The sequence below is a fragment of the Devosia sp. MC532 genome (genome assembly GCF_016461625.1).
Lineage (GTDB): Bacteria > Pseudomonadota > Alphaproteobacteria > Rhizobiales > Devosiaceae > Devosia.
Genome location: NZ_JAEMNZ010000012.1, coordinates 57,672 through 108,197, shown reverse-complemented (window position 1 = coordinate 108,197; position 50,526 = coordinate 57,672). Strand labels below are relative to the sequence as shown.

The following is a 50,526-nucleotide window of genomic DNA, read 5'->3' as shown; positions in this document are numbered from 1 at the left end:
CAATGGCGGTTCGGCGTTGCACAGTCGAGCACGTCTTCGGCACTATAAAAGGCTGGATGGGTGCCACCCACTTCCGAACGCGGGGCCTAAAGAACGTCGCAACTGAGGCCAGCTTGACCATCCTGGCTTATAACCTCAAGCGCGCCATCGCTGTCGCCGGTGTGACTGCCACCCTCAAAGCCATATCGGGATGAAGAGAGCCAAAACGCGCTGTCACAAACCGACGGGCGAGACCAACTTCAACGAGTTTTAACACAGCCTCGGTTCCAGACCCGGCTTGGTGCCGAGGATTGATCCTCCAGCGCCTCAGGGTCACCGTTCAAGTAGCGATCGTACCAACGATAAAAGGTTCGCCGCGGAATACCCAACCGGTCCAGCGTCTGTTTGGTGGGGAGATGCGATTGCTCAACCAGCCGGATAATCTCGAGCTTTTCAGATGAGGGATATCTCATTCGATATCCTCCCCATCCCCGATCATGCTTTTTTTAAGCAGGCGATTCTCGAGCGTCAGATCAGCAACGCATTCCTTGAGGGCGCTTGCTTCCCTGCGTAAATCCCGAACCTCATCATTGGTGGCGGCACGAGTTGTGTCACCAGCCAAACGTCGCTTGCCAGCTTCCATGAACTCCTTTGACCAAGAGTAATAGACGCTCTGGGCGATGCCCTCACGTCGGCACAGCTCAGCAATGCTGTCCTCGCCACGCAATCCGTCGAGCACGATCCGGATCTTGTCCTCGGCGGAAAAGTGTCGTCGTGTCGCGCGGCGAATGTCCTTCACAACCTGCTCTGCGGATGATTTCGTCTTCGTTGTTTTCGTCGTCATTCTGGGTCTTTCGTCACTCAGACGAGACCAGAACTCTCCTTAAATCGCAAACCCATTTCTGAGACACAGGTGCTGATGCCGGACAATGTCGAACACCTATCGTCCTGCGCCGAACAGCACCGTCCGTATCGTTTTGAATACGATGTAAATGTCCAAATCCACAGACAAGTGCTTGATGTAGTAGAGGTCGTAGGAGAGTTTCTCGATCTCTTCTTCTGGGGTCGCGGCATAGCCCGAGCGCACCTGTGCCCAGCCCGTGATTCCAGGAAGGACAAGGCTGCGAAGTCCGTATTTCGGTTCTAGAGCCGCGCTGCTTTCCGCCACATATTCGGCAACCGGACGGGGACCGATCAAGCTCATGTCTCCGCGCAAGATATTGTAGAGCTGCGGTAGCTCGTCAAAACGCAGCTTGCGGATGAGATTGCAGCCGGGAATAATGCGACTGTCCGATACTGTCGTGGAGCCACCCTCCGTGCCATTATACATGGTGCGAAGTTTGTACATTCGGAAGCTTTTGCCACCATATCCGCGTCGATCCTGTACGAAGATGACCGGAAAACCATCTCTTAGGCCAATATAGCCCATGACCAACAACGCGATCGGGACAGTGATAGGAAGCGTGGCTAAGACGATGATAATGTCGAGAAGCCGTTTGCAGCGCGTATAAAACACTTGGCTCGGGGTGTAAGCCAGATGCGAGACCTCGAAGCTTTTGACTTCCAGTCGGCCGAGTAGAATTTCGCGGTAGGCCGACCATGGCATAATTTCAATGCCGCGCAAATAGCAGGTTGCGAGCACTTTGGACCAGGCTTCGCTGTGGTGCGTCTGCGGGTCGATCAGCAGAATCTCAGCATCCTCTAGATTACCGGCATCTGCCTCAACTATTGGAATACTTCCCAGTTCGGTTGACACCTCACCGGCATTATTGAACGCTGCAAGCACCACATGTGCGCGAAATGTGCGCTGAAAGCGGAGGTTGGCATAAGCCATTGCCATAATCAGAATAGGCGCCGCGAGCATGATGCCCTGATAGCTTATTGGCAGGCGCAATGCAGAGAGAACCGTCACCGCGGTACTCAGTAGCCCTATTGTGACAAGGGCGGCAGTGAAGATTGCTGATGAGTGGCGGCGGAGTCCCGCCAATATCAGCGCACTGCCCAGTGGGACAGACGTCAGAACCGCAACTGCTAAGAGGATATTGCTCCAGTCATTGCGACCAAAACGAGTGATCGTGGAGACATATACGGCGCCTATTAAGGCAGCCGCAACCACTGTCGGCCACAAGAAGCTCCGCAACTCACCGAGATAGCGGTGACGTCGCAAGCGCCCCCCTTTGCCCACGACATACGATAAGTTGCGCGCTGGATAGTATGGATCATCACCATCGAACTTGTTCTGATCCAACATGGCGATGCCCCTGTCACACTAGCGGTCGTAAGCGTTCTGGATGTTGGTGTCTGATACAGTTGTCTCTATGTCAATCTTTTAGCTGCGGTTGGCTACTTGGGCGGTCCATGTGCCCAAAGTCCGTCACTACAGTGTCACGATTCCGGTGCTACAGTGGGTACGTGCGCAGTTTCCTCACTGCCGCCTGCCTTTAAAACCGTTGATATCACGACGCCCAGCTGCGCCGGATCAGATTTTCACGCGCTTTTTAGGAGCAGTCTGGGACAAATTTTTGATCTGCCCGCGAGAGCAAAATGGCCTCATGAGAATCTATGCATGATTGGATTTCAGTAGAATTATCAGAGGGTTGTTCGGAGAATTCCCACTTTTCGGTCCATTGCTCAGACTTGAAAATCCTGTGTCCAGCAGAGAAAACCTAGTCGACCGCTTCAGGTTAACGTTTTGTCAATACCCTTGGGGGTGAGGCCAAGACGATATTGCAGAACATGGCATGCACTAAAGTGCGATAATTCCCTCAGGCTTTGTCATAGCCGATGAGAGGAATATCGACATGCGTCGCACGTCATCCATTGGTGCAGCAACAATTGCTGCTATCGCACTTTCCCTGACCGGTGTTCTCGGCGCCGTTGCTCAGGACGCTGCTATTTCGGGTACCACGCTCACCGTGTACACCCCGAATGAAGAAGGCATGCTGGAAAGCCTGATCCCTGTCTTTGAAGAAAAGTCCGGTGTTCAGGTCCAGATTATCACCGCAGGGACCGGCGAGCTTTACCAGCGTATCCGTTCGGAAGCGTCGAACCCACAGGGTGACGTGCTGTTCGGTGGCGGCGCGGCTCAGGCTGCGGCCCACACTGAATTCTGGGCTGAATATGTTTCGCCAAACAATGAATTCATGGTTGAAGCTGGCAAGAACGCAACCGGCTTCTTCACCCCATACCAAGCTGACGGTTCGAACCTTCTGGTTAACACCGAAGCGACCGCTGCTGCTGGCATCGAAATCAAGTCCTATGCAGACCTGCTACAGCCAGAGCTGAAGGGCAAGATTGCCTTCGGCGACCCAACGGCGTCCTCGTCTGCCTTTGCTCAGCTCACCAACATGCTCAAGGCTGTTGGCGGCGACTATGAATCCGACGCGTCGTGGGATTTTGTTGGCAAGCTCGTGACCCAGCTCAACGGCATCACCATCGGTTCGTCCAGCCAAGTAGCTAAGGACGTTGCCGCAGGCGAGTATATCGTTGGCCTTACCTACGAACCGCTTTCGCTCAACTTCGTCCTCTCGGGCGCGCCGGTCGAGATCGTTTACCCGTCTGAAGGCGCAGCCTTCCTGCCGGCAACGCTCCAGGTCATCAAGGGTGCACCAAACGAAGCTGCTGCCAAGGCCTTCGTGGACTTCATCATCTCTGAAGAAGGCCAGACCATTCTGGCGGAACAGACCGCTGGTCGTCCGCTGCGTGATGGTGTTGTCAAGCCAGGCCTGCCAGCCCTGTCTGACATCCCGACCATTCAGGAAGATGGCGCCTACGTAGCAGCGAACCGCGATGCAATCGTTGCGAAGTACCGCACGATCCTCGAAGCTAATTTCTAAGAACGTTTAACAACCAATAGGAGCAGCCCGGTGACCAGCATCGCGCTGCGCTCTCTGCGCAAAGAGTACAACGGCCAGGTCGCGATCCCAAATCTCGATCTGGACATTCATGAAGGTGAATTCTTCACGCTTCTTGGCCCCTCAGGCTGCGGCAAGACAACCTTGCTGCGCATGATCGCCGGTTTCAATTCCATTGAATCCGGGACGATCTCTTTTGACGATGTCGTCATCAATGATCGTTCGCCAGCGGCGCGAAACATCGGCATGGTGTTCCAGAGTTATGCCCTTTTCCCGCAGATGACTGCGGCGAAGAATGTTGCCTTCGGGCTGCAGACTCGCAAAGTCGAGAAGGCGGAGGCCGCTGAGCGTGTCTCCGTCGCCCTCAAGCAGGTCCACATGGACCATCTTGCGGATCGTCTGCCGGGCCAAATGTCGGGTGGTCAGCAACAGCGTGTGGCGCTTGCCCGTGCTCTGGTGATCAAGCCCGCCGTTCTGCTGATGGACGAACCGCTGTCCAACCTTGACGCCAAGCTGCGCGTTGAGATGCGTGACACTATTCGGGAAGCGCAGCGCGCTTCCAAGATCACCACCGTTTACGTCACCCACGACCAGGAAGAAGCCATGGCCGTGTCGGATCGTATCGCGGTGATGAACCAGGGTGTGGTGCAGCAGTGCGATACGCCTGCAGAAATCTACCGCAACCCGGCAAATCGCTTCGTTGCTGAGTTCATCGGCAAGACCAACCTTATCGAGCGCGAAATTGAAAAGCGCGGTGATCAGACCGTTGTCGATCTTGGCGACGGCGTTGTTCTTGACGTGACCAATCGTATCCAGCCAACCGCGACGGGCAAGGTGCAGATTTCTGTACGTCCAGAAGCCGTGCATGTTGGCGAAAACGGTCTGCCAGCTGAGGTCGTTGAAGAAACGTTCCTTGGCTCCCATTCGCAAATCCGCGCGCGTCTGAGCACTGGCGAAACCGTAGAATTCCTTGAATTCTCGATCCGTGACGCGCTCTGGCAGCGTGGCGACAAGGTCTCCTTGGTCTTTAAGGACGACGTTTTGACCTATTTTGATGCCGTCACTGGCGTTTCGATCACGCGGAGCAAGTCCAAGTGAGCGCAACTCGGCAAAAGTTCGACGGTTGGACCACGGTCGCCGTCGTTCTCACCGCTGGCTATTTGTTGATGGTGATCTGGCCGTTGATGACGGTCATGTTCAACAGCTTCAGCGCCGACGGTGAGTTTTCGCTGGCGGGCTTTGAGAAGTTCTTCTCCTCGCGCCTTTACTATTCCACCCTGTGGAACAGCGTTCTCGTCACGGTCTGCGTGACGGTTCTGGCGCTCGCCGTGGCTTTCCCGCTCGCCTATTTCATGACCATGTTCCGCGTCCGCGGTTCGGGCATCATCCAGATCCTTATTCTGGCCTCCATGATGTCGCCGCCGTTCATCGGCGCTTATTCTTGGATCCTCATGCTGGGCAACAACGGCATGGTGACCCAGCTCATCCAGGATGTATTCGGCGTCAAACCGCCAAGTATCTATGGCTTCCCGGGCATCATCCTCGTGCTGACCCTGCAGCTTGTGCCGCTGATCTTCACCTATCTCATGGGTGCTTGGCGCACGGTGGACGTGTCGCTGCTCGAGGCGGCTGAAAGCATGGGTGTTACGGGGCTCCGTCGCGCCGTCCAAGTTATTGCGCCGCTCCTCTGGCCAACGGTTCTCGCGGGCTCGCTCTTGGTTTTCGTGCGTGCCTTTGCCGATTTCGGCACGCCAATGCTGATCGGGCAGGGCTTCCGGACGGTTCCAGTGTTGATCTATTCGTCCTTCGTCGGTGAAGTTTCGACCGACCAGAGCTTTGCCGCTTCGGTCGCCGTCATCGTCATCCTCGTGACCATGTCGATCTTCCTGTTCCAAAAATATCTGGCCAGCCGTCAGAAATTCTCGATGACGGCGATGCGCACCATCGAGCCGAAGCAGATCAAGGGTTGGGCAAACTTCGGCGTTCACGCCTATGTCTATTCCTTCCTTTTCCTCGCGCTCGCGCCCTTGGTGGTGGTGGTCATTTCCTCCTTCCGCAACACCCTATACGGCCAGTTCGTCGATGGGTGGGGCTTTAAGAACTATGTCGGCTCGCAGCGTGATATCTGGCGCTACATCGGCAACACTTTTGGCATTGGCCTCACCGCCCTCGCCATTCTGGTGGTGATCGCTGTTCTGGTTGCCTATCTCGTTGTGCGTCGTAAGGGCTGGCTCAGCAATGTGCTCGATACCATGACCATGGTGCCTTATGTGGTGCCGGGCCTGGTTATCGGTATTGCGCTGATCACTGCGTTCTCGACCGGCCCGCTGATCCTCACCGGTTCGGCGCTGATCATGGTGCTGTCACTGACTATTCGTCGATTGCCCTATTCGGTGCGCTCGACGACTGCGCTCATGGGCCAGCTCAACCCAGCCATTGAAGAAGCGGCGATGAGCCTAGGCGCGTCCAAGTGGACAACCCTGACCCGCATCATCGTTCCGGCGCTCGGCCCCGGCATTCTATCGGGCGCGGTGCTGAGTTGGGTGACCATCATCACCGAGCTTTCGACGACGCTCTTCCTCTACAACACCAGCACCCAGACCTTGGCGCTCGGCATTTATGCTGAAGTGATCCGTGGTCAGTTGGGCACGGCCGCAGCGCTCTCGACCATTCTACTGGTCCTGACCATGGCCTCACTCTTCCTGCTGATGAAGCTGGGGAATAAGGACATCAAGATCTAAGCCAAGCGCTTATCGAGACTACAAAAACAAACCGGACCATCGCGAGGTGGCCCGGTTTTTTCTTGCGTCGATGCAAAGGGAATTAATCCCAAACGTCGGTCATGGCCTGCGCGACATAGTCGAGATGCGCCGTCATCGCGGCGCGCGCAGCGTCCGCATTCCCGGCCAAAACGGCATCTGCAATAGACACGTGGTCGGAAAGAATATGCGCTCGAACGGCGTCGATATCGCCAAGGTGCCGGTGAAACTGCTCGTCGACCGCTCCCGTCCGCGAGGCCCAAAGACCTTCCAGCGTTTCGCGCAAAACGCTATTGCCGGATGCTTCAGCCAGCGTCATGTGCAAAGTGCGGTCGCTGTCGGACGACCATTGCCCGGATGCTGTCTCTTCGCCCATGCGGATGAGCGTTTGCTTGAGACGCTCTCGACCGGTAGAGGAAATGCCTTGGCTGGCCAAGGCCGCCGCTTCCGGCTCTAAAAGACGTCGCACGGCCATAATTTCAACGGGCGATGCGCTCTGCTCGGGAAGATCGGTTTCGCGGGCCAAAGGCCCTTTAACGAAAGCGCCGACGCCAACACGCACCTCGACCAAACCGGCGACTTCCAGCGCGATCAGCGCTTCCCTCACAGTCGGGCGGGATACGCCCAGGCTTTGGGCCAAGTCGCGCTCTGAAGGCAGCTGTACGCCGGGCGCGACCGCGCCAGCCGCGATCTGATCGCGGATCTGATCGGCAATCTGGATATATAGTTTTCGGTTTGAAACGGCCTGTAGTTTCATGACCACCTCCACAACACACCATAGGCATTACCGGTCAACCTGTCTACTGGTCAGACCACTTGACAGGCGTACTAACATGTTACTATGGTCGGGGCGGGGATAGCTGAGGAGCCTCCCTGAGGAGGACATCACTGTGGCGCAAAATCCGGCTGGGAACGTGAACGCGACGCTTGTGCCGCTGGTCGAGATGACCGGTGTCGACAAGTCGTTTCCCGGCGTCCGCGCTCTCTCCAATGCGCAGTTTCAACTCTTGCCCGGTGAGGTTCATGCTCTCATGGGAGAGAATGGCGCGGGCAAGTCCACGCTGATGAAAATCCTTTCTGGCGTCTATTCTCGCGACGCTGGCAGCGTGCTTGTTAACGGCGCTCACACTAACATCAGCTCGCCGCGCGAGGCCCAGGCGAACGGCATTTCCATCATTCACCAAGAGCTGGCGCTTATGCGCGATCTCACTGCTGCGCAAAACATTTTCATCGGTCGCGAGCCGCGCAAGTTCGGCATTCTGGACGAAGCCAAGCTCAATCGCGATGCGGCGGAAATTTTCGCGCAGATGAATTTGAAGCTTGAGCCAACGGTGAAGGTCGAAACCCTTACCATTGCCAAGCAACAGATGATCGAAATCGCCAAAGCGCTGTCTTATCGCAGCCGTGTCCTCATCATGGACGAGCCGACCGCTGCGCTTAACGACGCCGAAATCGCCGAGCTGTTCGCCATCATCAATCGCCTCAAGGCGGACGGTGTTGGCATTGTTTACATCTCTCACAAGATGGACGAAATCAAACGCATTTCCGACCGCGTCACCATTATGCGCGACGGCGAATATGTTGGCACTGTTCCGGCAGCTGACACACCGATCGAAACCATTATCTCCATGATGGTAGGGCGCGCGTTGACCAATGAGGCGTTGGTCATTCCGGACACGTCAAACGCGCCAGTGGCGCTCGATGTCCGAAACTTCTCTCGTGGTCGCGAAATCCGCGATGTCAGCTTTACCGTTCGCAAGGGCGAAATTCTCGGCTTTGCCGGGCTGATGGGCGCAGGCCGCACCGAGGTTGCACGCGCGATTTTCGGCGCGGATCGTCGTGACGGCGGCGAGGTCTATGTCAACGGCAAGCGCATCACCATCAATTCTCCCAAGGACGCTGTCGAAGCGGGCATTGGGTATCTCTCCGAAGACAGAAAGCTCTTCGGTCTCGCCACCGGGATGGACGTGCGCAACAATATCGCTCTGGCCAGTCTTGGGCGCTTTACCCACGCGGGCGGCGTGCTCGATGAGGGCGGCATGGCGGAAGCGGCCAAGGGCTACATTCGCCAGCTCGCCATCAAAACACCGAGCGACGGGCAAGAAGCGCGCCTGCTCTCTGGGGGCAATCAGCAAAAAGTGGTCATCGCCAAATGGCTGCTGCGCGATTGCGATGTGCTGATTTTTGACGAGCCGACGCGCGGCATCGACGTCGGTGCGAAATCTGAAATCTATAAATTACTCAATGCTTTGGCGGCTGAGGGGAAGGCGATCATCGTGATTTCCTCCGAGCTGCCGGAAATACTGCGCCTGGCTCATCGGATCGCTGTCATGTGTGAAGGTCGCCTCACGGGCATCCTTCCCGGTGGCGCGAGCCAAGAAGAAATCATGCGCCTGGCAACCATGCGCGACGGCATGGAGCTCAAGCGCGCGGGCTAAGGCTCCGCGCCAATTGAGGGGGAGAGAAAAACTATGACAGACGCCGCCGTACCCGCACAGAAGTCAGGCATTCGCATTTCGGGCGCCTTCCATCGACTGCTCGCCTTCTCAGGGCTTCTTGCGCTGATCATTGTCTTCTCTTTGGCCTCGCCCAATTTCATGCAGACCCAGAATATTCTGGCCATTCTGCAGGCCACCTCGGTCAATGGTGTTCTCGCCATCGCGGCGACGCTGGTCATCATCACGGGCGGCATCGACCTTTCGGTCGGAACGCTCATGACCTTCTGTGCCGTCATCGCAGGCGTTTTGCTCACCTATCTCGGCTTGCCCCTGCCCGTTGGTGTGGTTGGGGCCATTCTCGCTGGCACCTGCGCCGGTCTTGTTTCCGGTACGGTGATTGCCAAGCTCAAAGTACCACCCTTCATCGCCACTCTTGGCATGATGCTGATCCTAAAGGGCCTTTCGCTGGTCATTTCTGGCACGCGTCCAATCTATTTCAACGACACGCCCGGTTTTACGCAAATCGCGCAGGGCTCATTGGTGGGCGCAGTCATTCCTGCACTGCCCATTCCCAATGGTGTGCTCGTGCTGTTTGCCGTTGCGATCGTGGCCGCCTTCGTGCTGAGCAAAACCGCCCTTGGCCGCTACACCTTTGCTTTGGGCTCCAACGAAGAAGCCGTGCGCCTCTCCGGCGTCAATGTAGATCGCTGGAAGATTGCGGTTTACGCAACGGCAGGTTCGATCTGTGGCGTGGCTGGCATACTCATTGCCTCGCGTCTCAATTCCGCCCAGCCCGCCTTGGGTCAGGGCTATGAGCTCGACGCGATTGCGGCGGTGGTTATCGGGGGCACTTCGCTCTCTGGCGGCCGCGGCACCGTGCTTGGCACGCTCATCGGCGCGCTTATCATATCAGTTTTGGCCAATGGCCTGCGCATCCTTTCGGTGGCGCAGGAATGGCAGACGGTTGTCACCGGCTGCATCATTATCTTGGCCGTCTATGCCGACATACTGCGCCGCCGCACCCTTTAGCGGCGACGCTTGTATCGCGCCCCAATCTGGGCGCTGACGACCGGCTCTTTTGAGCCAAGACGTGAACACTTGGGAGGAGAAACCCTATGCTTAGACGTACTCTGCTCGGCGCCATCAGCGCACTCGCACTTGTCAGCGCTTCCGGCGTGACCCTTGCGCAGGATCAATATGACATCGCGCTGGTCTCGAAAGGTTTCCAGCATCAGTTCTGGCAGGCTGTAAAAGCTGGCGCAGAAAAGGCTGGCGCTGAACTTGGCGCAACCATCACCTTTGAAGGCCCAGAAAGCGAAAGCCAGGTTGACCGTCAGCTCGATCAGCTGGCTGCAGCCCTCTCGCGTAGCCCAGACGCTATCGGCTTTGCCGCTCTCGACAGCCAAGCCGCCGTGCCACTGCTCGAACAGGCTAAGGCCGCCAACATTCCGATCATCGCTTTTGACTCTGGCGTCGATAGCGACATCCCGCTGACCACTGCCACCACTGACAACCTTGCCGCTGCCGCTCTGGCTGCCGACAAAATGTCCGAGCTCATCGGCGGCGAAGGCAAGATTGCTGTTGTTGGTCACGACCAGACCAGCGGCACCGGCATTCAGCGCGTTGAAGGCTTCGTCAACCGCATCAAGGAAGCCCATCCCAAGATCGAAATCGTCACCGTTCAATACGGCGGTGGTGACCATCTTCAGTCGACCGAAGTCACCAAGTCGATCCTGCTGGCAAACCCAGATCTCAAGGGCATTTTCGGCACCAATGAAGGCTCGGCCATTGGCGTTGCCAACGGCAAGCAGGAGCTCAACAGCCAGATCGTCGTGATCGGCTTTGACTCCGGTGCCGCGCAGAAGGGCTTCGTTCAGTCCGGTCTCGTCAATGGCGCGATCACCCAGAACCCAGTTGGCATTGGCTACGAAACCGTTGCTGCCGCCATCAAGGCTCTCAAGGGCGAAACCCTGCCTGCGATCATCGATACCGGCTTCTACTACTACGACAAGGACAACATGGCCGATCCAGAGATCGCTGCCGTTCTCTACGACTAAGATTGTTACGGGGGCCGGACGAGGGACCGGCCCCTTTCCACTTCATCAGGACCAAAGACATGGCCGATATTTCAGGCAAAATCGTACTCATTACGGCGGCGGCTCAAGGCATTGGCGAAGCGTCTGCGCGGGCCTTCGCTGCGGCCGGGGCCAAGGTTATCGCCACCGATATCAATGCGGCCAAACTGGCTGAGCTCAACGGCACTCCAAATATCACGACGCGCGTCCTCAACGTCCTTTCGGATGCTGATGTTGCCGCTGCAGTCGCCGAGATTGGCCATATCGACGTGCTCTTCAACTGCGCCGGTATCGTCCATTCCGGCTCGGTCCTGGAGATGAGCGACGCCGATCTCGATTTTGCGCTCGATCTCAATGTCCGCGCCCAAATCCGCACCATTCGCGCCATTCTGCCCCAGATGCTCGAGCGCAAAGACGGAGCGATCATCAATATGGCAACCGTCGCCTCGTCCATTAAAGGCGTGCCCAACCGCGCCGCCTATTCCATTTCCAAGGCCGCAGTCATTGGCCTGACCAAATCCATTGCGGGCGACTACACCACGTCCAACATCCGCGTGAATGCGATCTGCCCCGGCACTGTCGAAAGCCCGAGCCTGCACGACCGTTGGCACGCTACAGGCGACTTCGAAGGGGCCAAAAAAGCCTTCATCGCGCGCCAGCCGATTGGCCGTATCGCCCAGCCGCAGGAGGTTGCTGATCTCGCCGTCTATCTCGCCGGTGCCACCTATACGACCGGACAAGTCCACATCATCGACGGCGGTTGGACGGGCTGACCCCACCTGCCCATCGCCACTCAAACTCAGAGCCCCACCTCTCCCTTTGGAGGAGAGGTCGCCGCTAAGCGGCGGGTGAGGGGGCCTTACTGGATCGGTGCAAAATGAAGATCACATCGCTCTCTACTCATGATTTGCGGTTCCCCACTTCGGCCTCGCTCGACGGCTCGGATGCGATGAACCCCGATCCAGATTACTCCGCCGCCTATGTGGTGCTGGGCACCGATGGTGCGTTGGAAGGTCATGGCCTCACCTTCACCATCGGCCGCGGCAATGAAGTTGTGGTTGCCGCCATTAAGGCCCTCACCGATCGCGTCGTCGGGCTAGACCTTGCTTGGATTGCAGAAGACCCCGGTCGCTTCTGGCGCCATGTCACCGGCGATAGCCAGCTGCGCTGGATTGGCCCAGACAAGGGCGCGATGCATCTGGCAACCGGTGCGGTGGTCAACGCGGTCTGGGATCTTTTGGCCAAACAAGCCAATAAGCCGGTCTGGCTCTATGTCGCCGAGATGAGCCCGGAACAGCTCGTTTCCATCATTGATTTCCGCTACCTCACCGATGCCATCACCCCTGATGAAGCCTTGGCGATTTTCCGCAAGGCCGAGGCGGGGAAAGCCGAGCGCATCGCCACACTGCGTCAGGAAGGCTATGCGTGCTACACCACATCGGCAGGCTGGCTCGGCTATTCCAACGAAAAGCTCACACGCCTCGCCACCGAAGCGGTCGAAGCAGGCTTTAGCCATATCAAAATGAAGGTTGGGCGCGACCTTGCCGACGATATTCGTCGCCTTGAAATCGTCCGCTCCATCATGGGGCCAGATCGTTATCTGATGATCGACGCCAATCAGGTTTGGGAAGTCGATCAGGCGATTTCATGGGTCAATGCGCTCCAGCGCTTCAATCCTTATTTCATCGAAGAGCCGACCAGCCCCGACGACGTCGAAGGCCATCGCAAAATCCGCGAAGCCATTGGCCCGGTCAAAGTCGCCACCGGCGAAATGTGCCAAAACCGCATTCTCTTCAAGCAGTTCATCACGCGCGAGGCCATTGATATCGTCCAGATTGACGCCTGCCGCATTGGTGGGCTCAATGAAGTGCTCTCGGTTCTGCTGATGGCTGCGAAATACGGCAAAGCCGTCTGGCCACACGCCGGTGGCGTTGGACTTTGCGAATATGTGCAGCACCTCTCGATGATCGATTATCTCGTGGTCTCGGGCACCAAGGACGGGCGCGTGATCGAGTTCGTCGATCACCTGCACGAGCATTTCCTTGATCCCTGCGTCATCCAAAATGCGGCCTATATGCCGCCTGAACGCGCTGGGTTCTCCATCGAGATGAAGCCGTCCTCCATCGCAGAAAATACATTTCGGGGCGCATAATGGATCTCGGTCTTAAAGACAAAGTCGTCATCGTCACTGGCGGCGGCTCCGGCATTGGCGCTGCCATCAGCTTGGGTCTTGCCGAAGAAGGCGCCATCCCAGTCATTGTCGCGCGGTCGGATCTGTCGGCAGATTTCTCCGCCAAACTGTCAGCCCACGCCCCGAACTACGGCTTTGTCAAAACTGAACTCTCAGACGACGCCGCCTGCCAGCGCGCGATCGAAATCGTGGCGGAAAAATTTGGCCGCATCGACGGCCTCGTCAACAACGCCGGTTTTAATGACAATATCGGCCTTGAAGCGGGTCCTGCGGCCTTCCGCAAATCGCTCGATGCCAATCTCATCCACTATTACAACATGGCCCATTTCGCCCTGCCGTGGCTCCGGCTGTCCAAGGGCGCCATCGTCAATATCTCCTCCAAAACCGCGATCACGGGGCAGGGCAATACGTCCGCCTATGCCGCCGCCAAAGGTGCGCAACTGGCCATGACGCGCGAATGGGCGGCAGCCCTCTTGTCGGATGGCATTCGCGTTAATGCGGTTATTCCTGCCGAGGTGATGACGCCACTTTATCGCCGCTGGGTCGATAGTTTCGATAATCCCGAGCAAAAACTGGCGGATATCACCAAAGCCATTCCGCTTGAGCAGCGCATGACCACGTCTGAAGAAATTGCGGCCGACGTGGTTTTCCTCCTCTCCAATGCCAAGTCCGGGCACACCACCGGGCAATGGCATTTCGTTGATGGAGGCTACACCCATCTTGATCGGGCGCTCAGCGCGTCCTGATCGGGAAATGCTCTTTCAGATCAATCAGTAGGCGGTTTCATCAGCTGCGGGAGGGCCTTGCAAAAATGCTTGCATTCGCCCCCTCCGGCGTGTGACCAATTGCCCATTGATCAAGGAGAGAGTGATGATCGAACGTTTTGAAGCTGGCCCACGCATGAGCCAGGCTGTGTCCTACCCTGCTTCGGGCAAGGTCGTTGTTTTGGCGGGCCAGGTTGGCAATCCAGCAACCGCCGATGTCGTTGAACAGACCAAGGAAGTTATCGCCAAGATCGATAGCCTTCTGGCCCAGGCTGGTGCAGACAAGACCCAGATCGTTTCGGCCACCATCTGGCTGCGCGACATTTCGGACTTCGCCAAGATGAACACCGTTTGGGACGCATGGGTCCCACAGGGCCACACCCCAGCCCGTGCTTGCGTGGAAGCAAAGCTGGCTCTGCCCGAGCTGCTGGTCGAAATTCAGGTTACTGCCGTCGTTCTCTAATAGACTAGAATTGGGCCGGCTTGTTCCGGCCCAATTTCTCTTTCTATTGGCGCCAGAGATATCTTCATTGCGCCAATAGTTTCTGATCCTCTTGGGGGAATTCCCTAGCCCGGCCGGCAGATGCTGCCTCAATTTGAGGGCGCTTCCCCCTCTCCATTTTTCATGTAAAGTACTAGTGTCGCTGATGTCAGCGCGCAGTTAAGTTGTGACCTAACGTCTCGGATGTTGGGCGCGCGCTGGCGGAATAACTCTCGATCGCGCTGCCTATACATCTGTCAGGTAAAGAAAAACGTTCTCAAATCTTCATTTAACGCATTGTTAAACATCGTTAAGTGTAAGTTTCGAAACGAAAAATTTATTGGTAAATGGCGCTTAGACAGGATTTGTTAGCATCTGCTTAACTGCGCTGATTAATATTTAGCGACAGAGGGTTCCGGGGTTTGGGTCGCTCGGCACTTTGGTGCGTTTAGACTATGTTCACGTATGGAAGGCCGGCAAAAATGCTGAGTGCGGCACGGCGCAGGCTCACAGTTAAGATATTAGCGTCCATTGGTATGGCGGCGTTTCTGGCTGCTTGTGCGACTACCTCTGAGCTGAAGCCCCATGAGCCGATGGTTATCGCTCCAGCACAGTCCATCGTTGTTCCCCCTCCGGGCGGCCCGGCGGTGGTCAGCGTGGTTCAGACGACCTACCCTAATGCCGTCAAACATGACATTTTCCTGGAAACCACAGCCCGCACGGCTGGCGAGAATAAGATCTCGGTTATTCGTTTCGTGGGTAAGGGGAGCGACGGGTCCGACGCTGGTTTGAGCGACATCCCGTTCACCCGTGTTAACCTCACCGAAGAGGCGCTCGCCGCTTGGCCCAATTCGGGCATGGCCGTATCGCCCTTCTTCGTCCAGAACAATTATGGCCCCTTCGGCTACGCGATAGCCAAGCCGAGCAATGGCGACGTCTGCATATATGCTTGGCAGCGTATCGAAGCCACCTTGCGCCCTTCCGGCGCGGTGGATCGTGGCTCCATCAATGTCCGCCTTCAGCTGTGCCGTCGTGGCGTCACCGAAGCGCAATTGCTCGAAGTTATGTATCAGCTGCGCCTGAACACGGGCGTATTCCCTCCGGGCAAGGCGCCGATGCAGATTGGTGCCACCCTGTCGCCTATTCGGCCGCTTGGTGTCCAAGGCTTTGCCGAGGTCATTCCGACCGCCCGCCCGGCCCCGCGCGCGCAAACCGCTGCGCCAGCACCTCAGCCGGTTGCAACGACACGACCAATTGTGCCGCCAATTTCTGGGCCAATTGTACCAAGTCCAACCGATAGGCCTGGTGGCGTCGGGCCAATGGTGCCGCGTCCACCCTCGGGGACATCGTCCACCGGTTCGACTAACACAGCGCCAACCGCGCCGGGCGTGTTCGTCCCATCCCCTCCAGCAAGCACTCGATAGAGTATGTGAGAGCGTAGGAGACTAAAATTTCGAAGGCCCTCACAGTTTTTGCATGGCTGGCAATCGCGATTGCCACGCTAGCGCTCATTGCCATCCCGGTGAGCCTCCAAGTTCACCTGATCATGGCGGTATTGCTACTGTCTGCCATGCTGGTCATCAAGCTTCTGGACCTTGGGGGGAATTGGCGGCTGCTGCTGCTGACCTTCGGTACGATCATTGTGCTGCGCTATGCCTATTGGCGCACAACCAGTACAATCCCGCCCTATTATGAGATCGCCGACTTTATTCCCGGCCTGATCCTGTATCTGGCTGAGATGTACTGCATCGTCATGCTGTTCTTGAGCTTGTTTGTCGTGCTCAAGCCCATTCCGCCCCGCGGCTCGGTCCGTCTTGGACCCAATGATCGTGTGCCAACGGTCGATATCTTCATCCCCACTTACAATGAAGATTATGAGTTGTTGGCGGGCACTTTGGCGGCTGCCAAGGCCATCGACTATCCAGCAGACAAAATGACCGTCTGGCTGCTCGATGATGGTGCCACTGACGCCAAGCGCTCGCATCCCGATCCAGAGCTCGCCGCTGTTGCCCAAGAACGCTACACCCAGCTGCGCGGATTGTGCGAGGAACTCGGCGTGTCCTATCTGGCGCGTCCAGCCAACGAGCACGCTAAAGCTGGCAATCTCAATTATGGTCTGTCGCAGTCTAAGGGCGAATTCGTCGCCGTCTTTGACGCTGACCACGCGCCAGCGCGCGATTTCCTTCAGGAAACCGTTCCGTATTTCGATCGCGACCAGCGTCTCTTCCTGGTGCAGACCCCGCACTTCTTCCTCAATCCAGATCCGCTTGAGCGTAACCTGCGCACCTTTGAGGTGATGCCGTCTGAGAACGAAATGTTCTACGGCATCATTCAGCGCGGTCTTGATCGTTGGAATGCGTCGTTCTTCTGTGGTTCAGCAGCGCTGCTGCGCCGTGAAGCGCTTGAACATACAAACGGCTTTTCGGGTCGCTCGATCACGGAAGACTGTGAGACCGCCATTGAGCTCCACAGCCGTGGCTGGAACTCGATCTACATCGATCGTCCGCTGGTTGCGGGCCTGCAGCCAGCAACTTTCGCCAGCTTCATCGGCCAGCGGACCCGTTGGGCGCAAGGCATGATGCAGATCATGTTGTTCAGCTTCCCGCTGTTCAAGCGCGGTCTCAAGATCGAGCAGCGCATCAGCTACATGTCTTCGACCATGTTCTGGCTCTTCCCGCTGTCGCGAATGATCTTCCTGTTCGCGCCATTCTGCTATCTCTTCCTTGATTTGCAGATATTCACCGCTTCTGCCGGTGAGTTCACCGCCTATACCCTGACCTATTTCATCGTGAACTTGGTCATGCAGAACTCGCTCTTTGGGCGCTGGCGCTGGCCGTGGATTTCCGAGCTCTACGAATATATTCAGTCGGTGCACCTGTTCGGCGCGCTGCTGTCGGTGGTGCGCAATCCATCCAAGCCTTCGTTCAAGGTGACGTCCAAGGATGAAAGCGTCGATGTCTCGCGCTTGTCCGAGCTGTCGCGTCCCTTTTACATCATCTTTGTTGTGCTCGTCGCCGCACTGGCAATGACCATCTACAAGATCACCACACAGCCCTATCAGGCCGAAGTGACCATGGTGGTGGGCAGCTGGAACATCTTCAATCTCATCATCGCCGGTTGCGCTTTGGGCGTGGTTGCCGAGCGCCGCGAACAGCGCGCCAGCCGCCGCATCAATGTTGATCGGCGCTGCGAAGTCCAAGGTACCGATGGCACATGGCTGCGTGGCAATATCATCAACGTCTCGACCGGTGGCCTTGCCATACGTTTACCCAATTCCTCGGGCTTGGGCAGAGGCGCTGGTGCGGTGGTGCGGTTCACCCCTCTCTCGCAAAGTGAAGCGCGAGAGCTCCACATCTTCGTGGCGTCGACAAAATCTGAAGGCAAAGCGGTGGTGTTGGGTGCGCGCTACATGCCCAAGTCTGGTAAGGACTATGAGCTTATTGCAGATTTGCTCTACGCAAACTCTGGCACTTGGCTGCAGCGTCAGAAGCAGCGCCAAATCAATATTGGCCTCATTCGCGGAACACTGCGCTTTGTCGGCATGGCGCTTTATCAAACCGGACGCGGTCTAGGCTATCTGTTGCGGTTTGGGTCGAGCAGGACAAATCCATGAAAAAGCTCATCCTCCTCACCACGGCGCTCCTGACCTCCACCTTGCTCTTAGTTGGGGCGCAGGCCCAGTTCGACATGTCGCCGGAAAGCGATCGTGTCGTGGCAGCACCAAGCCCTGCCGTGCCGCTCCCGCCGACCAGCACGGATGCTGTTCTCGCGCCGGTCAATGTCAGCTTTTCGCGTCCCATTCTGCCAGAACGCACGTTCAATTTGGCAGGCGAAGAAGTGCGCCGTTCGGTTGTCGTCTATCTGACGGCTGAACAGGCCGCGGCCCCAGCCTCGCTCGATCTGGCCTATCTCAATGCGGTTGTTGTCGCCCCTGAGAACAGCTCGGTGAAGCTGCGCATCAACTCGGTTGAAATCGCCCAGTCCCCCATTGCCTCGCCCTCCCAGCCGAGCGCACTGAGCTTTGCTGTGCCGCAAGGCATTCTGCGTCCGGGTCCAAACGTCATAGAGTTTGCCGCCAGCCAGCGTCACCGCACTGACTGCACCATCGCCTCGACCTATGAGTTGTGGACCGACATCGAAAGCACCAGTGCTCGTCTGCGCTTTGAGGGCGCTAACGTCGGCGTCATCCGCCAATTGTCCGATCTCGGCGCTGTGGGTGTCGATGAGAACGGCACGACGACCCTCCGCATTATCACAGCGGATCACACTGATAGTCGTGCCCGCACGTCGCTCTTGCGTCTGACCCAGCAGTTGTCGCTGGCCATGCGCGTGCCAAGCTTGAAGGTCGAACGCGCCACCGAGCTTTCAGCCCAAGCACGCCCCGGCGTTCTCGATGTGGTAGTCATGCCTGCCGAACGACTGCCTAGCGCGGTTGCTGGCGCAGCACCTCAGGCGACGACCGGTCCTGTTGCTGCAATGATTGCGGTGCAAAGCCAGGCGAATACGCTGGTTGTCTCCGGGCCGGATTGGCAGGCGATCGAACGAGCTGGCGAAGCCATCGCGATCGCGGCACCCGGCGGCGCCAGCCGTCCACGCATCGATTTGGCGACCCCGCATCCGCGTCTCGAAGGCGGCATGGAAATCTCGCTGAGCGAATTGGGCGTCGAAACCATTGAGTTCAATGGGCGCAATTTCTCGACCAGCTTGCAGTTTGATCTACCGGCGGACTTTTACGCCTACCGCTATGGCACGCTCGATCTGGTCCTTGATGCGGCGTTCTCGGCCGATGTGGAGCCGGAGAGCGAGATCAATATCTACACCAATGGCCAAATCGCCTCGGCCACGCCTTTGCTGCGCACCGATAGCGGCATCCTGCGTAATACGGTCATGCGGATCCCCATGACCAATATGCGCCCAGGCCGAAACGTCGTCGACATCAGGGTCAATCTGTTGACGGCCTCCGATGCGGTCTGCCAGCCAGGCTGGACCGGCCAGGCCCCCACGCGTTTCGTTCTGTCCAATTCCACGCTCCTGCGCATGCCAGAGTTTGCGCGCGCTGCCAGCTTGCCAAATCTTGAAGTCTTCACCGGCCTTGGCTGGCCCTATTCCGAGCAGCCCACAGTCCCGGTTGTGGTCAGCGATGGCGAAACCGATCTCACCGCAGCCATGCAGCTTCTCGGCCGCGTGGCCGCTGCCGCCGACACGATCTTGCCGGTTGAGGTTATGTCCCAGTCGGCGCTGACCCCCGACAAAAACGCTATTCTTGTCATGCCGCTTAGCGCCATGCCGGTATCCATTTCCGGCCGCACCGGCATTTCGGGCGTATCGGCACCGGTACAATCGCCCAATGAGCGGGCGCTCGATCAGTTTGCAACCCCGCAGGCCGAAACCTCGGCTTGGCGCCGGCCTGCCGATTGGTTGTCGCAGCGCTTGGGACTGAACTTGGATGACCTGCGCATTCGCGCCCTTGATAACGGCCCGCGGACCATTTCCGCCAATTCTGCGGCGCTCTCTCAAGTGCGTCAGCCTGAGGGTGGCATTTGGACGGTGCTGACGGCCGCCGATAGCGCGGTCCTGCTCGAAGGCTCTGAGCGGATGTTGGTCGTTGACAACTGGCGCAAAATTTCTGGCCGCATCAGTGAAGTGGCCCGCAATGCCGATGGTGTCCAAGTCGTTCCGTCGAGCAATCACACGCTTGTGAACACGCAGCCATTTTCTTTCGCTAACATGCGCCTTGTCGCTGCGAACTGGTTCTCTGGCAATATTCTGTTCTTTGCCGGGGCAATCATGGCCATGGGCGTCTTGCTCATGTTCGCAACGTCGTTTGTTCTGAATGCCGTAGGACGCCGAGAATGAAGTGTCTGCCGCTCGTTGTTCTGGCTTTTCTAGGACTTGCTGTCATGCCAGCTGTCGCTACAAGCCCACAAATCCACGCCGACGAATGGCGCCTGTATCTCGACAGTTATGTCGAGCAGAACGGCCGCGTCATTGATCGCGCCAATGGCAGTATCAGCCATAGCGAAGGGCAGGGCTATGGCATGATCTTGGCGGTCCTCGCCGATGATCGCGCCAGCTTTGAACGGATTTGGTCCTTCACCGATACCGAGTTGCTGATCCGCAATGATGGACTGGCCGCATGGCGCTGGGAGCCGACCGCCGATCCGCATGTCTCTGACACCAATAATGCCACCGATGGCGATATTCTGATCGCTTATGGTCTGCTGCTCGCCGCTGAGCAGTGGTCGGACGACGCCTATCGTCATCGTGCGCTCGCCATCATACAAACGGTCGGCCGCACGATGATTGTGCCGAGTGAGGCCGGTCCTGCCATCTTGCCGGGCCAGTTTGGCTTTATCCCAGAGGACGGTTCTTCTCCGATCCTAAACCCGTCCTATTGGGTGTTTGAGGCGCTTGATCTCTTTGCCAAGGTCGATAGCTCCACCGATTGGGCCGCAATCTCCAAGGCTGGTCTTGATATCCTGCGCCGTGCCGCGGTGAGCAAAGCCGGTGTTCCCGGCGATTGGATCCAGCTGAAAAATGGTGGGGTTGTGCACGCACCCAACCATCCGGCTGAGTTTGGTTACAACAATATCCGTATCCCGCTCTATCTGATCCGCGCTGGTGCCAATCCCGGTTTTCTCGGCCCCATTCGACGCAGTGCGACAGGGGACACGCTGAATAAAATCAGCGTCATCAATGGCGCGGCTGTGGAGCCAATTGGCGAGCCAGGCTATCGCCTGATCGTTGCCGCCATTGATTGCGTGACAGCGCGCAAACCCATTCCGGTCGAATTACGCAGTTTGCAGGCAACCAGCTACTACGCTTCGACATTACAGTTGTTGCTGCTCGATCATTTGCGCCGCAATGAACCCCTATGCCTGGGCGGAGGCTATTGATGCGTTTTACTATTCCGCTTGTCATTATCGGGCTCATCGGCGGCGTTAGCTATGCCGTCGTGGCCGAGCAGGGCAAGCAGCGCCTCCCGCATGCCGATACACCCGTCCAAACTGTCGTTGCCCAAGCCGAGCCTGTGCCAATGCCACAGCCGAGCGCCGCCCCGGTCCCGCAAGGTCCGAAGGTCGATGAAACGGCATTGCGCTATTTCGCTCAGCAGGGCGACACCGAGCGCATGAACCGCGAAATCGAGCGTCTGCGCGCGCTTTATCCCAATTGGGAGCCGCCTGCAGACCCCTTGGCTCAAGACTTCTCACCCGATCGCGATATTATTCGCATGTGGGAGTTGTTTAACGCTGGCGATTACGCGGGCACACGCGCCGCCATTGTCGCGCGTCAGGCGACCGATCCAAGTTTCGAGCCAACTCCGGACTTGCTCAAAGAGCTCAATCTGGCCGAGGCGCAGGTCAAGCTGCGCAACGCGTCCGATGTCGCTGAGCACCAGACTGTCATCACCGTGGCGGCCAATACCCCAGAGCTTTTGACCTGCGAGCGCATCGACAATCTTTGGCGCCTAGCTGATGCCTTTGTCGCCACCGATGCCGATGACCGCGCCATCGACGCCTATAAATACATTCTCACCAATTGCACATCTGCCGAAGAGCGCCTGTCGACCATTCAAAAAGCCAAGGCGCATTTTGACATTGCTCAGTTGAGCCCCCTTTTCGAGCTCGAAAAGAAGGACGCCAACGGCGTTGGCGAGTTTGAACCGCTGCGCCTTGATCTGGCCCGTGCGGCCATCGCCTCTTCGCTGGACGTCGGCGGCGTACCGGTGTCACCGGCCGACGTGGCTTTCTTCGAACGCTCTATAAATGAGCAATCCTCGGCGGAAGACCTGCGCCTCTTTGGCTTCTACAAGCTCGAACGCGCCCGCCCGAACGAAGCGCGCCGTCTGTTTGAACAGGCGCTCGAAAAAGACCCCTCAGAAGCGTCGGCCCAAGCGCTCGCCGCGGCTCTCTTGCAATTGCGCGATTATCGCGTCGCCGAGGAAATCCTCGCGCCCTATTCCGATCTCAGCGATGAGATGTCGGCCATGTATCTCGACGCCGTCGCTGCAGTGCTGTCGCTCGAACCCCGCGTGTCGCTCGATAGTGATGCTCTTGGACGCATGGTTGATGCCATTTCCTCGACCCGCAATGCCAATGCGGCACAGGAAATGGGCTGGTATGCCTATGGTTTTGATCAGGTCACGACAGCCATCGAGTGGTTCACCCTCTCGCTGCGCTGGCAGCCAGATCTCGAAAAAGCCGCTTATGGTCTGCTCGTTGCCTCCAATGCTGCCGGCGACCTCAATACGGTTCAGGCGATCAAGGCCCAATGGGGCAACCGTTCTGAGCGCATTGCCGCATTCCCGCGCGTCGTCGACGGTTCGCGCCCCGATACGCAAACGGCGCCGGTACAGGACGTCGTCGCCAAACCGGTCGCTGCGCGTCCTGCCGCAACCCCAAGTTCTGCGCCGCGCACCGCTGCGTTTGGCACGTCCGGCTCCGGTGGTGGAGGCTCCCGCTCCTGTCAGAACCCAGTGCCTGCGGCGTCCCTTTCCCCCGGTGCAGCGCTTAGTCAGGCGTGGTGCCTGATGGGCCTCAACCGTCCGGCGCAAGCCGCTGAAGCCTTTGCACGCGCGCTCCAGTCTTCCGCTGCTGCCACACGCAGCGATGCCGCTTATGGTCAGTCGCTTGCGTATATGCGCATGGGACTGCCCGATAATGCCGCCGTTGCCGCCGCCTCAGCACCACTTCCAAGTGCCCGCGCTGTCGAGCTCGAAATCGGCATCATGACGCAAAAGGCCCAAACCGCTTATGCGGCGGGCGACTATGTCAAAGCGATCGAATATCTCAACCTGCGTGGCCAATACGCTCCAGAGCGCAATGACCTTCTGACCCTGCGTGCCTGGAGCTACTACCACATGAAGCTCTATCGCGAAGCGCGCCGCATTTTCAAAGCTGTGGCAGCCACAGGCTTTGGCGACGCTTCCGAGGGCCTACGCCTGTCTGAACAAGCCCTTATGATCTACTAGTTCGAGCGCAATTGCGTCTCGATCACTGTCACCCCCGCCTCCGCGCACAGCTGCCGGATTGCAGGGGGGCAGGCGTCCGTGATGAAGCTATGCGCTTGGCTCAAATGCCCAATTCTCACCGGCGCAGTGCGGGTGAACTTGGTCGAGTCGGACACCACGATGACATGGCGCGCATTGGCGATAATGGCTTGCGCGACCTTCACCTCACGATAGTCGAAGTCCAAGAGCGAACCATCGCTATCGATGGCCGAAACGCCGATGACGGCAAAGTCGACTTTAAACTGACGGATAAAGTCGACCGCCGCTTCCCCCACGATGCCGCCGTCGGACGGGCGAACCACGCCACTGGCGATCACCACTTCAATGCTGGGCACAACCCGCAAGCGGTTGGCCACGTTGATATTATTGGTAATCACCATCAGCCCCCGATGCTCGCTCAGCGCTTGGCTCACGGCTTCGGTGGTCGTACCAATATTGATCAGCAGCGACGCATTGTCGGGAATGAGCTTGGCAGCAGCCTCCCCGATAGCGCGCTTTTCATTGGTCGCGATTTGTCGCCGCGCCTCATATTCAACATTCTCAACGCCTGAAGGGTGCATCGCCCCGCCATGAGTGCGCTTGAGCGAGCCTCTGTCGCACAGAATATTGAGGTCTTTGCGGATCGTTTGAGGGGTCACGCCAAACGCTGCGACGAGGCTTTCAACGGTCACTTCACCCAGCTCGCGCGCGAGTTCTACAATTTTCGCTTGTCGCAGTGAGGGTGTCATCGGCGTGGTGTCCTTCTTTCGTTTTCTCCTTAAACGAAACCAACCGCTCCGTTAAGTCGATCTGTGCTTGCTCTCCTCTTCAGGTCATGAAATCCTAGTACTAGGAGGATGTTGAAATGACCGAAGTTGCGCACCGAATAGCTGTGTCTACATGGTCGCTCCATCGGCTGTTGGGCACCACCTATCCCCACGACCTCGATAGTAATGAGGTTACGGGGATGGCCGAAACATATGGTTCGGGCACCGAAACATTGCTCGGCCTGCCTTCGGTACTTGCCAATCATGGTTATAACCGGCTCGAAATTGTTTCATTTCATTTGCGCAGCCGAGACCCCATCTACCTTGCTGAATTGCGCGATCAGCTCAACATCGCCAAGGTCACGTTACAAACCCTGCTCATTGATGCAGGCGACATGACCGACCCAATCCATCACCAGCGCGATACCAATTGGATTGCCGGATGGGTGGAAGTGGCCAATGCTTTGGGCGCGCAAAACGCACGCGTCATTGCAGGTAAGCAAAAGCCTCGCCCCGAAACATTGGCGGCCTCATTGGCAGGCTTCAAAAATCTTCTCAAAGCCAACAGCGGCGAGACGCGCATCGTCACCGAGAACTGGTACGATCTGCTTTCAACGCCAGAAAGCGTCCACACGCTTCTCGATCGGCTGGATGGCCGTGTTGGCCTCTTGGCAGACTTCGGCAATTTTACTGGCCCCAATAAATACGCCGAGCTCAAATCCATCTTCCCACGCGCAGAGTTGTGTCACGCCAAGGCCGATTTCATCGATGGCGTGCTCAATCAAGACGACTATGCTCAGTGCATCTCAATTGCTGAGGCAGCGCGATATCAGGGGCCCTATACACTCATCTTCGATGCCCGCGAGCCCTCTGAATGGCACGGCTTGGCCAAAGAGCGGGACTTCTTGCTGCCGCGTACAAAAGCCTGAACCAATACCCCCAAGCCTCGCCCTAGGCGCGCAGTCGATAAGGTTGAAAGCGCAATGGACTCTTCAAAACGTCTTAAGTCGCCTATGGAGGCACGTGGCCTCGATCATCTCGGACCATCGCTGGCCAGCTTGCTAGCCGCAACGCCGCTCGGGCTCGTGGTTGCCAATGAGAAGGGGGAGCTGGCCTACTTCAACCCCGCCTTCACCCAGCTACTGGGATACGCTGAGGGGGCTCTGGCCGAAGTTACCCTCGAAGACACGGTCCATGACGCCGACGTTGCCGCTGCGCGCTTCCATTTTAATCGGCTGTGCCGAGGCGAGATTTCGACCTATCGGGGCGAACATCGCCTGCGCCACGCTGACGGTTCGCCCATTTGGGTCATGGTCAATGCCTCCGTCCTCGAGAGTGAGGGCGTTCAGCGCCATGTCGTTATTCAGTTCAGCAACATAGAGTTGCAAAAGAAAGCCGAGGACGCGCTGATCTATACCGAAAAGCGCTGGCGGTTCGCTCTACAAAGCGCGCGGCAAGGCGTTTGGGACTATGACTACCGCACGGACAGCATTTTCTATTCAGACGCCTGGCGGCAGATACGCGGCTATGAGGTTGACGAATGGGTCGACGGCGCTACTGCCGCTTGGCATTCCAGGATCCATCCGGACGACCTGCCTGCAGTGAAAGCCAATATAGACCGCCAGGCCAAAAGCGATGACGCTTTTGAGGGGCTCGAATATCGCGAACGGCGTAAAGACGGCTCCTATGTCTGGATCTTGAGCCGAGGCCGCGCCATCGAGTGGGATGAAGCTGGCGAGCCGTTGCGCACGATTGGCACCGATACTGACATCACCACACTGAAAAATTTACAATATGAACTGGCGGCCCAGAAAGAGCGGTTGAGCGTTATTCTAAATGCCATGGCTGATGGTATGATTAGCACCGACGCTAAGGGCTACATCAGCTTCCTCAATCCTGCCGCTCAAAATTTGCTCGGCTTAGGCGATGAAGTGGTTATAGGTCGCAAGTGTGCCGATGTTTTCCGCGTGCGCAGCGAGTCCTCCGGTGCTGTTCTGCCCAATCCCGTGTGCAATTGCTTGGAGCGCAGTCAACTTGTGCGCCTTGAAGACGATTGCCTGCTGTGGGCGCATGATGGCCGCGTGCGTGACATCCGCTGCATTGCCTCGCCGGTCAATGGCGCGGGCCATGAGGTCATTGGTGCGGTCTTGGTTTTCCAAGACATGTCGGAAAGTCGCTCACTGCAGCGCCAACTCGCGCATTCGGCAACGCACGACATGCTGACCGGCATTCCCAATCGCGCCGCCTTTGATCGCGCTCTGGCTGAGGTCATCGGCATCGCCCAAGCCGAAGCACGAGAGCATGTGCTGATCTATATTGACCTCGATCGGTTCAAGCCCGTCAACGACACCGCCGGTCATGCTGCGGGCGATTCCCTGCTCAAGCTTGTGGCGCAGACCATCCGCGGTGCCTGTCGTCAGAGCGATCTTGCCGCGCGCATTGGCGGCGATGAGTTCGCGCTGTTACTGCGCGATTGTCCGCTCACTATAGGGCTGAATTTGGCGCAGAAGGTCGTCGCCCAAATCGCCGCTATTCAGTTCATGTGGGAAGGTCGGGCCTACAGCATCGGCGCCAGTGCCGGTGTCACGACGATCACGGCAAAGCCGCCTCATGCTGTTGGCTTTCTCGGCGAGGCTGACGCGGCCTGTTATGCCGCCAAAGCCGCGGGGCGCGGGTGTGCTGTCGCTTTTCAGAACATGCGCCCATAAGGGGCCATCCCCCGTGCCCAAAAAGGCTGGCCAAGTGCCACAAATATGCCAATCGAGGCCACACCCAAATGGCGGGGATACGCGGCCAAATTCCATGGCCGCGCCAAAGGCTTACACTTAGCCGTAGTAAACGCTGATCAGCTGCCCGCCAATTTCGTGCACATTGATATCCATTTCATAAATTGGGTTGAGCACTTCCGGCTTGATGATCTCTTTGACCGTTCCCTGAGCCGCGACTTTGCCCAGCTTCATGGCCACGATATGGTCTGAGTACCAAGAGGCGAAGTTGATGTCGTGCAACACCAAAACCACTGTTTTGCCAAGGTCATCAGCGGCCTGACGCATTAGCTTCATCATGCCCATGGCATGCTTCATATCGAGATTATTCAGCGGTTCGTCGAGCAGCACATAGTCTGTGTCCTGCGCCAAAACCATCGCCACAAAAGCACGCTGCCGTTGGCCGCCAGAAAGCTCGTCAAGGAAGCGTCCGGAGAGGGCCTCTAGATCCAAGTACTTGATCGCGCGATCAATATGTTCTTTGTCCTGCACATTAAGCCGCCCCTTGGAGTGCGGATAACGGCCAAAGGAAACAAGATCATGAACGGTCAATCGCGCCGTCATGTGGTTGTCCTGGCGGAGGATCGAGAGGCGCTTTGACAGCTCATCGCTCTTGGCCGTGGTCACGTCCAACCCACCGATCGTCACGCTGCCTTTGTCCATCGCCATAAGGCGCGAAACCATGGACAGAAGGGTCGATTTACCCGCCCCATTAGGGCCGATGATGGAGGTCACACCACCCTGTGGCAGCGCCAGTGTAACGCCGTCGACGACGCAGCTAGAGCCGTAATTCTTAGTGACTTCCGACGTAATAATCATCGGGCCGATCTCCTCAGCACGAGGGCAATAAAGACAACACCACCAAGGAATTCGATGATGATCGAGAGTGCGGTGTCAAAAGCGAAAACGCGTTCGAGCAGGGTCTGCCCGCCCACCAGAGCAATTATCCCAAGCAGCACCGAAGCGGGAAGCACAAAGCGGTGAAGAGAATTGCCGATGAGCGAGTGGGCCAGCGTCACAACCAACAGGCCAAAGAAGGTTACAGGGCCGACAAGTGCGGTTGAAACGGAAACAAGGATCGACACCAAAACCAGAATAATGGCGACGGTGCGCTTATAGTCCACGCCCAGATTGATAGCGTGCGCGCGGCCCAGATTGAGCACGTCATAGACATGCATCATCCGGAAGCCGACCACACTGACCACGCCGACGATGACGCAGGAAATGCCCAGAAGCGACGGATCGGTTGTCGAGAAGCTGGCGAAAAGCGTGTCCTGCAAGACGTTAAATGCGCCGGGATCCATCATGCGCTGCATCAGATTTGAGAAGGATCTGAACAGCGTACCGAAAATTATCCCCACCAGTACCAGGAGGTGTAGGCTCCTCTCTTCGCCGAGGAACAACCAACGGAAAAGGAAGCCGGAGAAAGTGACCATTGCGACGAGCGAGAAAATAAACTGCCATTCGCTTGAGATCGAGGTCAGCGCGCCAACGCCGAGGAAGAAGACGATCGAGGTTTTGATCAGCACATAAAGCGCGTCAAAGCCCATAATCGAGGGGGTCAAAATTCGGTTATTGGTCACTGTTTGGAACAGCACGGTCGATACGGCGACCGAATAGGCCACGAGCACTAGACCGAGCAGTTTCTTGCCGCGGAACGGCAAGATGAAACTCCAGCTTCCTTTTGCGCCCAGCGTCATGAACAGCACGATGGAGGCGACGGCAAGAACGGAGAGAATAATCAGCACCCAGACCGGGCGCGACAGACGCGCCAGTGGGTTAGTCGACACAGCAGGCGCGCTCATTTTGCACCTCGCGGGGTGCGCAGCAGCAGATAGAGGAACAGCACAGCGCCAACCACGCCCATCACCACCGAGATGGGGATTTCATAGGGATAGCGGATGAGACGGCCGACAATATCGCAGGCCAGAACCATGCCTGCGCCACCAATGGCGACCCATGGCACGGTGCGGCGCATATTATCGCCCACCAACATGCTCACAAGGTTCGGCACAATCAGCCCCAGGAAGGGAATAGAGCCGACCGAGACGAGCACCACGGCGCTCACCACCGAGACGATCACCAAGCCTAGGAACATCACACGCCGATAGTTCAGCCCGAGATTGGTGGTAAAATCCTTGCCCATGCCAGCGACGGTAAACCGATCTGCCGCAATATAGGCGATCACGCAGCCGACGAGGCCGATCCACAACAGCTCATAACGTCCGCGAATGACGCCTGAGAAATCGCCCATATTCCAAGCGAGGAGCGATCCCATCAAATTGGTGCGATAGGCGATAAAGGCACTGATTGAGCCGACGATGCCGCCGAGCATAATGCCGACCAGCGGCACCAGCAGAACGTCACGCAGCGGCACAGCGCGCAGCACGCGCAAGAACAGAGCTGTCCCACCGAGCGCAAACAGCGCCGCGACAACCATTTTCGCCATCAGCGGCCAACCGGGCGCGACAAGGGTGACCACGAGGAAGCCGAGGGCGGCAGATTCGCTGGTGCCGGTTGTGCCCGGCTCCACAAAGCGATTGCGCACAACCATTTGCATCACCAGGCCCGAGATGGCCATGGCAGCGCCAGCAAGGATAAGCGCTAACGTGCGCGGGATTCGGCTGATGAGAAGAACTTCGCCCGGACGGCCGTCAAACCCGCCAGACAACAAAGACGTCAGCGACACGTCGCTAACGCCAACAAACAGACTAACAATCGCAAGAGCGATTGTGATGATCGTTCCAGCTATCAGGGCGGGCAATGAGCAATCCAGGCTAAAATTTTATAGAAAGCCCGGTGGCTTATGACCACCGGGCTCAAGAATAACTTACTTGTTCAGACCAGCGATAACCTGATCGAGCAGCAGAGTCACGGCCTGGTAGCCGTTCATGGTGATGTAGGCGGCTTGCGAGTCGAGATAAACGATCTGGCCTTCCTTGGCAGCGGTGGTCTGGTTGAACAGTTCGTTGTCCAGCAGGGCCTGAGCTGCACCAGCGTTTTCACCGGTACCCGCATCGCGATCGACAACGAATACCCAGTCTGGGTTCATTTCGAGCAGGAATTCAAAGGTCACAGCGTCACCACCGTGATCGCCGTCCTTAACTTCTGGCAGAGCCGATTCCATGCCAAGCTCATTGTAAACCCAGGAAACGCGGCTATCTGGACCATAGACGCCGAGCTTGCCAGCGTTGGTCACGAGAACCAGCGCCTTGCCCTTGCCTTCTGCTGCGGCCTTGGCTTCAGCAACCTTGGCGTCGACATTGGCGATCAGCTCAGCGGCCTTGTCCTGCTTGTCAAAGATGGTGCCAAGCGTGGTGAGGTTGTTCTTGAGGCCATCAACGATGGCGGAGTTGTTCACCGACAGATCGATTGTTGGCAGAATGTCCTTAGCGGTCGGGTAGACCGAAGCCGAACGGCCTGAAATGAAATAAACGTCCGATTCCGACGCTGCGATACCTTCAAAATCAGGCTCAAACAGCGAGCCGAGCGCCAGAGCGTCGGCTGGGATAACGTCCTTGAGGTAGCCGGGAGCGTTCGAGGAAGGAACGCCTGCAACGGTTACGCCGAGTGCGGCGAGGTTATCGAGCGAAGCCCAGTCCTGAACCAGAACCTTAGCCGGAACGCCAGAAACAGTGGTTTCACCCTGTGCGTGGGTGATGACCTTGTCTTGTGCAGTGGCAACAGTGGCCATCGAGAGTGCGCCTGCAAACAGGGCGGCGGCAACGGCAGTCGTGCGGAAGAGCATGCTCACGGTGTTTTCCAGTCCAGTTAAGTGAACTAACGCTGTCAGGTATACAGCGCTCTGAGGCTTCCTAAACGCTGTTGGGATTAGGAGTCAAAGGAAAACATGAGGTTTAACCTCTGATTTAGGTGTTTGGTAGGTAAGTGTCGCTCACTAATGCAATAAAGCTTTTCATGGCTGCAGAAAGAGGGGAGGATTTGCGGCGCGCGACCAGCAATTGCCGCATCGCCCAAGGCTCCGCCAAAGGTGCACAGACCAGATCTGTGCCAGCCAATAAATGCAGGCTCGTTGAGCGCAGGAAACCGATTCCAAAGCCTGCTTCCACCATGCGCACGAGCGCTGGGAAGCTTTCAACCCGCAGAGCCTCGTTGAGGGTCTTTCCCTGTTCTTCTGCCGCTTCACTCAACAGACGATCGAGCGAGCCGGTGCGGTGAATGCCGACGATTGGATAGGGAAGAGCATGCTCAAATGCGAGGGCCTTGCGCGGCTCGATCTTTTCCGCCAGCGGATGTTCTGGTGGCGCCAATACCCAGACGCGCTCGTCTTCAAAAGGCCGAATATCAAAACGCGTAAAGTCATAATTGTCCGAGACAATAGCGACATCTGCCTGACCTTCGTCGAGCGCCATCAACGCCTTGGCCGCGCCCATTTCGCGAATGGCAATCTCAATGCCCGGATATTTGCCCGCAAACTTGGCCAGCAATTCTGGCAACCGCCCGGTTAGCGCAGACCCGGTGCACGCAAGGCGCAGGCTACCGCGCGAACCGGAGCTGAAATCGGCCATGATAGCGTCAAGATCCGCGATGGATCGTAGAACGGTCCGGCAGCCATCGGCATAGGCCTCACCTGCTTTTGTCAGCTTCACGCCATGAGCGGAGCGATCGAAAAGCACAACGCCAAGACGCGCCTCAAGGTCCGAAACTCGGCGGCTAACCGCTGAAGATGCAATACCTTCTCGCTCTGCAGCGCGGCCGATAGAGCCGGTCTCTGCCAAGAGCAAAATCAGTCGTGCGGTTACGCTGTCGAATGGTGCCATGGTGTCTCCCTAAGCCACCATAATCCAATGCCATCAAATGTGTGAACCGGTTTTAGCAATATCCTGTAATCCCACAGGAAATCAGACCCCGCCAACCATCATCAGGCCGCGCACCAAATAATAGAGGCCAATGGCTGTAACGATGAGCCGTGTCCACTTGCGGAATCCCGCGTCCGTCATGCGCTGCAAGATGTGATAGCCCAGACTTGTACCAGCAATTGCGAAGGGCGCAGCGATCAGCACAATGAGCCAGTCGCCCATGCCCATGGCCGCTGCGAGACCAGAATAGAACACCACTTTGGCGGCGTGGGAGATCACCTGCGACGCGGCTTTGGTCGCAATAATCCGGCGGCGGTCCATCTGCGTGCGAATAAAGAAAATGTCTATGGTCGGCCCGGCCACGCCAACCGTGAGATTTAGGCCGCCACCAAGGAAACCAGCGAGAAAGGCGTGAAACGGTTTGCTGGCGTCAAGCTGCAGCCATTGATTGGGGATCCAGACCAAGATGGGTAGGAGACCAATGACGATATAAACCGTTGCCAGATCGGGCATGTAGCGAATGGTGAAGAGGATGACGCCAACGCAAAATAGACCCGCGCAGATGATTGAGAGGATGCGCCAGTCGATATGTTCGCGCGATAGCCATGCCCGCGAGCCATTCGCTAGAATTTGGATTGCGCCTTGAACGGCAATTGCTGTCGCTACGGGCAGCAGCGTGAGCAAAAGGGCTAGTAGGATCAGGCCTCCCGCCATGCCGAACACGCCTGAAATAGTCGATGTCGTTAAAACAGCGACGGCAATCAGGGCGATAGTGGCAAACGCGGGCATTGAAGTTTCTCCTCACGCCAAGCCATGGCGCAGCGCAATCTTTCTGGCCATCACTGCTTAAGCATGGGGCCATGCGTGACCAATATGCCGTTATTCACCAACAATGCGGAAAAACAGTCATACTTTTGCGCTAAATGCATCTTGAATGGTAAGTCTATTCGGCCTCTTATAGGGACGCGAGTTGATTTGCCCGATCGTTGGTCGACGGTTTCCGCCTCCCCTTCGGGCCCCACACTATTTCTGGATTAGTCCCTTGATTACCCTCAAGGCTGGCCGCGAACGTTCACGCGGTGATGCACGAACTCATGTCGCTGCGGCCCATAGTGGCAAGGGGCAAAGTCCCCTGTTGCGTATCGCGATCTATTCTCTCCGTCACTATTGGCAGGCCAGTTTTGCGATCGGCGCGACGTTGATCGCCGCCACCCTGCAATTGCTGATCCCTCGGCTTTTGGGGCAGGCCATAGATCAGGCGCAAAATGTGCTGACCGTGGCGGGCGAGGGGGCGCAGGAGGCGCTGCTTTGGACAGCGGCAACTTTGTTCGTTGTCTCTGTTCTGCGCGGCCTGTTCACGCTGGTTCAGAACTACTACGCCGAAAGCGTCACCCACTATGTCGGCTATGAGCTGCGCTTGGCCTTTTACGAAAAGGTCCAGCGGCTTTCATATTCTTATCACGACCGGGTCCACTCCGGCGACTTGATCACCATCGGCCTGCTCGATCTTGAAGGCATCCGCGTCTTTTTCTCGACCGGTATTATCCGCGTCTTTCTGTTCTGCGTGCTGCTCGGGATTGGCGCCTACATGCTGTTCTCGACAGATCCTCTGTTGGCGGTATTGGCCCTGAGCTTTGTGCCTTTCGTCGCCTGGAACTCCTCCATCGCACAGCTCACCTTGCGCTCCACCTGGCTGGTTCTGCAAAAAAAGCTCGCCGTGATGACACGCGTCATGGAAGAAAACCTCGGCGGTATCCGCGTCGTCCGCGCCTTCTCCGGCCAAAAATACGAAATGGATAAATTCGACACGGCCTCAGCCGAAGCGCTGGCCTTGGCGCATGACCGCGTGAAAATCCGCGTCAAATCCACCTCGGCGATGAACCTGTCTTTCTTCATTTCCATGGCGCTTGTGCTGTGGTTTGGCGGCAATAAGGTCATCGCAGGCGAGATCAGCATTGGCACGCTGGCCAGTTTCCTGACCTTCATGACCATTTTGCAAATGCCGGTGCGCCAGCTCGGGATGATGGTCAATTCCTTCGCCCGCGCCTCCACATGCGGCGAGCGCTTCTTCGGCTTTTTGGACGAGGATAATGAGATCGTGGACGCTTCAGATGCGGCCCCGCTCAAGGTGTCCAAGGGCACGCTGCGCTTTGAAGATGTGCATTTCACCTATCCGGGCATGACCGTCCCAACACTCAATGGTGTTTCCTTCGAAGCGCACGCTGGTCAAACCGTCGGTATCGTCGGAGCGCCGGGTTCAGGAAAGTCCACGCTCGCCCATCTTATTCCGCGTTTTTACGATGTTACCTCTGGCCGCGTTACCATTGATGGGCAGGACGTGCGCAAGGTGACTCTCGAAAGTCTGCGGCGTTCGGTAGCCGTCGTGCAGCAGGATAGCTTCCTCTTCACGACCACGATTGAAAACAACATCGCCTATGGCGACCCGTGGGCCAAGGAGCGCAAGATCGAACGCGCTGCTGAGAGCGCTCAATTGCACAATTATATCGCGGGCCTGCCTGCCGATTACGACACAGTCGTCGGCGAGCGTGGCGTGTCCTTGTCTGGCGGCCAGCGCCAGCGCCTCTCCATCGCCCGCGCCCTCGTATTGAAACCGGCGGTTATGGTGTTCGACGATTCAACCGCCGCTATTGATGCGGGAACCGAACACCGTATTCGCAGCGCTATCCGCCGCTACGCTTCTGATCGTGTCACCATGATAATCGCTCATCGCCTTTCCTCGCTCATGCATGCCGACCTCATCCTCTTCCTTGAAGATGGCCGGATTGTCGAACAGGGCACACATGACCAGCTGCTGGCGCTCAACGGGCGCTATGCCGCCCTTTACGATCTGCAGACCCGCCCCACCGAAGAGTTGGAAGGGGCCGCAGAATGAGCGTGATTGAGACCGACGACGAGCGCGATACCGCCACTTTCCCCGGACAGCGCCCCCCTCGCGCTTCGGTTGGCAGCCATCGCGTCGAAGAAGAAGTGTTTGGTAAAGCCTATGACCCGCAAACCGTGCGACGCATCTGGGCCTATGTCCGTCCTTACAGGAAAAAGATCTATATCTCGGTGGCCTCTGTGCTGGTGTTCACTGGCTCCCAGCTCGCTATCCCACTGATTATTGGCAATGCCATCGACAGCGGCATGAGCGCAGGTGGCAATACCAACAACCTCATCTCCGCCTTAGTGGCTTTCTCCATTGCCATTTTGGTGAACTATGTCGCCTCCTATACGCAAGAAAAGCAGGTCGGTGACGTAGCCGAGAATGTTCTTTTCGACATGCGCCGCGCCATGATGGCCCAGCTACAGCGCGTCTCGCTAAGCTATATGGATAAGACCGAGGTCGGCCGTCTCATGTCGCGCCTACAGGGCGATGTGAACTCGATGCAGGAGTTTCTGGAAACCTCCATCATTTCCGTCGGGGACATTGTTCTGCTCTTCGGCATTGTCATCGTGCTGCTGACGCTTGATCCATGGCTGGGGCTTCTGACGCTTGTCACTATGCCGATCCTGTTTGTCGTCCGCCTCTTCTGGTTGCCTCCGGCCAAACGCGCTTTCTGGGCCGCGCATGAGACTAATTCGACCACAGCAGGCGCTATGGCCGAAGGCATCAATGGCGTTCGAACTGTGCAGAACCTTGATCGTCAGCGGGTCAATTTCGACCTCTATGACGATAAGGCCTATGCCAATTTGCGCACTCAACTGACCGGCTCGAAATATGCGCAGGTCATGGTACCAATCGTGGATAGCCTCACCGGCATTTCCATGGCGACTGTTATCGTCGTCGGCGGCGCCATGGTCCTCAATGGCAATTTGCAGGTCGGCGTCATCGTCGCCTTCCTGTTCTATATCCAGCGCTTTTTTGATCCGATCCGCTCGCTGACAATGCAATATTCCATCATGCAGCGCGCCATGACGTCAGGGCGTCGCATTATGGAAGTCATCGACTTGCCAGTGGTCATCGACGACAAGCCAGATGCCAAAACCCTCGGCGCTGACATGGATGGCTCAGTCGAATTCCGCAACGTCGTTTTCGGCTATGATCCAAAGCGCCCGGTGTTGAAGAACGTCTCGTTCAAGGTCAACCCAGGCGAAACCGTTGCTCTCGTTGGCCCAACGGGTTCTGGCAAAACCTCGGCCATGTCGCTCGTTCATCGCTTTTACGAAGTGCAGGACGGGGCGGTGATTGTCGGTGGTCACGATGTGCGCGACGTGACCCAAGAGAGCCTTGGGGCGCAGGTGGCCATGGTTTTGCAGGAGCCCTTCCTCTTCACCGGCACCATTTTCGAAAACATTCGCTACAACAAGTTGACGGCTACCCGTGACGACGTCATTGCCGCTGCCAAAGCCGTCGGCGCGCATGATTTTATCGCTCGTCTTCCTGAAGCCTATGACACCCCGTTGGAACAACGAGGCTCAAACTTTTCACTCGGCCAACGCCAATTGCTCAGCTTTGCCCGCGCGCTAGTGGCCGATGCGAAAATTCTCGTCCTCGACGAGGCGACCGCCAATATCGACAGCTACACCGAACGCCAAATCCAAAAGGCGCTCGAAATCTTGCTCAAGGGTCGCACAGGCATGGTTATCGCCCATCGCCTTGCCACCATCCGTGGCGCTGACCGCATCATCGTGTTGCAAAACGGCGAAAAGATCGAAGAGGGTAATCACAACCAGCTCATGGAGTTGGGTGGGCTGTACTCAAAGCTCTACAATATGAACTACGCCAGCTTCGACGACATTCCCGACGAACTGGTCGCTTCCGCCAATGCCAAAGCGGCAAGCACTTAGCCGCCGCGAACGTCCCGTACCGCCCCGCCCCCTCAACCCCGTCATCACCCGACTTGATCTGGTGGTAAGGACGGTGTTGAGGTTTGGTCGGCCAGGGGTCGGGTGAGGGGGCTGACACGCCGCCCACAAAAGAACCTCACAATTCGGGTAGCGTTCCCTCCAACTCCGGATAGATCAGCACCGAGCACTGGCGATTGTTTGCATCAAGATTGTCTTGCTGTTCGTCATTGAAAACGCCGGAATAAATCGGGTCCCAAAGCTGGTCGCGCTCGATACCTGCGAGCCCACATTGGCAGTAGATGGCGCATTGTTCAGCCGTCGTGCCATTGGTTTCGCAGGTGGTCTGACAGGCCGACAAAAACTCAATCTCCCGGGCCGCCTCCTGTGTCCCTAATGCCCCAGCGAGAGGCGTCAATACGCCCAGTAAAATAGGTTGATGCAGCAGATAGATAAGAAGGCTCCAGCGGCCCAAGAAGGCCAGCCCTCGAGCGACAGCAGCGGTTGAGTTGAGTTGCGCCAAGCGAGCGTCCCATTCGTTGGCGCGGATAGACCGCATCGCTGCTACGCCGAGCAGCGCAACGCCGAGCCATGGAAACAGGGGGACGAGATCATTCGCCGGAGGCGGTACCGCAGAAAATCCGATCCAGCTGGTGATCTTCTGATCAAAGAAGGGGTTGGTGAAAACGAAGGGCAGGATTGCGATGATGAGCCCTGCCAGTCCAGTCAGCCAGAGTGGCGTGAAGAGGAACGGCAGCGCCAAAACACTGACGGCAGCTATAGCGTGGAGAACGCCGAAATAGACGAAGGTGTCGGGAAAAGTGAAGTAGGTGGAAACGGTTATGATGGCCGCACCTGCGGCCACAAAGGCCCAGCGCTTCCAAAATGAACGCCAACGCACACCCGTTCCATGGCCCAAGACCAGCCCTACGCCGACCAGAAACATGAATGTAAACAGTATGGACCGCGCGAAAAACACCCACCCCGGGTCATAGCCTACGTCAACTGGGAAGATGCGAAAGTAAGAGAGGTCCCAGAAGAGGTGGTAGATGACCATAGCGATGATCGCTACGCCGCGCGCGACGTCCACGATCTGGAGCCGACTACCCTTGCCGCTCTTGCCCAATTCCATAGAACACCTTCTCGAATTGCGCCGAGACGCTTTGGATTTGCGAACTGGCCGTGGTTTTAAATGTTAGCGCGAACGACCGCCAAAAAGTCTTCGCCATACCGATCAAGCTTGCCTTGGCCAACGCCGGGAAGGTTCAGCATATCATGAGGGTGTGTAGGCCGTGCGAGAGCCATGGCGCGAAGCGTCGCGTCATGGAAAATCACATATGGTGGAACGCCTTGCAGCTTGGCGAGGCGCAGGCGCTCTTCGCGCAGCGCGTCAAATAGGGGCTGGCATTCGGCTGGTAGCTCAACCGCCTTTTGCAGCGAACGGCGAACCTCAAGGGCCTTCTTCGGGCGGTCCTTGCGCAGGATCACCGTGCGTTCGCGCTTAAATACCAGCCCTGCATTTTCGGAGAGTGTCAGCGCCCCATGGTTGGCGTGGTCGACGATGATCAGACCTTGCGCCGTCAACTGGCGGAGAACGGACTGCCAGCTTTTGGCGTCGAGCTCTTTGCCTTGACCAAAAACCTTTTGGTGCTGATGGCCAAAGCGTTGGATTTTCTCGGTTTCTTTGCCCGTCAGCACATCGATCACATGGGCCGCGCCGAACCGCATGCCGGTCCGATAGATCGCGGCCAAAGCCTTGATCGCGGCCTCGGTGCCGTCCCAACTTTCGACCGGTGAGCGGCAGGTGTCGCAATTACCGCATTTGCCCGGATGGGCTTCGCCGAAGTGGTTGAGAATGGCTTGTCGACGGCAGCCTGCAGTTTCGCAAACTCCGAGCAAGGCATTGAGTTTGCTATGCTCTAGGCGTTTGATCTCGTCGGGCGCATTGCCTTCGTCGATCATCCGGCGACGCTGCACCACATCGGCCATGCCATAGCTCATCCAGGCGTCGGCGGGCTGGCCATCGCGTCCGCCGCGGCCGGTTTCCTGGTAGTAAGCCTCGATAGATGAGGGCAAATCCATATGCGCCACGTAGCGCACGTCGGGCTTATCGATGCCCATGCCAAAGGCCACGGTGGCCACGAGACAAAGGCCTTCTTCCTTGAGGAAGGCGTCCTGATGGGCGCTGCGGCGGTCGGAACTCATCCCGGCATGATAGGGTAAAGCCTTGATCCCCTTACGCTCTAGCCAATCGGCCAGGTCTTCAACCTTGGCGCGGCTGAGGCAATAAACGATGCCACTTTCGCCGCGATGGCTGGAGAGGAAATCATAAAGCTGCTCGCGCGCCTTATCGCGCTCGACAATCGAGTAGGAGATATTGGGGCGGTCAAAGCTGGTGGTGAAGACCTCGGCCTGCTCAAGCCCCAAGCGTTCGATAATGTCTTCGCGGGTCGACGGGTCGGCTGTCGCGGTCAGCGCGATACGCGGTACGCCCGGAAAAAGCTCAACCAAATGAATGAGTTCGCGGTATTCAGGGCGGAAGTCATGGCCCCATTGGCTCACACAGTGGGCTTCGTCGATGGCAAATAGGCTGATTTCACAATCACCCAGCATCTGCGCAAAGCCCGGTGTGGCCACGCGTTCGGGCGCCACATAGAGCAGGTCCAACTCGCCGCGTCGCAGCTTTCTGCGCACTTCAGCGGATTCTTCAGCCGTGAGGGAGGAGTTCAAGGCGGCGGCCGCGACACCGGCTTGTTTGAGCGCTTCCACTTGATCGCGCATCAGGGCGATGAGGGGGGAAACGACAATGCCAACGCCGGGGCGGCAGATGGCTGGGATCTGGTAACACATTGATTTACCAGCGCCAGTTGGGAAGAGAACGACTGCATCGCCCCCGCCAACGACGTGTTCGATCACATCGCCTTGCTGGCCCCGGAAGTTCTTGTGCCCGAATATATCGCGCAGAACGGCGAGCGGCGTCGGGCGCTGCTGGCGTTGGGGCGAGAACAGATCATGAGACTCAATGGCTTCCACGTCACCCTTGAATCACGGGTGAGTCTGGGTGGCAACACTTGCAGCGGCCTTGTGATGGATCATGCCCAGATTGCAGCCCGAAGCGATGCATTACGACTTGGGGAAAGGGCGGCTCAAGAAGGGGGAGCCCATGAGCCCGAAACGCCATGGCACCTCAATGGCCTTTGATAGGCCAATTCTAGGCCCAGTGCTGGCATTTATGGGCTCGTCGGTGGGCACCAAATGGGCATTTGGGGCACATAGCGGCGCCCCATCGAGAGCTTTGGTCACCCCCAATGCCTGCGCCAGCTTTCCCGGGCCCGAGCACAATTGCTTGGTGACAGTGGTGCCGCGCCTTTCGGCCATTATCTCAATCCCGGTGGTGGGTTTAAGAGCGCGAATAAGGACGGCGTGGCCGCTTTCGCAGACAAAGTTAAGGCACCAATGCATGCCGTAGATGCGGTAGACATAGGCGTGCCCCGGTGGGCCGAACATGGCTTGGTTGCGCGGTGTGGGACCACGAAAACTGTGCGACGCGGGATCGTCGGGTGCGTAGGCCTCAGTCTCGACAATAATTCCGCCAACACCGTTGATGAGCAGGGTGACGCCAAGCAGGGCAGGCGCAACGACCACAGCTGGGCGCATGAAAAACCTTGGCCCAAGTGTCGGCACTGGTTCTGGTCCTACTTCTGTCGCTTTTGTCATTCGTTTTTGAGGCCGGCTGTGGAGGGGCGTATGCGCATTATACTATCATTGATCGTGGTGTTGGCACTTTGGGCTCCTGCCCAGGCCAAAGAGGTGTGCACGCTGGTGAGCGATGTGCAGACCGGCGCGATTGTCTTTGAGCGCGGCGATTGCACGACGCCAGTCACGCCTGCTTCGACCTTTAAAGTCCCTCTCGCGGTGATGGGGTTCGACGCGGGTTTTATCAAATCTCCAAAGGAGCCGGTTCTGGAGTTTTTCAAAGGCGATCCCGATTGGGGCGCCAATTGGCAAGAAAACACCAATCCGACCCAATGGATGATCAATTCAACGCTCTGGTATTCCCAGCGCATAGCCCGCTTTCTCGGCCCAGAGGTTCTCACCCGCTATGCGCGCAGCTTTGGCTATGGGAATGCCGATTTTTCTGGCGATGAGGGCGAGAACAATGGTCTCGACCGCGCTTGGGTGTCCTCCTCACTGCTCATCTCGCCGCGCGATCAGGCTCGCTTTCTGCTCGATCTGTTAAAGAACCAGCTTCCCGTGAGCGCGCAGGCACAGGCGAATGCCCGTGCGCTGGTGCAGCCCGGTGGCACCGTCAATGGTTGGGCTGTTTATGGCAAAACCGGCTCGGCCTATCCTCGTCGCGCCGACCAAAGCTTTGATTACGCGAGGGGCTGGGGCTGGTATGTTGGGTGGGCGCAAAAGGGACAGGAGACCTATGTCGTCGTGCGCCTCAACCAAGAGACACAGAGACGCTCCGGCAGCATCGGTGTGATCGCGCGGGACGCGCTTCTGGCGGACTTGCGCTTGATCTCCCCTTTTGATGCGCCGTGACGGTAAAACGTCTGTGGTGAATATGATTGGATACAGTCTATCGAACGAAGCCTTCGGCGACGGCCGCTTTGTGTGAACGCCGGAACGGACTACATCAGGGTCAATGATTTTGCCGAAGGAGGCACGAAATGATCGACGCATCTGTCCAGACTAATGTTCGCTCCAAGCCGGTGCTTCCGCTGACCACGACGCTTGGTCCCGTCCATATCGCCGTTACCGAACGCAACAAGGCTCTTGCCATCTGGCAGGATGTTGTTGGGCTCGATTTGATCTCGGAAGAGGGCAATCTGCTCACCCTCGGCGCGGGCGGGGTTCCATTGATTGTCCTTGAAACCGGGGCCAATCGCCCGGTCGTGCCACGCACAATCGGCCTCTATCACGTTGCGCTGCATGTCGTGTCGCGCGCAGAACTGGCGCAGATGGCGGTTCGTGCGCTGCAGCGCAATGTCCGCATTTCGCCGACCGACCACCTTGTCTCGGAAGCCATCTATCTCTGGGATCTGGATGGGAATGGCGTCGAGATTACGCTTGAAACACCATGGCGCGGCACGTTGAACGACCCCGATAAGGGCGAGTCCTATGCTGTCACCACCGATGGCAAGCTCCATTCTGGCCGCGACCCGATTGATCTTGATGGTCTTCTTGGCGAGCTTGGCAGCAACCCTGTGCTTTTGCCACGCATGGCTGCGGGCACGCGCATTGGTCACGTCCATGTTCATGTCAATGATCTCAACAAGGCGATGGACTTCTATCGTGACGTCGTCGGCTTTGCCGGGTTCTTGCTGATCCACTCCTATGGGATGGGGGATGTTGGTCTCGACTACATGCCCCACAGTCTGGCGTTTAACGTCTGGGCGGGGCCAAATGCACCGCTGCCCCCAGCGGGCGCTGCCGGTCTGAAATGGTTCACCATCCGTCTGCCGGATGCCGATAGCCTTGCCGCACTCAAGGCGCGCCTTGAAAAGGCAGGGGCTCCGGTTGCAGTGGTCGGAAATGATCTTGAGACCCAAGACCCCTTCGGCAACCGCATCCGTCTCGAACTCGTTGCTTAATGACCCGTTGGACCATCTTCGATATGAAGGTGGTCCAATTTCATTGCCTAGGAGCGTTTTCATGCAGGATGCAAAAGCCGTACTCGATTTCTGGTTCGTCGAGCATGGGCCGAAAGATTGGTTTGGCGGCGATCCTGCCTTTGACGAAAAGCTAGCGGCGCGGTTCACAGAACTCCACGCCGAAGTGGCGCGCGGGGAAGCGTGGCACTGGCGCGAAACGCCTGAAGGCCGCTTGGCTGAGATTATTGTGCTCGACCAGTTCTCCCGCCAATTGCATCGCGGCAAGCCTGAGGCTTTTGCGCAGGACAAGATGGCACTGGCGCTCGCCCAAGAGGCCGTGTCCGCTGGCGCAGATGACGCGGTGGACCATGCTTGGGCGACGTTTTTCTATATGCCGCATATGCACGCAGAAAGCCTTGTCGTTCAGGATGAAGGCGTTCGCCTTTACGGACTTTATGGCGACGAAGGCACGCTCAACTTCATGAAAGAGCACCGCGATACGATCGCCAAATTCGGTCGCTTCCCCAAGCGCAACGCCGCATTGGGACGCAAGAATACGCCTGAGGAAACGGCCTATATCGAGGCCGCTGGCGACCGCATGTTCTAAGAATGAGAAAGGGCACCTGAGGGTGCCCTTTTTATTAGTCGATTAGGCCTTTGGTGAGTTCTAGCGCCTGCCGCTCAAAGAGACGGCGATAGATGCCGCCGTCGAGGCGGATGAGGGAATTGTGGCTCCCTTCTTCAACGATCTCGCCCTTGTCGAAAACCAACAGACGATCGAGCGCCCGAACGGTGGAGAGGCGGTGCGCGATCACCAAAGTGGTGCGCCCTTCCATGAGACGCTCCATCGCCTCCTGGATCATCACTTCACTTTCACTGTCGAGGCTGGAGGTGGCCTCGTCGAGGATCAGCACGGGTGCATCTGCTAGGAATGCGCGTGCGATGGCAACGCGCTGACGCTCGCCGCCCGACAGTTTCACCCCGCGTTCGCCCACCATGGTCTCATAGCCCTTGGGCAGACGCATGATGAAGTCGTGCGCATTGGCCTGCTTGGCCGCTTCCATCACTTCGCTCAAGCTTGCGCCGGGGCGCGCATAAGAGATGTTTTCTGCCAGAGTGCGGTGGAAGAGGATCGGCTCTTGCTGAACGATAGCGAGTTGCGCACGGAGCGAAGCCTGTTGATGCTCGGCAATGTTCTGACCATCGATGGTCACAGAACCACCGTTGACGTCATAAAGGCGCTGGATCAGCTTGACGAAAGTGGTCTTGCCCGAGCCCGAGTGCCCCACGAGGCCAACCCGTTCGCCCGGCTTAATCGACACCGAGAAATTGTCGTACAGCGGGGTTTGATGCGAGCCATACTGGAAGCGCACGTCGTTGAATGCGATCGCGCCTTCGGTGATCTTGATGGGCGTAGCACCGGGCTTGTCATCAATGCCGAGCGCCTGGCTATAGAGATTGACCAGCTCTTCCATATCGTTGACCGACTTCTGCAGATTGCGGATGTGGTGGCCCACGTCGCGCAAATGGCCCGAGAGCAGGAAGAACATCGAGAGCACAAAAGCGATGTCGCCCGGGGTTGCTTCCCCTTGCGTCCACAGCCAGATGACAAGGCCCAGAATGGCGGTCTGCATCATCGCCATCATCAGGCCCTGCACACCACCATTGATGGTGCCGCGCTGCCATGTGCGACGGGTGCGGCTGTCCCACTTGCGAATAACGCCCAAGAGGCGATTTTCCTCGCGGTGTTCAGCGCCAAAGGCCTTGACCACCGAATTGCAGCTGACCGCATCGGCAAGAGCGCCACCCATGCGGGTGTCCCAGGCATTGGCCAGCGTTGCCGCAGGGGCAACGTAGCCGGTGGAGAGGGTCAGCGTGACGGTGATGTAGATAATGGAGCCAACGCCAACGAGCAGGCCCATCACTGGCCACTGCAGACCCAGAATAATGGTCGCGCCAACCAGCATGGTGAGCGAAGGGACGAGTGCCACGAGCAGAGTGTCGTTCATCAGATCGAGCGCCCACATGCCGCGCGTGATCTTGCGGACGGTTGAGCCGGCAAAGCTGTTGGCGTGCCAATCGGTCGAGAAGCGCTGGACGCGATGGAAGGCGCTCGAGGCGATTTCGCCCATCATTTTGAGCGTCAGCTTGATGATGTTGAAAAACGTCAGCTGCCGCATGATGACGGAGAACAGATAAAGGCTGCTCATCGTCACGAAGGCCGTGATCGCGGCTGTGACCGCGTCATTGCCTTGACCGGCGACCGCATCCACGAGGCGGCCAGCAAAGATTGGGCTCATCGCTTCGGCCAAAGTGGCCAGCATGACGAGACCCATGATTGTAGCAATGCGAACCGGTTGGCCTTTCCAATGCCGGAAGGTGAACCCCAGCACGTTTCTAAAAGCGTCCGCTCGGAAATCGAGTTTCTTGCGAGTCATTTGCGTCCACCGACCCCGCTCTCCGGCGTCGGTTCCTCAAAACGGAATTTTGAATGAGCAGTCGGGGACCGAAAGAGACGGGAGGCCAGAGGGCCAATCGGACTGCTGGGAAAATTGGGAAGAAGTGGGCATTAAACATGCCCGGCCGGGGCGTCTTAGCGGAAGCTAATTCCCGGAAGGGAGCGATACACAGATGAGTTCATCAGACGTCTCCCTTAAAAAGAATGAAGCGACACCGGGTTCTAGAACAACCCGATGTCGCTGCCAAGTGGCTGAAATTTTCTGATCGGCTGGTGATGCAACCGTGTCACAATAAAGGTGAGTGGGGCGGGGCGCAGGTTAGCGTCAGGCCCTGCAGGCACAGAGCCGGCCCACCCCACTCTCATCGCCGTCCCCCCGAACAGCGAAGTTGAACTTTATTGAACTGGCAGCGAACCCGGTGCTGCCATGCCACGCGTCTGGTACTGCACATAGCCGATTACACCGGCAAAAGTACCAAAAAATGCAAGAACACCAACGATTAAGACTGTCATGCTCATGGCTTTACTCCGTGGTTTAGATGTCCTTGGTTTGAACCTCCCGAGCCCTCGAAACTTTGATTTAAGTCAACAAATTTTCCGATTTCGAAGTGTGGCGTTGTTGGCGCGAGAGCAGTAGGCTCCCCCCAACGATTCAAAAGACGAAGGCACTCCCCGTGAGCAATTCTCCCATCGATCCGGTCAAGCTCGACAAGCTCGGCGAAGTCGCAATCAAAGTGGGTCTGCAGCTTGCTGAAGGGCAGGATCTGGTTATCACTGCGCCGATGACAGCAGCGCCACTGGTGCGCCGCATCACCGAGCACGCCTATAAGGCCGGTGCCGGTTTGGTCACGACCATCTACTCCGATGAAGAAGCGACCTTGGCACGCTATCGCTATGGCAATGATGCCAGCTTTGATCACAGCGCTGGCTGGCTCTATTCGGGCATGGCCGAGGCTTATAAGAAGAACGCTGCGCGCCTCGCGATCTCGGGCGACAATCCGATGATGCTTGCCGGCCAAGACCCGGACAAGGTCTCGCGCGCTATGCGGGCCAATTCGGCGGCTTATAAGCCAGCGATGGAGCTGATCACCGGCTTTGACATCAACTGGAACATTGTTTCCTACCCAACGCCCGCTTGGGCCAAGCTCGTCTTCCCCAATGATAGCGAAGAAGAAGCAATCGCAAAGCTGGCGGACGCCATCTTTAAGGCGAGCCGTGTGGATCAGGCCGATCCGATCGGCGCTTGGAAAGAGCACAACGCCAACCTCAAGCGTCGCTACACTTGGCTGAACGAAAGGAACTTCGCTTCGCTCAAATACACCGGTCCCGGCACCGACCTGACCATCGGTCTGGCCGACGGTCATAAGTGGAAGGGCGGCGCGTCGGAAGCCAAGAATGGCGTGACCTGCAACCCCAATATTCCGACCGAAGAAGTGTTCACCACCCCGCATAAGCTGCGTGCTGAAGGCTATGTCGCGGGCACTAAGCCGCTGAGCCACAATGGTGCGCTGATCGAAGAAATGCAGGCGCGCTTCGAAAACGGGCGTCTGGTGGAGTTCAAGTCGGCCAAGAACGCGGACCTCTTCAACAAGGTTCTCGACACCGACGAAGGCGCGCGCCACCTCGGCGAAGTTGCGCTGGTGCCGCATTCCTCGCCGATCTCGGCTTCGGGCATTCTGTTCTTCAACACGCTCTACGACGAGAACGCCTCGTGCCACATCGCGCAGGGCCAGTGCTATGCCGATTGCTTCGTGGACGGAAAGAGCCTGTCCAAGGACGAGATCGCGGCGCGCGGTGGCAATGCGTCCAACATCCACATCGACTGGATGATCGGCTCGGACCAGATCGACATTGACGGGGTTAATGCCGACGGGTCGAGCGAGCCGGTAATGCGCAAGGGTGAATGGGCGTTCTAATCAGCGCCAAACCCAAAGGCCCTCTCGGGATCACCGGGAGGGCCTTTTTTTTACTCGCCTTTGAGCGACAAAAACTCGTCGACACTGAGCACGAGCTTAGTGTCGATCTTGCCGATCTCTTTGGTGTCTTTGCCGTCATAGTCCAAGCCGTGCAGCACGGTGCGTATAGCATTGAGGCGCAGACGGTTTTTGTCATTGGCGCGAATGATCGTCCAAGGCGCGTGTTTGCTATCAGTGCGCCGGAGCATTTCGTCGCGGGCAGCAGAATATTCATCCCACTTGTTCAGCGCCTTCAAATCGACCGGCGATAGCTTCCATTGCTTGAGCGGATCATGGCGGCGATCATGGAAGCGTTTGAGCTGCATTTCCCGGCCAATGCTCAGCCAGAGCTTGAAAATTTTGATGCCGTCATTGGTCAGGCGCTTCTCGAATTCGGGCGCCTCATCCAGAAAATTTTCGGTCTGTTTTGGAGTACAAAACCCCATCACCGGCTCGACAACGGCGCGGTTGTACCAAGAGCGATCAAAAAGAACCATCTCTCCGGCCGCCGGAAACCAGTCGATGTAACGTTGAAAGTACCATTGGGTGGCTTCACGGTCGCTCGGCTTAGGAAGAGCAGCAACCATGTTGTAGCGACGATTGAGGTTCTCAACGAACCGCTCGATCGTTCCTCCCTTGCCGGCTGCGTCTCGACCCTCGAAAATAACAATTGTTCTCGTCTTGGCCTTGTTCATAAACGCCTGATGCAGGACAAGTTGTTTCTGCAGAGCATACATCTGCTCTGTGTATTCCTCGTCGCCTAGCTTATCTTGATAAGGAAAGCTGCCAGACGAGAATGCTGCTTTCTTTATGCTGCGCGGGAGTTCTGGATTGTTGATATCAAAGCCGTCGAGATCATCGCTCATCGTGCTGTCGCTCCATTGTCAAATAGAGCGTGATAGAAAGCTCGGTCCCACGCAAGAGGTGGGTATGCAAACGTGAGTCCCCGGCCAAACATGTACGACCAACAAGCAGAAGACGCGCCTGCCATCCAAGCTATCGCAGCGAGGTTGGTGACCTATGGCCCGCTGCTGATCGCCGCAACTTTCGTCACCGCAATTTTTGCCATGCTGGGCGGACTGCGCCTAGATCTGGCGATGGTCGGCATTGGGCTCCTGCTGCTCTTTGTGGTCTTCCTGCCTGTGCGCACGCTGACAGTGACCAAGACCGTTGAGGTCCCCGTCGCGGCCCCACACAAGCCCGTCGGCAGCATGGCCTCGGTGGTCAATGCCCTGGCCGACCCGGCGCTGACGATTGATCGCCGTGGGACTGTTATTCTGCGCAATGACGCGGTGGGACGGCAGTACCCAGGAATGCAGCCCGGCAAGGTTTTGACCTTGGGCTTGCGCAACCCAGAATTGATTGCGGCCATCGATGGCGCGCTCAAGACCGGCGAAACGCGCAGCTTTGAACTGCACGAAACCGTGCCTTCGGAAACATGGGATCGTGTTGTCGTTGCGCCCTTGCAGATCGCCAATGTGAACTGGTTCGCAGACGAAGACCGTCAGTTGCTCATTACCTTCCAGAGCCTGACTGAGCTTAAGCGTGTGGACGCGATGCGCTCGGACTTCATCGCCAATGCCAGCCATGAGTTGCGGACGCCCTTAGCGTCGCTCATGGGGTTCATCGATACCCTACTCGGCCCTGCGGCCAATGATAGTGTAGCGAGAGAAAAATTCCTTGGCATTATGCGCGCTCAGGCGGATCGGATGAGCCGCCTGATTGATGATATGCTGTCGCTATCGCGTATCGAAATGCATCAGCATGTTTTGCCCACCGGGTCCGTTGATCTCTCTGGGCTTTTGCGTGAAGTGCGCGAGGGGCTGCAAGGGATTGCCGACGCGGCTGAGGTGGAGGTGCGACTGAGCCTGCCACAAGACGCTGCGGTGACAACTGGCGACCGCGGGCAGCTCTATGAGGTGTTTGAGAACCTCATCGATAATGCCATCAAATACGGCGCGTCCGGCAAATATGTCGATGTCACGCTGATGCCGGTCAATCGTTTGGGTGCGCGCTATTTGGTGTCTGTGGTCGACCGTGGCATTGGCGTTGAGCCAGAACAAGTGCCGCGGATGACGGAGCGCTTCTATCGCATTGATGCTGAAGCGAGCCGTAAGAAGAAGGGCACGGGCCTGGGTCTTGCCATCGTCAAGCATATCGTCCAGCGCCATCGCGGTCAGATTGCGATCCGCTCGCGCGCCGCAGAAGGCGAAGGCCTGCGGGTGGAAATCTACTTGCCCTAAGCAAATGACCAAGACGAACAAGAAAGGCGCCTCGTGCGCCTTTTTTATTGTCTGCATGGCCATTGAGGGGGGCGGGCGCGACCGGGACCTGTGCCGCGACATGCCACCCGAGAATTTAAGGCAAAGAAAAAGGGCGCTCGGAGCGCCCTGTGTCTTTAGTCTTTTGGGATTAGCGCTTGCGCTTTTCCAACTGGTGATAGGCACGACGCGAGTGGAACTCGCAGTATGGGCCGGTTTCCAGGCTGTGCTGACCACAGAAGTAGAAATCCTTAGTCAGCGGATCACCGATCGGCCACTTGCAGGTATGTTCATTGAGCTGCAGGAGGCTGAGGCGCTTGTCTTCAGGGATGAAGAGTTCGGCGGCTGCCGGAGCGGTATAAAGTTCCGCTTCCATCTGCGGCTCAATCGCCAGTGCAGTCGCACCCATAACTTGTGGGCGCGGCATTGTAGCTGCTGGGCGTGGCTTGGGAGCCATGGTGCTGATCGGGGTTGCTGCTGGAGCGGCCACGCGGCGAGGCGCCGCTGGACGAGCCGCTGCCGGACGGGCGCGGGGAGCAGTGTTGGTTGGCTTAGCGCGAGCTGAAAGCTTGAGGCGATGGACCTTGCCAATCACGGCATTGCGCGTAACGCCTTCACCGAGTTCTCCGGCAATCTGGCTGGCACTCAGGCCGTCCATCCAAAGCTTTTTCAGCAGTTCGACGCGATCGTCAGTCCAGCCAACGGCCTGTGCTCCTGATGCTACTGTCAAAACAGAATCCTTCATTGAGCTGCCAATACGGCATTAGCAGCCAGTTCGACTCTAGGGCTCGTATGCTTGCCGGGTCCGCCACACGAGATATCGTGCTCCCGATGTCTCAGATACTACGACAGGGGCTGAATCAGGATCAAGAGTTGGGCGGGATTTTCCCCGTTTATTCAGTGGTTAAAAAATCGCTAACATTCGTTGAGTCAAATCAGACACTTGCACTGCAAACATTGACTTTACGGACAAATCTCGCCTAATTCGCATCCCTATTTAGTTTCCGGGGTCCGTGCGTTTTTGCCGTTTGTGGCAGGTTTGCCACGGTGCTCCAGCAACACCTCCAAAATCTGAGGATAATCGCCATGTCTGCGCTATACGGTACCTATGCCCGGTCTGAACTCGCCTTCGAGCGGGGCGAAGGCATGCGACTGTACGATCAGAACGGCCGCGAATATCTCGACTTCCATTCCGGCATTGCCGTGAACGTCCTCGGCCATAATGACCCGCATCTGGTTGGTGCGCTGAAGTCTGCGGCCGAAAAGATCTGGCACACCTCCAACGTCTTCTCCATTCCGGAGCAGGAACGCCTTGGTCAGCGTCTCGTCGACATGACTTTTGCCGACCGCGTGTTCTTTACCAATTCGGGTGCGGAAGCGCTGGAATGCGCCATCAAAACCGCACGGCACTATCAGTTCTCCAACGGCCACCCAGAGCGCTATGAAGTCATCGCCTTCACCGGCGCATTCCATGGTCGGACGCTGGGCACAATCGCTGCTGGCGGCAACCCATCCTATATCGAAGGCTTTGGCCCGGCGGCTCCAGGCTTTGTCCACACCGCCCCCGGCGATCTTGATGCGG

Annotated in this window: 42 protein-coding genes and 1 pseudogene (1 of these 43 cut by a window edge); 26 read left to right on the top strand and 17 right to left on the bottom strand. The window is 57.5% G+C overall.

Going from position 1 to position 50,526, the window contains the following annotated elements; all coding sequences use genetic code 11:
- On the top strand, nt 1-194 hold a 194-nt coding region (locus JHC09_RS14740; protein WP_199532585.1), incomplete at its 5' end, for a transposase.
- A gap of 66 nt (nt 195-260) precedes the next feature.
- Here the strand turns inward: JHC09_RS14740 and JHC09_RS14735 are convergent.
- Both JHC09_RS14735 and JHC09_RS14730 read right to left on the bottom strand, forming a co-directional pair.
- Nucleotides 261-823, bottom strand: a pseudogene (locus JHC09_RS14735) (transposase); the annotation flags it as partial.
- 96 nt (nt 824-919) lie between these two features.
- The gene (locus JHC09_RS14730) at nt 920-2,230 is read right to left on the bottom strand and encodes a sugar transferase (protein ID WP_199532584.1); all 1,311 of its coding nucleotides are present in this window, start codon (nt 2,228-2,230) and stop codon (nt 920-922) included.
- Between the two features lie 550 nt (nt 2,231-2,780).
- Here JHC09_RS14730 and JHC09_RS14725 point away from each other — a divergent pair.
- The 3 genes from JHC09_RS14725 to JHC09_RS14715 are packed head-to-tail and all read left to right on the top strand — an operon-like array spanning nt 2,781 to nt 6,574.
- A complete protein-coding gene (locus tag JHC09_RS14725; protein WP_199532583.1) occupies nt 2,781-3,815 on the top strand; it encodes an extracellular solute-binding protein in 1,035 nt (344 codons plus the stop codon).
- 30 nt (nt 3,816-3,845) lie between these two features.
- Entirely contained in the window at nt 3,846-4,931 is a 1,086-nt protein-coding gene (locus JHC09_RS14720) for an ABC transporter ATP-binding protein (protein ID WP_182394761.1), read from the top strand.
- Nucleotides 4,928-6,574 (top strand): iron ABC transporter permease, encoded by a 1,647-nt coding sequence (locus tag JHC09_RS14715; RefSeq protein WP_169196219.1) that lies wholly within the window; start codon nt 4,928-4,930, stop codon nt 6,572-6,574. The genes JHC09_RS14720 and JHC09_RS14715 overlap by 4 nt, the downstream gene beginning before the upstream one ends.
- An 82-nt stretch (nt 6,575-6,656) precedes the next feature.
- On the opposite strand, the gene JHC09_RS14710 is transcribed toward JHC09_RS14715, so the two are convergent.
- Nucleotides 6,657-7,349: a FadR/GntR family transcriptional regulator gene (locus tag JHC09_RS14710; RefSeq protein ID WP_199532582.1), complete on the bottom strand. Its 693-nt coding sequence runs from the start codon at nt 7,347-7,349 to the stop codon at nt 6,657-6,659.
- A 187-nt stretch (nt 7,350-7,536) separates the two neighbouring features.
- On the opposite strand from JHC09_RS14710, the gene JHC09_RS14705 reads away from it, so the two are divergent.
- The 12 genes from JHC09_RS14705 to JHC09_RS14650 all read left to right on the top strand — a co-directional run bounded on the left by JHC09_RS14705 (nt 7,537) and on the right by JHC09_RS14650 (nt 23,512).
- A complete protein-coding gene (locus tag JHC09_RS14705; RefSeq protein WP_199532593.1) occupies nt 7,537-9,030 on the top strand; it encodes a sugar ABC transporter ATP-binding protein in 1,494 nt (497 codons plus the stop codon).
- Nucleotides 9,031-9,063: 33 nt separating this feature from the next.
- Entirely contained in the window at nt 9,064-10,059 is a 996-nt protein-coding gene (locus JHC09_RS14700; protein ID WP_169196217.1) for an ABC transporter permease, read from the top strand.
- Nucleotides 10,060-10,145: 86 nt separating this feature from the next.
- On the top strand, nt 10,146-11,087 hold the full coding sequence (locus JHC09_RS14695) for an ABC transporter substrate-binding protein (protein WP_199532581.1): 942 nt from the start codon (nt 10,146-10,148) through the stop codon (nt 11,085-11,087).
- A gap of 59 nt (nt 11,088-11,146) precedes the next feature.
- The gene (locus tag JHC09_RS14690) at nt 11,147-11,878 is read left to right on the top strand and encodes an SDR family oxidoreductase (protein ID WP_199532580.1); all 732 of its coding nucleotides are present in this window, start codon (nt 11,147-11,149) and stop codon (nt 11,876-11,878) included.
- A 104-nt stretch (nt 11,879-11,982) separates the two neighbouring features.
- A complete protein-coding gene (locus tag JHC09_RS14685; RefSeq protein ID WP_199532579.1) occupies nt 11,983-13,257 on the top strand; it encodes an L-fuconate dehydratase in 1,275 nt (424 codons plus the stop codon).
- On the top strand, nt 13,257-14,042 hold the full coding sequence (locus tag JHC09_RS14680; protein ID WP_199532578.1) for an SDR family oxidoreductase: 786 nt from the start codon (nt 13,257-13,259) through the stop codon (nt 14,040-14,042). Before JHC09_RS14685 ends, JHC09_RS14680 begins: the two co-directional genes overlap by 1 nt.
- Before the next feature lie 121 nt (nt 14,043-14,163).
- On the top strand, nt 14,164-14,523 hold the full coding sequence (locus tag JHC09_RS14675) for a RidA family protein (RefSeq protein ID WP_169196212.1): 360 nt from the start codon (nt 14,164-14,166) through the stop codon (nt 14,521-14,523).
- Between the two features lie 500 nt (nt 14,524-15,023).
- Nucleotides 15,024-15,965 carry a cellulose biosynthesis protein BcsN gene (gene bcsN, locus JHC09_RS14670; RefSeq protein ID WP_199532577.1) on the top strand — a complete coding sequence of 314 codons (942 nt, stop codon included), beginning with the start codon at nt 15,024-15,026 and terminating at the stop codon, nt 15,963-15,965.
- A gap of 26 nt (nt 15,966-15,991) precedes the next feature.
- A complete protein-coding gene (gene bcsA, locus JHC09_RS14665; RefSeq protein WP_199532592.1) occupies nt 15,992-18,154 on the top strand; it encodes a UDP-forming cellulose synthase catalytic subunit in 2,163 nt (720 codons plus the stop codon).
- On the top strand, nt 18,151-20,397 hold the full coding sequence (locus JHC09_RS14660; protein WP_199532576.1) for a cellulose biosynthesis cyclic di-GMP-binding regulatory protein BcsB: 2,247 nt from the start codon (nt 18,151-18,153) through the stop codon (nt 20,395-20,397). Before bcsA ends, JHC09_RS14660 begins: the two co-directional genes overlap by 4 nt.
- Nucleotides 20,394-21,437: a glycosyl hydrolase family 8 gene (locus tag JHC09_RS14655; protein WP_199532575.1), complete on the top strand. Its 1,044-nt coding sequence runs from the start codon at nt 20,394-20,396 to the stop codon at nt 21,435-21,437. The genes JHC09_RS14660 and JHC09_RS14655 overlap by 4 nt, the downstream gene beginning before the upstream one ends.
- Entirely contained in the window at nt 21,437-23,512 is a 2,076-nt protein-coding gene (locus tag JHC09_RS14650; protein ID WP_199532574.1) for a cellulose synthase, read from the top strand. The genes JHC09_RS14655 and JHC09_RS14650 overlap by 1 nt, the downstream gene beginning before the upstream one ends.
- Here the strand turns inward: JHC09_RS14650 and JHC09_RS14645 are convergent.
- The gene (locus JHC09_RS14645; RefSeq protein WP_169196207.1) at nt 23,509-24,279 is read right to left on the bottom strand and encodes a DeoR/GlpR family DNA-binding transcription regulator; all 771 of its coding nucleotides are present in this window, start codon (nt 24,277-24,279) and stop codon (nt 23,509-23,511) included. The genes JHC09_RS14650 and JHC09_RS14645 overlap by 4 nt on opposite strands.
- Nucleotides 24,280-24,395: 116 nt before the next feature.
- Here JHC09_RS14645 and JHC09_RS14640 point away from each other — a divergent pair, with 116 nt between their 5' ends.
- Complete coding sequence (locus JHC09_RS14640; protein WP_199532573.1) at nt 24,396-25,226, top strand: TIM barrel protein; 831 nt, start codon at nt 24,396-24,398, stop codon at nt 25,224-25,226.
- 54 nt (nt 25,227-25,280) lie between these two features.
- The gene (locus JHC09_RS14635) at nt 25,281-27,005 is read left to right on the top strand and encodes a PAS domain S-box protein (RefSeq protein WP_199532572.1); all 1,725 of its coding nucleotides are present in this window, start codon (nt 25,281-25,283) and stop codon (nt 27,003-27,005) included.
- 117 nt (nt 27,006-27,122) lie between these two features.
- Here the strand turns inward: JHC09_RS14635 and JHC09_RS14630 are convergent, their stop codons facing one another.
- The 6 genes from JHC09_RS14630 to JHC09_RS14605 all read right to left on the bottom strand — a co-directional run bounded on the left by JHC09_RS14630 (nt 27,123) and on the right by JHC09_RS14605 (nt 32,671).
- The gene (locus JHC09_RS14630) at nt 27,123-27,881 is read right to left on the bottom strand and encodes an ABC transporter ATP-binding protein (RefSeq protein WP_199532571.1); all 759 of its coding nucleotides are present in this window, start codon (nt 27,879-27,881) and stop codon (nt 27,123-27,125) included.
- Entirely contained in the window at nt 27,878-28,867 is a 990-nt protein-coding gene (locus tag JHC09_RS14625; RefSeq protein ID WP_199532570.1) for an iron chelate uptake ABC transporter family permease subunit, read from the bottom strand. Before JHC09_RS14625 ends, JHC09_RS14630 begins: the two co-directional genes overlap by 4 nt.
- Nucleotides 28,864-29,826 (bottom strand): iron chelate uptake ABC transporter family permease subunit, encoded by a 963-nt coding sequence (locus JHC09_RS14620; RefSeq protein ID WP_199532569.1) that lies wholly within the window; start codon nt 29,824-29,826, stop codon nt 28,864-28,866. The genes JHC09_RS14625 and JHC09_RS14620 overlap by 4 nt, the downstream gene beginning before the upstream one ends.
- Before the next feature lie 66 nt (nt 29,827-29,892).
- Nucleotides 29,893-30,810, bottom strand: coding sequence for a siderophore ABC transporter substrate-binding protein (locus tag JHC09_RS14615; protein WP_199532591.1), 918 nt, complete (start codon nt 30,808-30,810; stop codon nt 29,893-29,895).
- A 121-nt stretch (nt 30,811-30,931) separates the two neighbouring features.
- Entirely contained in the window at nt 30,932-31,843 is a 912-nt protein-coding gene (locus tag JHC09_RS14610; protein ID WP_199532568.1) for a LysR family transcriptional regulator, read from the bottom strand.
- A gap of 81 nt (nt 31,844-31,924) precedes the next feature.
- The gene (locus tag JHC09_RS14605; protein WP_199532567.1) at nt 31,925-32,671 is read right to left on the bottom strand and encodes a sulfite exporter TauE/SafE family protein; all 747 of its coding nucleotides are present in this window, start codon (nt 32,669-32,671) and stop codon (nt 31,925-31,927) included.
- A gap of 253 nt (nt 32,672-32,924) precedes the next feature.
- Between JHC09_RS14605 and JHC09_RS14600 the strand changes: the two genes are divergently transcribed.
- Nucleotides 32,925-34,775 carry an ABC transporter ATP-binding protein gene (locus JHC09_RS14600; RefSeq protein ID WP_199532566.1) on the top strand — a complete coding sequence of 617 codons (1,851 nt, stop codon included), beginning with the start codon at nt 32,925-32,927 and terminating at the stop codon, nt 34,773-34,775.
- Nucleotides 34,772-36,673, top strand: coding sequence for an ABC transporter ATP-binding protein (locus tag JHC09_RS14595; RefSeq protein WP_169196198.1), 1,902 nt, complete (start codon nt 34,772-34,774; stop codon nt 36,671-36,673). Before JHC09_RS14600 ends, JHC09_RS14595 begins: the two co-directional genes overlap by 4 nt.
- Before the next feature lie 136 nt (nt 36,674-36,809).
- On the opposite strand, the gene JHC09_RS14590 is transcribed toward JHC09_RS14595, so the two are convergent.
- The 3 genes from JHC09_RS14590 to JHC09_RS14580 all read right to left on the bottom strand — a co-directional run bounded on the left by JHC09_RS14590 (nt 36,810) and on the right by JHC09_RS14580 (nt 40,387).
- Nucleotides 36,810-37,802 (bottom strand): heparan-alpha-glucosaminide N-acetyltransferase, encoded by a 993-nt coding sequence (locus tag JHC09_RS14590; RefSeq protein WP_182394772.1) that lies wholly within the window; start codon nt 37,800-37,802, stop codon nt 36,810-36,812.
- Between the two features lie 56 nt (nt 37,803-37,858).
- Entirely contained in the window at nt 37,859-39,703 is a 1,845-nt protein-coding gene (gene recQ, locus JHC09_RS14585; protein ID WP_349236557.1) for a DNA helicase RecQ, read from the bottom strand.
- 90 nt (nt 39,704-39,793) lie between these two features.
- Nucleotides 39,794-40,387 carry a DNA-3-methyladenine glycosylase gene (locus JHC09_RS14580; RefSeq protein ID WP_199532565.1) on the bottom strand — a complete coding sequence of 198 codons (594 nt, stop codon included), beginning with the start codon at nt 40,385-40,387 and terminating at the stop codon, nt 39,794-39,796.
- Nucleotides 40,388-40,417: 30 nt separating this feature from the next.
- Here JHC09_RS14580 and JHC09_RS14575 point away from each other — a divergent pair, with 30 nt between their 5' ends.
- From JHC09_RS14575 to JHC09_RS14565, 3 genes are all read left to right on the top strand, one after another.
- Nucleotides 40,418-41,218: a class D beta-lactamase gene (locus JHC09_RS14575; protein WP_199532564.1), complete on the top strand. Its 801-nt coding sequence runs from the start codon at nt 40,418-40,420 to the stop codon at nt 41,216-41,218.
- A gap of 128 nt (nt 41,219-41,346) precedes the next feature.
- The gene (locus JHC09_RS14570) at nt 41,347-42,270 is read left to right on the top strand and encodes a VOC family protein (RefSeq protein ID WP_199532563.1); all 924 of its coding nucleotides are present in this window, start codon (nt 41,347-41,349) and stop codon (nt 42,268-42,270) included.
- A 61-nt stretch (nt 42,271-42,331) separates the two neighbouring features.
- A complete protein-coding gene (locus JHC09_RS14565) occupies nt 42,332-42,877 on the top strand; it encodes a DUF924 family protein (protein ID WP_169196192.1) in 546 nt (181 codons plus the stop codon).
- A 34-nt stretch (nt 42,878-42,911) separates the two neighbouring features.
- On the opposite strand, the gene JHC09_RS14560 is transcribed toward JHC09_RS14565, so the two are convergent.
- Nucleotides 42,912-44,708, bottom strand: coding sequence for an ABC transporter ATP-binding protein (locus JHC09_RS14560; protein ID WP_199532562.1), 1,797 nt, complete (start codon nt 44,706-44,708; stop codon nt 42,912-42,914).
- A 416-nt stretch (nt 44,709-45,124) separates the two neighbouring features.
- Nucleotides 45,125-45,247 carry a hypothetical protein gene (locus JHC09_RS17095; RefSeq protein ID WP_282567611.1) on the bottom strand — a complete coding sequence of 41 codons (123 nt, stop codon included), beginning with the start codon at nt 45,245-45,247 and terminating at the stop codon, nt 45,125-45,127.
- 155 nt (nt 45,248-45,402) lie between these two features.
- On the opposite strand from JHC09_RS17095, the gene JHC09_RS14555 reads away from it, so the two are divergent.
- Complete coding sequence (locus tag JHC09_RS14555; RefSeq protein ID WP_199532561.1) at nt 45,403-46,644, top strand: aminopeptidase; 1,242 nt, start codon at nt 45,403-45,405, stop codon at nt 46,642-46,644.
- Nucleotides 46,645-46,694: 50 nt separating this feature from the next.
- On the opposite strand, the gene ppk2 is transcribed toward JHC09_RS14555, so the two are convergent.
- Nucleotides 46,695-47,549 (bottom strand): polyphosphate kinase 2, encoded by an 855-nt coding sequence (gene ppk2 / locus JHC09_RS14550; protein ID WP_199532560.1) that lies wholly within the window; start codon nt 47,547-47,549, stop codon nt 46,695-46,697.
- A gap of 90 nt (nt 47,550-47,639) precedes the next feature.
- Here ppk2 and JHC09_RS14545 point away from each other — a divergent pair, with 90 nt between their 5' ends.
- Nucleotides 47,640-48,926 carry an ATP-binding protein gene (locus JHC09_RS14545; protein WP_199532558.1) on the top strand — a complete coding sequence of 429 codons (1,287 nt, stop codon included), beginning with the start codon at nt 47,640-47,642 and terminating at the stop codon, nt 48,924-48,926.
- A gap of 169 nt (nt 48,927-49,095) precedes the next feature.
- On the opposite strand, the gene JHC09_RS14540 is transcribed toward JHC09_RS14545, so the two are convergent.
- Nucleotides 49,096-49,674 (bottom strand): GcrA family cell cycle regulator, encoded by a 579-nt coding sequence (locus JHC09_RS14540; protein WP_282567696.1) that lies wholly within the window; start codon nt 49,672-49,674, stop codon nt 49,096-49,098.
- Between the two features lie 347 nt (nt 49,675-50,021).
- Between JHC09_RS14540 and JHC09_RS14535 the strand changes: the two genes are divergently transcribed.
- On the top strand, nt 50,022-50,526 hold the beginning of the coding sequence (locus tag JHC09_RS14535) for an aspartate aminotransferase family protein (RefSeq protein WP_349236558.1). It continues 707 nt past the right edge of the window; the window shows 505 of its 1,212 coding nt (coding positions 1-505); its start codon is at nt 50,022-50,024; its stop codon lies off the right edge, out of view.

Bases quoted from the DNA above. Each gene is read 5' to 3' on its own strand.
- JHC09_RS14605 (WP_199532567.1), bottom strand. From the start codon at position 32,671: ATGCCCGCGTTTGCCACTATCGCCCTGATTGCCGTCGCTGTTTTAACG.
- JHC09_RS14680 (WP_199532578.1), top strand. From the start codon at position 13,257: ATGGATCTCGGTCTTAAAGACAAAGTCGTCATCGTCACTGGCGGCGGC.
- JHC09_RS14705 (WP_199532593.1), top strand. From the start codon at position 7,537: ATGACCGGTGTCGACAAGTCGTTTCCCGGCGTCCGCGCTCTCTCCAAT.
- JHC09_RS14590 (WP_182394772.1), bottom strand. From the start codon at position 37,802: ATGGAATTGGGCAAGAGCGGCAAGGGTAGTCGGCTCCAGATCGTGGAC.
- JHC09_RS14615 (WP_199532591.1), bottom strand. From the start codon at position 30,810: ATGCTCTTCCGCACGACTGCCGTTGCCGCCGCCCTGTTTGCAGGCGCA.
- JHC09_RS14700 (WP_169196217.1), top strand. From the start codon at position 9,064: ATGACAGACGCCGCCGTACCCGCACAGAAGTCAGGCATTCGCATTTCG.
- JHC09_RS14595 (WP_169196198.1), top strand. From the start codon at position 34,772: ATGAGCGTGATTGAGACCGACGACGAGCGCGATACCGCCACTTTCCCC.
- ppk2 (WP_199532560.1), bottom strand. From the start codon at position 47,549: ATGAGCGATGATCTCGACGGCTTTGATATCAACAATCCAGAACTCCCG.
- JHC09_RS14580 (WP_199532565.1), bottom strand. From the start codon at position 40,387: ATGACAAAAGCGACAGAAGTAGGACCAGAACCAGTGCCGACACTTGGG.
- JHC09_RS14635 (WP_199532572.1), top strand. From the start codon at position 25,281: ATGGACTCTTCAAAACGTCTTAAGTCGCCTATGGAGGCACGTGGCCTC.
- JHC09_RS14575 (WP_199532564.1), top strand. From the start codon at position 40,418: ATGCGCATTATACTATCATTGATCGTGGTGTTGGCACTTTGGGCTCCT.
- JHC09_RS14690 (WP_199532580.1), top strand. From the start codon at position 11,147: ATGGCCGATATTTCAGGCAAAATCGTACTCATTACGGCGGCGGCTCAA.
- bcsN (WP_199532577.1), top strand. From the start codon at position 15,024: ATGCTGAGTGCGGCACGGCGCAGGCTCACAGTTAAGATATTAGCGTCC.
- JHC09_RS14645 (WP_169196207.1), bottom strand. From the start codon at position 24,279: ATGACACCCTCACTGCGACAAGCGAAAATTGTAGAACTCGCGCGCGAG.
- JHC09_RS14640 (WP_199532573.1), top strand. From the start codon at position 24,396: ATGACCGAAGTTGCGCACCGAATAGCTGTGTCTACATGGTCGCTCCAT.
- JHC09_RS14565 (WP_169196192.1), top strand. From the start codon at position 42,332: ATGCAGGATGCAAAAGCCGTACTCGATTTCTGGTTCGTCGAGCATGGG.
- JHC09_RS14560 (WP_199532562.1), bottom strand. From the start codon at position 44,708: ATGACTCGCAAGAAACTCGATTTCCGAGCGGACGCTTTTAGAAACGTG.
- JHC09_RS14545 (WP_199532558.1), top strand. From the start codon at position 47,640: ATGTACGACCAACAAGCAGAAGACGCGCCTGCCATCCAAGCTATCGCA.
- JHC09_RS14570 (WP_199532563.1), top strand. From the start codon at position 41,347: ATGATCGACGCATCTGTCCAGACTAATGTTCGCTCCAAGCCGGTGCTT.
- JHC09_RS14685 (WP_199532579.1), top strand. From the start codon at position 11,983: ATGAAGATCACATCGCTCTCTACTCATGATTTGCGGTTCCCCACTTCG.
- JHC09_RS17095 (WP_282567611.1), bottom strand. From the start codon at position 45,247: ATGAGCATGACAGTCTTAATCGTTGGTGTTCTTGCATTTTTTGGTACT.
- JHC09_RS14650 (WP_199532574.1), top strand. From the start codon at position 21,437: ATGCGTTTTACTATTCCGCTTGTCATTATCGGGCTCATCGGCGGCGTT.
- JHC09_RS14725 (WP_199532583.1), top strand. From the start codon at position 2,781: ATGCGTCGCACGTCATCCATTGGTGCAGCAACAATTGCTGCTATCGCA.
- JHC09_RS14610 (WP_199532568.1), bottom strand. From the start codon at position 31,843: ATGGCACCATTCGACAGCGTAACCGCACGACTGATTTTGCTCTTGGCA.
- JHC09_RS14695 (WP_199532581.1), top strand. From the start codon at position 10,146: ATGCTTAGACGTACTCTGCTCGGCGCCATCAGCGCACTCGCACTTGTC.
- JHC09_RS14730 (WP_199532584.1), bottom strand. From the start codon at position 2,230: ATGTTGGATCAGAACAAGTTCGATGGTGATGATCCATACTATCCAGCG.
- JHC09_RS14625 (WP_199532570.1), bottom strand. From the start codon at position 28,867: ATGAGCGCGCCTGCTGTGTCGACTAACCCACTGGCGCGTCTGTCGCGC.
- JHC09_RS14655 (WP_199532575.1), top strand. From the start codon at position 20,394: ATGAAGTGTCTGCCGCTCGTTGTTCTGGCTTTTCTAGGACTTGCTGTC.
- JHC09_RS14660 (WP_199532576.1), top strand. From the start codon at position 18,151: ATGAAAAAGCTCATCCTCCTCACCACGGCGCTCCTGACCTCCACCTTG.
- JHC09_RS14630 (WP_199532571.1), bottom strand. From the start codon at position 27,881: ATGATTATTACGTCGGAAGTCACTAAGAATTACGGCTCTAGCTGCGTC.
- JHC09_RS14710 (WP_199532582.1), bottom strand. From the start codon at position 7,349: ATGAAACTACAGGCCGTTTCAAACCGAAAACTATATATCCAGATTGCC.